We start from the raw sequence: 55,316 nt of genomic DNA, 5'->3' as shown, positions 1-55,316 counted from the left end.
TGCTGCTCCTGCAGCAGCGGGTTCTCCTGTGCAATCAGGCGCAGTTGCTCGGCCACCTGCATCGGCGAGAACACCGTGATCAGCTCATAATCCTCCAGCACCACAAACTTGTTGCGCCCTGTGTCTGCCACGGCAATGCGTATGGCCTTCTGGCTGAGCGAGAGGTACAAATTGCACTGAGCCGCCTGCGACAAGGCAAAAGCCTCATCCTGTATGTGGTGGGAGAGCCTGAAATGTGTGTTGATGGTGTTCAATGTGTCTGGTCGTCCTGTAAAAGCCTTTGCGGGTGTATCCGCTCATCTGCAAGTATAAAAAAATTATGGCAAAAGGCCGCGAGGCAAGGCTTAAGGTATGAAATAATGCGGCAGGCCCAGGAGGTCGTCCAGCGCGATGAGGTGCTGCAGCACGCGGTGCTTGTCCGGTGTGGGAATGGCCTGTATCTCTTTCATGGTCAGCCACTGCACCTGCTCAATCAGCTGCGCCCCCTCCGCCAGCTCCGGGTCTGCCCCGGTTGCCAGGCGGCCGTCCTGGAGCTGTACCTCAAAGAACAGCTCTACCGCGTGCAGCGGCGGGTGCAGAAACTCGTTCACAAAAAGAAAGCGGCTAACCTGCACCTGTAGCCCGGTTTCTTCCAGAAACTCCCGTTTCAGGCAGTCCTGCATACTTTCGTCATATTGCACACCTCCTCCCGGAGGCACCCAGAAGGCCTTGTTATCCACGGTTTTGCCGTGGCGCACGACAAGTAATTTGTTATTCTGAACGCAGATGCCGCATACCCTTACCCGAAGTTTTTCGGCAAAAGGGGCGGCGTTCGGGTTTAAGTCAGACATGGTTGGCGAACGGTGTTTTTCGTCGTAAATTTACAGAATGATTAAAACGTATAACCCCGATTACGAAGCAGACATACGCGTAAAGCTGGAGCGACAGGAATTCATGAGGCTCCTGGGCTTTAACGTAACAAAGATAGAAGTTGGCAGGATAGAAGGCGAACTCGTGCTGGAAGAAAAGCACCGCCAGCACAAAGGTTTTACCCACGGAGGCGTAATTGCCACCCTGGCCGATGTAGTGGCAGGCTTTGCTGCCGTTAGCCTGGTGCCCAGGGACCACAACGTGGTGACGGCTGAGATCAAGGTTTCTTACTTCCACCCGGGCCTGGGAGACAAGCTGCTTGCCAAAGGCTATGTGGTGAAGCAGGGCCGCAAGCTAAATTTCTGCGAAGCAGAGATCTACGCTGTAAAGGGGACGGCAGCGCCGCTGCTTATCGCTAAAGCCAGTACCAGCATGGCCACCATCACGCCGGAGGATGTTGCCCGGAAGCTCGCAGAACCTGTATCCTGAGACAGAGCCTAAAAACCCGTTTATTATTTTTACCCCATACTTACCACCATGCGCCCAGTAGAAGCCTTAAAAACAAGTTTCCCCTTTGAGCCGACGGAGGACCAGGCGAAGCTATTTGCCAAGCTGGATGAGTTTATACTTAACAAAACCGATGAGCGGCAGGTGTTCCTGCTGAAGGGTTACGCCGGTACGGGAAAGACCACCGTGGTTACCTCGCTGGTAAAGATCCTGAATAAGTTCGGCTATAAGTATGTGCTGCTGGCGCCGACAGGCCGCGCCGCCAAGGTAATGGCCAGCTACAGCGGCAAGCCGGCCCACACCATTCATAAAAAGATTTACCGCCAGACGGCCAATCCCTTTTCGGAGGGCCTTTCGTTTACACGCCAGCCCAACAAAGCAGACAATACCGTTTATATCATAGACGAGGCCTCGATGATCTCGGACGACAGCGGCTTCGGGGAAAACGGGCTGCTGCAGGACCTTCTGCAGTATGTGTTCGATAAAAAGGGAAACAAGCTGCTGCTGATTGGCGATACGGCCCAGTTGCCACCAGTAGGGCAGGCGCTAAGCCCCTCGCTGGATGCCGAATACATGAAGCAGAACTTCCGCTGTAACGTGCAGGGCATTGAGTTGCGCCAGGTCATGCGGCAGGCCGAGGCATCGGGCATCCTGATGAACGCCACGCAGCTCCGGGACCGCATGCAGCAGGAGAAACTGGAGATCAAGCTCTTTACCAAGGGCTGGCGCGATATTTACCGCATGACCGGCGAAAAGCTGGAGGACGGGCTGCGCTATGCCTACGATAAGTTCGGGATTGAGAACACCATCGTTATCTGCCGGTCCAACAAGATGGCCAACATGTACAACCAGCACATCCGCCGGCACATTTTCTTTGCCGAGGATGAGATTGGGGTGGGTGACTACCTGATGATCGTGCGCAACAACTACTTCTGGCTGCCCAAGGAGTCTGATATCGGGTTTATGGCCAACGGTGACTTTGTGGAGGTAACTAAAATTATCCGTGATGAGGAGATGTACGGCTTCCGCTTTGCTGATGTGCGCATCCGCTTCGTGGATTACCCGGATGCTGCCGAGGAGGAGGTAAAGATCATGCTCGACACGCTGTATACCGATGCGCCGGCACTGCCCTCCGATCAGAACAAAAAGCTCTATGAAGAGGTGCTGCAGGATTACATGGATATCACAAACAAGCGCGAACGTTACAAAGAGCTAAAGAAAAACCCGTACCTGAACGCCTTGCAGGTGAAGTTCGCCTACGCGCTTACCTGCCACAAGGCGCAGGGGGGCCAGTGGCAGGCGGTGTTTGTGGATCAGGGCTTTCTGAAGGAAGACATGGTGAACGAAGAGTTTGCCCGCTGGCTTTACACCGCCCTCACCCGCTCGTCGGAGGAGCTGTACCTGCTGAACTTTAACGACATATTATTAGTTGACTGACAAAAGAAATCTTATTTTGCATCGTTTTTGATGTAAAACAAGTATATACCCTATCGAATTAACCTAACCCTTTATAAGATGAAAAAAGTATTTCTATCTTTTGCATTTGCCGCTCTTGTAGCCGGTGGTGCCGTTGCTCAGGAAAAACCAAAGGCCACCGCCCCTCAGGAGCAAGCTAAGAACGGACCTGTTCTGGCTTTCGAGGAGACAGAGTTTAACTTTGGCGACATTACGCAGGGGGATGTGGTAGAGCACACCTTCAACTTTAAGAACACAGGAACACAGCCACTGGTAATTGAGCGTGTTGACGTATCGTGCGGCTGCACTACGCCAGCCTGGTCTAAGGAGCCGGTGATGCCGGGCAAAACTGGTTTTGTTACCGCTAAGTTTAACAGCGCCGGAAAGCTTGGTAAGCAGAAGAAAGCGATCACTGTTCACTCTAACGCAGCGGACGGCGCGAAGTACGTTTACATCGTAACCGACATTAAATCAAAGACGACAGCCAGCGCTACGCAAAAGTAAGCTCTCGCTGCTTTACAGCATAAGAAAGACCATCCTTTACGGGATGGTCTTTTTGTTTTCCCCCTGCGGGTTGTACCTGTCGGGCATCTTTACACGGCACACGGTAAATAAAAAAGGCAAAGTACAGTTGCCCGTACTTTGCCTTCAGTGCTGGTTCTCTGATTGCTAAAAAGCCTTGAGCACCGCGTAAAACAAGGCGCCCCATCCTATGATAAACAGGGTCCCGCCAATGGGGGTAATGGCTCCCAGCCACGTGATGCCTGTGGCACACAGGGTGTAAAGTGATCCGGAGAAAATCAGAATCCCCAGAAAAAAGCACCAGGCAGCTGTTTGCAGCGCCGGTTGCTCTACTTTAAACAACAGCAGGCCCACCGCAAGAAGCGCCAGAGTATGGTACATCTGGTACTTAACGGCGGTTTCAAACGTATCCACCCGGCCTGAGGCCTGCAAGGTGGCAGAAAGGGCATGCGCACCAAAGGCGCCTATGGCTACGGTAAGTGCTCCCAGGGCACTGGCAATCAGAAGTATAATTTTTTGCGTCACGGTAATCGAGTTAGGTAGAGTTTATACTTAGCTGCACAAAGGTACAACAGCAAGCGATAAAGTTTGCCTTCTTACTCTGCTTCCAGCGCCTCTATTACCTGGTCTTCGAACTCCTGCTGGCTGTCGTACTGCTCAAACTCCAGTGTCTTGCCTTCCGCCTTCAGCTGCGTCACCACATCCAGGGCTACTACCAAAGGCTCGGCCTCTTTGCCTATCAGGTTTGCGTCCCAGTTGGCGCCCACCAGCAGCTCATCGCCATACATGCCCACGCACCAGTTCTCCAGGAACTCCACCAGCGAAATAGACTCGGGGGTATACTCCGCCCACTCATCAGCGGCACATGCCTTTGCACCTGCTTCCTCAGACCAGAACAGAATCACCTCCGTATCCTCAAACTCAGACGAGCTGGAGGTAGCCCAGGTGTCTTCTTTGGTCAGGCCCCACACTCTTTCCGTGTCTACCACACGCTGAATGAATGTCTTGTATTGCTTCTCGATGTCTACCGCATGCTCTGTCATGTTCTCGTGCTTTTAAATATGATACATAATTTCGTGGCAAAGTACGTAATTCTGCGCATACTTGCGTTATGGCTGCTCTGGCGTAAACCCCTTATAGCTGGTTGTAGAGGTTGGGATAGTCCGAGATAAGGCCGTCCACACCCATTTGCTTCAGCTGCTTCATCTGCTCCAGGTCGTTCACCGTCCAGGGGATAAGCTTCATGCTGCGCCTGTGCGTAGCCTCTACGAGCGCTGGCGTAATGAGTTGGTAGTAGGGGCTGTAGACGGTGGGGGTGAAGCCCAGGCGCTCCAGGTTCTTCTCTAAGCCATCCATGTTCTCCACCAGCAGGGCCGTCATCACATCCGGGTATTTCCGGTGCACCACCTGCAGGGTACGCGGGTCGAACGACTGAATAATAACGTAAGGGCGAATCCCTTTTTTATCAATCACTGCCATCAGCCTGTCTACAAACTCCTCCGGCGCCGGGTGGTACTTGCCGTCTCCCGCAGGGGAGGATTTTGTCTCAATGTTGTAGAACACAGGTGGCAAACCGTGCTTCTCCCTGTAGGCCTGCACCGTATCCGCTACCTCCGACAGCAAAGGCTTATAGGCCTTCACCAGCGTTTGCTCCGGAAAGCGGCTATAGCGTTTAGACCCAACATCGAATTTGCGGATCTCGCTGTAAGGCATCTGGTAGAGGATGTGTTTATCCGCTTCGTGCACAGGTATTTCTGCGCCCGCAGGCAACAGCTCATGCGCAGGGTTAAAGTACGGGTCGTGGGAGAGGAGCACTTCTCCGTCGCGGCTAACGTGCACATCCATTTCCAGGGTGGTTACCCCCAGCGCCAGCGCCTTCTCCATAGCGGGAAGCGTGTTCTCCGGCAGCAGGCCCCGCGCCCCGCGGTGCCCCTCCAGGTCAAAGGCCGGGAAACTAGCGGAAGCTACAGGAGAGGCTTGTTCCATCTTTTCTGAGGTGCAGGCAGCTGTTACTAAAAGGGCTGCCATGGAAATGAATAGTTTACAGCGCATACCTTATGTACGGTCACAGAAACGACATGCTCCTTTGTTACCTAACATCTACAAGCGCAGAAAGGCCGCGCTTATTTACTGTAGTCTCTTGCTCCGAAGATGCCGCTGCCTACCCGTATCATGGTGCTGCCTTCTTCCAGTGCCAGTTCCCAGTCAGCGCTCATGCCCATGGATATTTCCTTAAAGTCACCGTTGGCAAAGAAGAAGGTTTCCTTCAGGCGGGTGAAGCAGGCCCGTAACGTACGGAACTCCCCGCGCAGCTTCTGCTCGTCTTCAGTGTTTGTGGCTATGCCCATCACACCTGTAATGCGGATGTACTTCATACCCCTGTACTCTTCTGACTGTAGCAGCGCCTCCGCTTCGTCGCAGCTCATGCCATACTTTGTTTCCTCATCCGCGATGGCTATCTGCAGCATGCAGTTAATCGGGAGGGTGCGGCCGAACATCTCCGCCCGCTTATTGATCTCCTTTAGCAGCTTGAGGCTGTCTACCGACTGGATCATATCTATAAACTCGGCAATGTACTTTACCTTGTTTGTTTGCAGGTGCCCGATCAGGTGCCAGGCAATATCGTGTGGCAACAGCGCATATTTATCGATCAGCTCCTGCACCTTATTCTCGCCAAACAACCGGTGGCCGGCATCATAAGCCTCTTTGATGGCTGTTACCGGGTGTGTTTTAGACACAGCCACCAGGCGGCAAGGGGTAGGGCGGAGCTGCTCGTCAAAGTATAGGATATTGTCTTTAATGCTCATAGTTTATCGTCAGTTCTGGTTAAGTCTCGGTGTATTTATGATATCAGATCCAGCTAAAGGTTTTGTTTTACAGTACTCATGCTGTGATCAGTCTTCCAGCACATTACTCAGAAAGGTGTTCTTCAGCAGCATCCAGATAATCAGCAGCAGCAGGGCCCACTTGAGGTATACCTGGTAATAATCCTGGGTATCGCGGAAACGCTTTTCCAGCACCTCTGTTTTTTCCATTTTGTTGATGTTCCGGAACACCTGCTGCAGGGCGTCCTTGGAGTCGGCACGGAAGAATTTGCCCGCACCAATACGGGCGATCTGCCGCAGGCTGGACTCATCCATCTGCGTCTCCACGAATATGGTTTTCCCGTCCTCATCCAGGTACGGCACCATCCCATCCTTACCAATACCGATGGTATAAAGTTTTATATCGTAGGCATAGGCCAGTTGCGCCGCAAGCTCCGGGTCCAGGTTGCCTGCCGTGTTTTCCCCGTCACTGATAAGTATGATTACCTTGCTTTTCGCTTCGGAGTCGCGCATACGGTTAATGGCTACCGCCAGCGCACTGCCAATGGCCGTGCCGTCGTTGGGGATCATTTTAAACCCAATGGAGTTGATGCTTTCGCGCAGAAGAGCATAGTCGGTGGTAAGCGGGGCAAGGGAGTAAGCGTCACCGGCAAATACAACCATCCCGATCCGGTCCTGCACCCGGCCATCCAGAAAGTTAAGGGCGACGTCCTTGGCGGCCTCAAGGCGGTTGGGCTTAAAGTCCTGCAGCTCCATGGAGCCCGACACATCCAGCACCAGCACAATGTCTATACCTGCCGAGGAGAGCTCAACCTGCTCGTTTACCCTTTGTGGCCGGGCCAGCGCAACCAGCACCAGCATCACAAAGAGCATGTACACCACACGCGGCACAAACCGCAGCAAGCTGCTCCACTGCCAGCGGGTTCTGCCTGCAAAGAGCGCCATGTCCAGCTTTACGCGGGAGTTGCGGCGCAGAACAGACTTTAGCAGAAAGAGCAGCGGCACGGCAGGAAGGGCATAGAGCACCAGGGGGTACGTCCAGTCGAAGGCCCGCAGCGTGCTGTAGCTAAACCACTCCAGGCTTAGCCAATCCCAAAGCTCGTTATTTATTTCTAGCATTGTTGATTAGTTCACGGTGGGTGCGGTAGCGGTCTTTTGCAAAGCGGCGCAGCATGCCTAGGGCTAGGTTTGTCTCCCCCTCCGACTCACTCTGCAGGTTACCGTAGATGGCCTTGTCGCAGATACGCAGGGCGGTGTTCACCTCCTCATCGTTGTCATAGAACTCCACAATCTCCTTGGTGGTAAAGGAGTTGACAGCGCTGCGCTCCATCTTGGTGAGGTAGTTCTTCCACAGCGAAACAGCCTTTTCTATACTTGCCGCCGCCCCGGACTTCTCAAAGCGATCTTTGTGCGAGTTAAAACGTGAGGCAAAGTAAATGTGGTCTTTGCGGAGGCGGTAGAGTTTATACCTTCTACGGATCGACTGGCCGAATATCAGCCAGACAAGCACCAGAAAGGTCACGCTGGCCACCACCCACAGCAACATCACCGGCCAGTTAAACCGCTCCTCCACTGCCACCAGCGTAGTGTCTGCCTTTACCTGTAGCGGCTCCTGCACGTTTTGCACCAGCTGCTGCAGGTGCACCACATGGGCAGGCGAGAAAACCTCCAGCGTGTCCTGCCCGCCCAGCACGTACACCGGCAGTGCCAGTTGCTGCGTAGGGTGCGTCTCAAAGGTCCTCAGCGTGTACACCGCACTGTCCGTGCTTATGCCGCCTTTGGTACTGGTCGGGTAAAAATCCTTGCGCACCAGCTCAAAAGGGGAGAAGTTGTAGTTCGCAGCGGGCATTACCACCTCCTGCGCCGCCGGGTGCCGGTGCACCAAGGTATACTGCACCAGCTCACCCAGCTTTATGGTATCGCTGCCGAAGCGCCCCTCTGGCTGCTGTACTTGCTGGGCCTGTGCCGCCAGCCGTAGCAGGCAAAACAGGAAAAGTAGAATTGATTTACGCACTTTTTTTGGTCGACTTATTACGGAGCCTGAACAGGTTAACCAGTTGCGGCACGTAGTCCGCGTTGGTTTCGATCGCGAGGTAGTTGGCCTGGTACTTCTGGCAGATACGCACCAGCTGCTCCTGGTTCTGCCGGTACTGCAGCAGGTAACGCTTGCGAAACTCCTCTCCAGATGTGTTGAGCCAAACGGTACGGCCGCTTTCCTTGTCCAGCACGGGCACGATGCCCATTGCTGGCAGGTCCTGCTCGCGCAGGTCCTGCAGGTGCAGCACAATCAGGTCGTGGCGCTTGGCCAGCATGCCGAGCTCCTTTTCGTAGGCCACATCAATAAAGTCGGAGAGAAGAAGGATGATGCTGCGCCGCTTGATGATATCCAGCGTCAGTTTTATACCCGCCGCCAAATCCGTTTTCAGCGATTTGGGCTCCAGTTCATTCAGTGCCTTTATAATGGCGTAAGCCTGCTGGATGCCTTTGGCGGGCTTCAGGTACTTCTCTTTACGGTCGGAGATACAGATCATGCCGATCTGGCTCTGCTGCCGCGCCGCCGAAAGGGCCAGCACACCGCAGATCTCTTTGCCAATGTCCAGCTTTTGCCGCTCCCCGGTGCCAATGCGCTGCGAAGCGCTCACGTCCAGCATCAGAAAGACAGACTGCTCTTTTTCTTCCCGGTAGGTTTTGATGAAGGTGCCGTGCCCCTTGGCCGACACGTTCCAGTCAATAGAGCGCACGTCATCGCCATACTGATACGCGCGCACGTCGTCAAACTCCAGCCCGGTGCCTTTAAACACGGAGTGGAAATCACCCTGCATCTGGGTCGTGATTGCCTTTCGTATGCGTATCTCGTATTTTCTTAGCTTCTTTACAAGCTCTTTCATCAGGAGGTGCCCTCAGGTCCGATTTTAAAATTAAAGTATAATCTCGTAATTTTCACTCGTGAAAAACTTTTTCTGCATACTTTTTTGCCTCAGCCTGCTTGGCTGCAAGAGCCATAACGAACAAAGGCCTGATAATCTGATACCAGAGGAACAGATGGTGCGCATCCTGGCCGACATTCATACCACCGAGGCGCTCATTGAGTCAAATGTCATTTACCCGGACACGGCGCTGATGGTCTTTAACAAGAAGCAGGGGGAGATCCTGGAAAGGCACGGCGTTTCGCAAGAGGCGTTTAAAACAACCTACGACTATTATCTGGAGCACCTGGACGAGATGAACCAGCTCTACGAAACGGTGGTGGACACGCTGAGCATGCGCGAAACGAAGGTGCAGCTGAAAGAAGGCAAGGCGCCTGATGTACCAGAGCCCACGGAGCCGCAACTACAGTAGACCAGGCGCCTTTAAAGTGGAGTGTTTATATCAACTTGCTCCCGTTCGGTACTTTCCCGGCTGGCTGGGCCAGTATGATATCACCGTTTTCGTCAGCGAAGCCGGTGACAAGTATTTCTGACATAAAATTCCCGATCTGCTTCTTCCCCAGGTTGGTTACACACAGCACTTGCCTGCCAACCAGTTCCTCCGGCGTGTAGTGCTTTGTAATTTGGGCGCTTGTTTTCCTGACGCCAAGCGGCCCCAGGTCTACCTGTAGCTTATAAGCCGGGCGGCGTGCCTCCGGAAATGCATCGGCCGCTATTATGGTGCCGACACGGATATCCGTCTGCTCAAAGTGCTGCCATGTAATCTGATCCATAGTTTCTGATGGTGCGTGCATAACGTAAGTATACTTGTGAGCCTGAAGATAGGAATATCTTTCTATAGCGCACAAACCCCCACGTGCCAACAACGCCAGCAGGCGCCCAAAACCTGCTCTAGCGGCCCTGCAGGTGCCCTATAGCAACATATGCCTTTCCGCTCCGTAATCCTATGCAACTGGCGCTCGCAACCATGTCCGGGCCCGCAAAACTACCGTTGGTACAAAATAAGACACTATGAAAAAAGAATCCGGAGCCACGCTGTCTGTTTGGATGAACCACCTAAAGCTGCCAAACACGCAGCACCTGCGCGAAAACCTGACCTGTGACGTATGTGTGGTGGGCGCCGGTATCGCAGGCCTAACCACCGCTTACCTGCTCTCAAAGGAAGGAAAGCGGGTTGTGGTGCTGGACTCCAAGGAGATAGGCGGCGGCGAGACAAGCCGCACCACCGCCCACCTCTCTAACGCGCTGGATGATATGTACTACAGGCTGATTAAACTGTTCGGCACCAACGGCGCGCGCCTCGCCTGCCAGAGCCATGCAGCAGCCATCGACAAGATAGAGCAGATCGCGACGGATGAAAACATAGACTGTGACTTTGCACGCGTGGACGGTTACCAATTTGCCAACAACCGCAGCCAGGAGGAAGAGCTGCTGAAAGAGTTGGAGGCCCTGCAGCAGATAGGGTGGGACGATGTGGTGTTGCGCAAAGAGAGCCCACTGGATATGCTGTCCGCGTTGCCGTGCCTGCACTACCCGAACCAGGGGCGCATGCACGCCATGAAGTACCTGGCAGGCTTGGCAAAGGCTGTACTGGACAACGGCGGGCAAATCTACACGCATTCCCATGTTTCCGACTTCCAGCTGGGAACCTTGGCGACCGCAGTTACCACAGAGGGCTATGCCGTCACCGCCAACCACTTGGTAGTGGCCACTAACACTCCAGTAAACGACCGCTTTGCCATCCATACCAAGCAGGCACCTTACCGCACCTATGCCATAGGTGTACAGATCCCCAAGGATTCGGTGCCGGACGCCTTGTACTGGGACCTAGACGATCCATACCACTACGTCCGCCTACAGAAGAACACCACGGCAGAAGAGGAGTTCGACTTGTTGATTGTTGGAGGCGAAGACCACAAAACCGGGCAGCACGGCCACCCGATCGAATGCTTCCAGAACCTGGAGCGCTGGACACGCCTCAAGTTCCCGATGGCACAGGGGCTGCTGTACAACTGGTCGGGGCAGGTGTTCGAGCCAACCGACAGCCTTGCCTACATTGGCCGCAACCCCGGGGATAACGATAATGTCTACATCGCCACCGGCGACTCCGGCCACGGCATGACGCACGGCACCATTGCCGGTATGCTTCTCACAGACCTCATTATGGAGCGGCCGAACCCCTGGGCAAAGCTGTATGACCCAAACCGCGTTAACCTTAAATCCGCAGGCACTTACATAAAGGAAAACCTGAACGTGGCTGCACAAATGAAAGACCACGTGACACCGGGTGAAGTGGAAGACCCGATGCAGGTAATGCCCGGCACGGGCCGTATCATGCGGAAAGGGAACTCCAAGGTGGCGGTGTACTGTGACCAGGACGGCGTTAGGTACCAGTGCTCAGCCGTTTGCCCGCACATGGGCTGCGTCGTGAGCTGGAACAGTGTGGAAAGCTCCTGGGATTGCCCATGCCACGGATCACGGTTCGACCCGTTCGGCAAAGTAATAACGGGACCTACCAAGCACGACCTGGGACCAGCTAGCTAAGCCAGCCACGCGTCTTCGGCAGACACACAAAACACGTACAAGCACTGCTACTGGTAAGACTCCAGCTGCTGTAGCCGCTTGGCTATGCCAGCAGCCCATACCTGCTGCTCCTGCTTATCTACGCCATGGCGGCTGGCTTGGTCAAAATGATCCTGCTCGGCTTTCCAGTTTTTAAAAGCGTTGGCCACGACCGCATTTAAATCTGTTTTGATACGCTTGCAGTCCAACTGCTGCAGATCACGGCGCAACTGGCGTGCGTGTACTTCCGTCAGGTCGAAGTGCAGCTGCTCGTGGATCAAGAGTTTTTCAGAATGCTTGTTCTTCGTCCAGGACTGCTCAGGCAAAAAAACGCAGTTGACGATATACGTATACTGGTTGTCTTTACACTTGGCGTTTACCGCCAGGTTTGCAGCGGTGAGGGCGTGGTGTTTGTTTTCCTCGTCTGGCTGGCCTTTAAAGTCTTCCCAAGTCAAACGCCGGTGGGCAGACCATGTAAGTTGCTCGTTATTAAACTTTTCTACTACTAGCGCGTCTGTAGGCGTAGCAGCGTTAACGGGAGGCACAGGTGCTGCCGGGAGCAGCACTGGCAATAGAATCCTTGCCCATAGTGACAGGAGAAGGGTAAACGTAAACATACAGAACTTCGGCTAAAAGTGTAAATCTGTTTCCACTGCAGCAACAGCGCGCCCCGGTGAAAAGTGCCATGAATTTGTACTTTACCTGAGTGCCGGGATATACCCTACCTGATTATCAAGCGATTACTCAACATTTTAAACCGCAGCGTCAGTAAAACAGCAGCCACTGAAAGCCCCACGAGCAGCCCCATCCAGATACCATCTACCCCGAAGCCAGCTTTAAAGCACAGGAAGTAGCCTACCGGCAACCCAATCACCCAGTAAGCTACTAACGAGATCAGGCTGGGAATTCGTACATCCTCCAGGCCCCTGAGTGCGCCCAGCCCCACCACCTGGATACCATCCGAAATCTGGAACAGCGCAGCGATAACCAGCAGGCCGGAAGCCAGCTGGATTACAGCGGGGTCATCAATGTAGAGCATCGGGATATAGTTTTTAAACAGCACCATCAGCAGGCCGCTCCCGATCATAAACACAACGCCCATAGCAATGTTGGAGAAACCGGCCATGCGCATAGCATCGAAATTGCCGAGCCCTTTCTGGTTACCTACCCGGATGGTGGCCGCCGCGGCAATGCCACTGGCCATCATATAGGTTACAGAGGCAATGTTGATGGCTATTTGGTGAGCTGCCAGCTCCCTGGCTCCAAGCCACCCAATCATAATGGCAGAGAAGCTGAAAGCTCCCATTTCAAAGATCATCTGCCCGGAAATAGGAAGGCCGAGCTTGTAAATGCGGTACATGTGGATGAAGGAGAGGTGCCGCAGGCGCAGAAAACGTCTGAACACCGCAAAGCGCTTGGCGTACAGCACCCAGGCCGCCATTGCCAGCGCCATCACCACCCTTGAGATAAGCGTGGCCCAGCCGGCACCAAGCAGCCCCATCGGCTCAAAGCCCAGCTTACCGAATATCAGAATGTAGTTTAGAACTATGTTAAGGGCATTGGCTACAATGGAAATGTACATGGCCTGCTTGGTAAGCGAGAGCCCTTCGGCAAACTGCCGGAACGCCTGGAACACCATCAGCGGCACCATGGACAGGAACAGCACGTTGATGTACGGCACGGCCAGTTCCACCACATTGGCTGGCTGGTCGAGCACGGTTATGTACGGCGACAGGAAATACCCCACGATAAAGAGCAAAATACCCAGTAGCACGTTAGAAACCAGGCCATTGAGCAACAGCAGGGAGATACGGGTGTAGTTGTGGCGACCGTCGGCCGCGGCAATCAGCGGTGTGATGCTGTAGGAGACGCCAAGCCCGAAAACCAGGGTGATGGTAAAAATGCTGTTCCCCAGGGAGGCGGCGGCTAACGGCAGCGTACCGGTCTGCCCCACCATCAAACTGTCAAAGACGCTCACCAGGATGTGCCCCAGCTGGCTCAGCACCACCGGATAGGCAAGGGTAAAGTTTTTGGAGAAGTGTTCTTTGTATTCAGTGGAAATCATGCGGCAAAACGTAGGCTAAATGGCCGCAAAAATAGAAGAAATAAACGACAACCGCAGAGAAATATCCGGCTATGGCATTGCCTACCCCTCGGCAGTGAGCAGCATGAGCCCCTGGCGGAGGCGATGCATGGCTTCCTGCAGGCGGTGCGTTTCTATGGCAAAGGACATGCGCACATGCCCCGGAGCGCCAAAGTAATCTCCGGGCGAAAGCTCCAGGTTATAGCAGCCACGCAGGTAGCGGCACAAGTCCGGGGTAGTGCTGATCGTCTCGCCAGTGATGCTGGTGTGGTTCAGGTAGTGGCTCAGGTCAGGAAAGAAGTAGTAGGCTCCGTCGGGCAGGTAGTAAGGCACATGCGGAATCGCATCCAGCCCTTTTTGCATGATGCCGCGGTTGTGGGCCAGCACCTCCTGCATCTGCGGTAGCGCCTCCTGGCGCGCCTCCAGCGTTGCCTGGGCGGCGTCCTGCAGAAAAACGCTTACCCCAGACAGGGTTGCCCCCTGGAAATCGACGCACTTCCGGATCAGGTCCTCTGGGCCAAGTATAAACCCGAGCCGCCAGCCCGACATGGCAAAGTTCTTTGAAAACCCGTTTACAACGACTGTTCTTGCCGCTTTTGCCCCCTGGCAGGAAAGGATAGAAACAAAAGGCTCGCCGTAAGCAACAAGGTCATATATTTCATCGGAAATCAGGTATAGGTTGGGATATTCGTTTACGACCTCTAACAGGGCCTCCAGCTCTTGCTTACTGTAAAGGCGGCCCGTTGGGTTGCCGGGGTTCGTCAGGAGCAGCACGCGGGAGCGCTCGGTAAGGGAACTGCGCAGCATGTCCGGTGTCAGTTTATACCCGTCCCGGAGCTGTGTTGGCAGGGGCACCAGTACGCCGCGGCTATACTTCATCAGTTCATGGAAACCAAACCAGGCAGGAGTGGGCACCACCACTTCATCCCCCTGCCGCAGTAGCACAGAGAAAAGGTTGTACAGGGCCTGCTTCGCCCCGGGCGTAACCAGCACCTGCTCAGGCCGAACGGCAATACCATCCGCTTTATACTTTTGGCAAATGGCCTGTCGCAGTTCCGGTGTTCCCTCTGTAGGCCCGTATTGTGTTTTCCCTTGTTGCAGCGCGGCTTGGGCAGCAGCGGTAGCCGCTTCAGGGCTTTTAAAATAGCTTGTTCCGGCAGCAAGTGAGATAACTTCCATGGTGATGTCCTGGTTATGTAGAGGAGGCAAGATAGCTATTTTCGCCAGCTGCAGCAACTGCAGCGTTGTGCCGCCGGCTCCGGTAAGTATAAAAATCAACCTTTATACTTACCGGAACCGGTGCGAAGGCCTTAGCTAACCGTAAAGAGCACGTCCGCGAAGCCGCGCTGGCTGTCGTAGAACACGGTCTCCACCTTAAAGCCGCAGGCGCTGCCAAGCTCTTCTACCTGCCGGAGGGTGTACTTGTGTGAGTTCTCCGTGTGAATCGCCTCCCAGGCTTCAAAGGAAAATGTCTTGCCTGTTTCTCGGATCTGTACCTGCTGCTCCACTTTGCTCACCAGAAAGCTGCGCATAACGCCTTCCAGAGGATTATAAATGGCGTGGTGGCAGAACTGCTCCACCTTAAAATCACCGCCAAGCTCGCGGTTAATACGGTGCAGGAGATTGAGGTTAAAGGCAGCCGTTACCCCGGCGGCATCGTCGTAGGCGTTCAGTATTACGTCCGGGTTCTTGCGTAAATCGACCCCCATCAGCAGGCGGTCGCCGGCCTGCAAATAGCTGCGGACGCTCCCCAGGAACTCCAGGCTTTCCTGGTACTCGAAATTGCCGATGTTGGAGCCCAGGAACAGCACGACCTTCCGCTCTGCCTTATGCTCCTGTAGCCACTCCAGCGCCTGGAAGTACTCGCCAACCACGGCCTCGACTTTCACCTCCGGCAGCTCCTCCTGCAGGCTGCTGCTCAGCTCCAGCATGGCATCCCCGGAAATATCCACCGGCACATAGTCGAACACAGACTGCTGGCGGGCCAGCTCCCGCAGCAATATCTTTGTCTTTAGGGCGTCTCCGGCCCCCAAATCAATCAGGTGGAAAAATCCCTCCCGGGCAAAGTGCTCTGCCATGGTCTGCCTGTTGTTTGTGAGCACTTCAAACTCGCTGCGGGTAAGGTAGTATTCGGGCAGGTCCATGATCTGCTGAAAGAGCCTGCTTCCGGCGCCGTCATAAAAGTAGCGGGAGGGAAGCGTCTTCTGCTGCTGACTCAGTCCATCGGCCACATCGCGCGCAAAGGCTGCGGTATCCTGGGAGCCGTCTTGTTTGCGGCTTAATTCTATCATGGGTGCTAAGGTTAAAGGCATATAGGTTCTGTCGTTATTTGTTAGCCAACCTGATGCCGTTGTACTGCCAGCGTTTGTCAGGGTGAAAAAAGTTGCGGTAGGTGGTGCGGATGTGGCTTTCCGGTGTGGCACAGGAGCCGCCGCGCAGCACCATCTGGTTAAGCATAAACTTGCCGTTGTACTCCCCAATGGCACCAGGGGCCTTGGTAAATCCCGGGTAAGGATGGTAGGCGCTGTAGGTCCACTCCCAGAGGTTGCCGTAAAGCTGCTGCATGCCCGTTGCGGCCGGGTCCGCAGCGGTTGGCTCCAACAGTTCGCTTTCCACAAAGTTACCGCTCTGGGGAGGGTACACCTGCGCCGCCGCTTCCCACTCAAACTCCGTCAGGAGGCGTTTACCGGCCCAGTTAGCGTAGGCATCGGCTTCGTAAAAGCTGAGGTGGCAGACTGGCTCGTTCATATCCACCTCTTCCAGCCCGTGCATGGTAAAGCGGTGCCATGTGTTATCCTGCTTCACCCAGTACAGCGGCGCCTCCAGGTGGTCATTCTTTACCAGGGCAAAGCCCTCGTCTAGCCAATGCCGGAAATCGCTGTAACCGCCGTCCTGCATAAACTCCAGGTACTCGCCGTTGGTAACGAGTCGGTTCATGATCTCAAAATCCTCCACCAGTACCTCATGCACCCCCAACTCATTGTCGAAGCAGAAGCCCTCACCGGTAAAGCCGATTTTATACGTGCCCCCCGGCACCTCCAGGAAACGCGCCGCTGTTTTCTCCGTCGCTTGCTTGGGCGCTGGCCTGGGCTTGAAGGCGGGCAGCAAAGGGTTTGTGCTCAGGATGTACTTGATGTCCGTGATGAGCAGCTCCTGGTGTTGCTGTTCGTGCTGCAGCCCCAGTTCCAGCACCGGCAGTAGCTCTGTCAGCTCCTGCTCCGGCAACTGCTGGAAAAGCTGTTCCATGTGCGCGTCTACGTGCTGGCGGTAAGTATAAATATCGCGTAGCGGAGGCCTGGTGAGCGTACTGCGCTGATCCCGCTGCACCCGGCTGCCCACACTGTTGTAGTACGAGTTGAACAGGAAACTGTAGCGCGGGTGAAACGCCTGGTAGCCCGGCAGGTGGGGGCTAAGTATAAAGGTTTCGAAAAACCAGCTGGTATGGGCCATGTGCCATTTCGGAGGGCTCACATCCACGATGGGCTGCACCACGGTGTCCTCGGGTTCCAGCGGGGCGCAGATAGTCTCCGTTCGCCGCCGTATATCCTGGTAGCGCGTCAACGTTTGGTGCGTGCGGGGGGTAGTGAGGGTGCTCATAAGCTATGTTTTCGGTTGTGTGGTTGTACAGCAGGCATTCAGAAGAGGAACAGTTAAACAGGCGTTGGGTTATACTTTTCCGGTGATCGTACCTGAAAAACAAGTGCCTACCACAGGATTTTAAGTGAAGCAGGTGCCCTGGCGGCTGGCTTTTATACCGGCAAAAAGCTATACTTCGTTCATCATCTACGTCAGAAATGGCACGAATGGTTTAACTTGCCCCGCAAAACAGTACAAGAAAGATGAGCCTGAACCTAAGCTTTACCCGCCACGCCTTACAGTTTAAGTTTGATGCCCGCACCTCGCGCGGCGCCATTTCAGAACACGTTGCCTACTATCTCAGGGCCTGGGACACAGACAGTCCGGATGTGTTCGGGCTGGGGGAGTGTGCCCCACTGGCAGGCCTCAGCGTAGACTACCGCCCGGACCTGGAAGAGAAGCTGCAGCAGGTCGTGCAGCTGGTGAATTCCGGTAAAATGGCACAGCACAGCGCCTCCGGCTATCTGCAGGAGCTGGAGCTACAGGACTGGCCGGCGTTGTATTTTGCCCTCGAAACTGCCCTGCTAAACCTGCAGCAGGGCGGAGGCTGGCAGTTGCACAACAACGGCTTTAGCCGCAGCGAGGAAGGCATTCCTATCAATGGCCTGATCTGGATGGGAGACAAGAAGTTTATGCAGGAGCAGATAGAGCAAAAACTGAAGGCGGGTTATACTTGCCTGAAGCTCAAAATCGGCAGCCTGGACTTCACAACGGAGCTGGAGCTCCTGCAAAGCATCAGAGAAGTAGCGCCCGGCAACAGCCTGACGGTCCGTGTGGATGCCAACGGTGCTTTTACGCCGCAGGAGGCGTTTAAAAAACTGGAGCGGTTGGCAAAGTATGACCTGCACTCCATTGAGCAGCCCATCCGGCAGGGGCAGCATGAGGAAATGGCGCAGCTCTGCGCCTATACGCCGGTGCCTGTTGCGTTGGATGAAGAGCTGATCGGGGTACAGGGCTCTACGGCAAAAGCAGCCTTGCTGGACACCATCAAGCCTCAGTACATCATCTTAAAGCCGACTCTAGTGGGAGGGATGGCCGCCAGCGCGGAGTGGATACAACTGGCAGAGAACCGAAGCATCGGCTGGTGGGTAACATCGGCACTGGAGTCAAACATAGGCCTGAACGCCATCAGCCAGTTCACCGCGCAGTACAACGTGGCGATGCCGCAGGGCCTCGGCACCGGGCAGCTATACCACAACAACATCCCTTCTCCGCTGCAGATTGAGCACGGGGCACTGTGGTTCAGGCCAACTACGTGAGCGGGAGCGGCACCCGCTGCATGCATCCGTAGCGGACAGCCACTTGGCTAGGCCACGTTGGTGGTTTTAATAAGGAGCTTGCGGTACTTGGTAAAAATGCTGGACTTGGACACAAAGCCCTGGTAGGTTTCGTTGCGCAACACCGGCAGGTTCCATGCTCCCGACTCATCGAACTTCTTCATTACGTCGGCCATGCTATCGTCATACTGCACAATGGCAGGCGGCTTCACCATCAGCTCCCGCACCTTCACCAGGTCGTATTTCTCCGTCTTGAACATAATCTCGCGCACGTTCTCCAGCAGAATAATGCCGTCGAGCTTACGGTCTGCCGTTACCACCGGAAACAGGTTGCGGCGGGAATGGGCAATCACCTCCACCAGCTCACCCAGCGTCGCCTCCGGGGAAACCGGCTGAAACTCTGTCTCGATGAGGTGCTGAATTTTCATGATGCGCAGAATGGTGCGGTCCTTATTGTGGGTGAGCAGCTGGCCCTTTTGCGCCAGTTTTTTCGTATCAAGGGAGTAGGGCTCAAAATACTTCACCATCGCATAGGAGGTGGCTGCCACAATCATCAGCGGAATCATCAAGGTATAGCCGCCCGTGATCTCGGCGATCAGGAAGACCGCCGTTAAGGGAGCGTGCATAACGCCGCTCAGGATTCCGGCCATGCCCACCATCGCAAAACTACTAACAGGCAGGTTGTTAAAGCTGAGCAGGTTTACCAGCCGGGAGAAGAAAAAGCCGGTACTGGCCCCCACAAACATAGAAGGGGCGAAGTTACCGCCGTTACCGCCGGAGGCAATGGTAATGGTGGCGGCAAAAACCTTTACCAGCGCCAGCGCTCCCACAAAACAGAGAACAAGCCATTCATTGGTGCCGAAAAAGGCCAGCCAGCTGTTCTGCAGCATTTCCTGTGCATTGTTGCCCTCCAGCAGGCGTATACTGTCATAGCCCTCCCCGAAAAGCGGCGGGAATAGCATAATCAGCAACCCGAGCAGAATGCCGCCCACTATGGCACGGCTGTATACTTTGGACTGATATTCTTCAAAAAGCTCCTCCACCCGCAGGGCCATCCGCGTATAATACACCGACATCATGCCGCAAAGCACACCCAGAAGCACATAGAAAGGCAGGTGACTGGCAGCGAAGAACTCGCGCTGCCCAATGTTAAACAAGATTTCTTCCTGCAGGATGAGTTTAGAGCAGAGTGCGCCCACCACCGCTGAAATAATGAGCGGGATAAAGGCGGATATGCTGATGTCCGTCAGGAGCACCTCGATGGCGAAGAGCACACCGGCAATGGGGGCGTTAAAGACCGCGGCGATACCCGCCGCCGCCCCGGCTGCCAGAAGCAAGGTGCGGTCGCGGTAGTTGAGGTGATAGTCTCGGCCATAGTTGGAGCCGATGGCCGAACCCGTTACCACAATCGGCGACTCCAGACCTGCCGAGCCACCGAAGCCGGCGGTAAAGGCACTGGTCACCACGTGCGAGTACATCTTATGCCGCTCCACCATGCTGGACTTCTGCGAAATGCTGAAAAGCACGCCCGCGGTGCCTCGGCCAATGCTGCCGTTAAAAGCGACCCGCACCACAAAAACCGTCAGCAGGATACCGATTATCGGGAAAACCACCAGCCAGTAAGGCTGGTCGAGAAGCCGGTTACCGTAAGCCAGCAGCACATGGATGTAGTGTACCAGCGTTTTAAGAATCACAGCGGCCATTCCGGCTGTCAGGCCAACCAGCACACTTGAGATGAGCATAAACTCACGGTCAGAGGTATGGCGGCGTAACCACAGGAGGGGTATTTTAGTTTTTTTATAATGGGGCATTTCAGATGTAAGCCTGAAAAATGTTGTACTATCAATTACAAAATTAGGAAGAACGAGCACCAACCCCAACAGAAAGTTGTTCTCATTTCACTCAGTTTAACTAAAAAAACACCGGCCTTACCCTAACCTAGCGGCAGTGTTTACTGTTTATATAGAGGTTTAAGCCGAAACAGCAGAGATAGGCTGTATTTCACGTAATTGCCACGATGTATGAGTAAGAAGGGCGAGCATATTTTTTTTAACCTGGAGCTGCCGGAGGAGCACGGGCCTTTCCATGTAATTGGAGACGTGCACGGCTGCTTTGACGAGCTGATGGAGCTGCTGCAGCAACTCGGGTACGGTGTTAGCTGGGAGGCTAGCAAGCAGCAGTACGAGGTAGTGCCGCCGGCAGGGTGCAAGGCCGTGTTTGTGGGAGACCTGGTAGACCGTGGCCCCAACTCCCCGGAGGTGCTGCGGCTGGTGATGGATATGGTGGACCAAGGGGTGGCCTACTGCGTCAGCGGCAACCACGACGATAAGCTGTTCCGCATGCTGAACGGGCGGAACGTACAGATCAGGCACGGGCTGGAGTTAACCAAAGCACAGCTGGAACGCTACGACAGGGCTTTCCAGGAGCGCGTGAGGGACTTTATCAGCACACTGCCGCACCACGTTATCCTGGACGAGGGAAGGCTGGTGGTGGCGCACGCCGGCCTGGAGGAGCGCCTGCACGGCCGCAACTCCAAAGGCGTACGCGAACTCTGCCTCTATGGCCCCACTACGGGAGAGACGGACGACAAGGGGCTTCCGGTGCGCCTCGACTGGGCCGCAGAATACTGCGGCAAGGCCATTGTGGTGTATGGGCATACTCCCGTACATGAGCCGCGCTGGCGCAACAACACCATTAACATCGATACGGGATGCGTGTTTGGAGGGAGCCTAACGGCCCTGATGTACCCCGACCATATCCTGACCTCTGTGGATGCCCACCAAACCTACGCCGAGTCTGTCAGGCCTTTTATTCACTACCATCAGCATCACCATACTTCCTAACCTTCGGCGTATCATCTTTGTACCTGTCGTGGCTCACTAGCTGCTCCAGGTGTTCCTTCTCCAGGTACTGCTCAAACTCTTTGGTGTTGGTCTTGTTCCAAAACGGAATCCTGTTCTGCACAGCCGTGCGGCCAATCACGTGGGCGGCAACAGGGGCCGTCATAAACGTGAACACAATCACCGCCAGCACTTTCAGCAGGATGCCGGGCTGATTAAAGTAAATCCCCATCCCCAGTAAAATAAGCCCTACGCCAAGCGTGGCCCCTTTGGTAATGGCTGACATCCGGATGTAAAAGTCCGGGAACCGGAGAAGGCCGATGGTGGAGGTGAGCATAAATCCTACCCCCGCTAAGATCAGCACGCAACTCACCACCTCGCGCACCATGTTCCAGTCTATACTTGCTTCCATAACGCTCATTTGGTAATCCTCATAATGTAGTAAGAGAAAGAGATGGAGCCCAAGAACCCGAACAAGGACAGGATGATGGCGACATCAATAAAGTCCTCGTTTCCGGTGAACTCCGTGTAGATGGCTATGATACCGATGACGTTGGCCACAATCAGGTCGAAGGCCGTGATGCGGTCGGGCAGGCTGGGCCCAATAGCAAAGCGGACGGCTGTCAGCATCAGGCACACGCTTAGCACGACCATAGCAATGAAGAGAGTAATCTGGAATGCACTCATGCGGTCAGTTCTAAAAGTCTTCGTTCAAATCCGTTTTTAATATGCAGCTTCAGCTTTTCCAAATCGTTGTGCTTCACATATAAAGCATGCACATACAACATCTTACGATCCTTGCTTACATCTATACTTAACGTACCGGGCGTGAGCGAGATAATGTTGGCCAGGATCGTTATCTCCAGGTCAGACCTTGCCTTTAGGGGAAGCGCTATCACGGAGGGGCGCATGTAGTAATGCGGCGTAATGATGTCGTAGGCGATTTTCAGGTTGGCAACCAGCAGCTCCTTAAAGAAGAACAGCAGGAAGGAGAAAAATTTGGGCAGCTTCCGGAAATAGGTACGGCTGTAAAAGAAAGACGTGAGCCAGAGCAGAAAGAACAGAGCAGCGAAAAAAGTGGAAGCACTGATGGCACTGTACGGCACCACCGTCTCCACGTGCCGGAAGTACAAGTACACCGCCACCATGGCTAGCACGCTATGGAAAAGGAAAAGTCGCATTGTTTTATATGTTTTACCTCCGTTAGTTATTTGATAGTACTGTTTGAGTATACTTTTCGATGTGCAGCAGCCCCTGCGACGCCTGCTCCGCCAGCCGCACCAGTGGCCCAGCATACACCCCGATGAACAGGATGAACACCAGCAGCAGGGCTACCGGCAGGTACAGGTATTGGTTGCGCAGCCTGTCTTCCGCGGTCTCAGCTACCGCACCCACTGGTATAACGGGCTTCGGCTTCCAGAATACCTCCGTCCAGATCTTCGTCATGGAGAATAAGGTTACCAGGCTGACGCACAACGAAGTAGCCACCAACGTGTAACTTCCGGCTTCAAAGCCAGCTTTTGCCAGCATGAGCTTTCCCCAGAACCCGGAGAGGGGCGGCGTGCCGGCAAGGCTCAGGGCCGACAGCAGAAACAGCAAAGCCAATACGGGCTGTCGCAGGTACAGGCCACCCAGCTTCTTTAACGAAAAAGTGCGGTGCCGCTGGGCCACCACGCCGCTCACCAAAAACAGGTTGGTCTTGACGAGGATGTTGTGGACAATAAAAAAAATGCTCCCCGCCAGAGCCAGTGGAGTGTACACGGCAAGCCCCATCAGCATATATCCAATCTGGCTGATAATGTGGAAGGAGAGAATCTTGCGGAAGTCGTTCTGGGCAGCGGCCCCTACCACGCCCACCACCATTGTTAGCCCCGAGAGAACGGCCAAAAGGGGAAGCATAAAGCTAAGGTTGCTCACAAACACAAGCGTGAAGAGCCGGATCAGCGTATAAACCCCGACCTTGGAGATAAGCCCGGCAATAAAGGCCGAAATGGCAATAGGAGGCGCATGGTAGGAGGCAGGCAACCAGAAAAACAGCGGAAAAATCGCTGACTTGATACCAAACCCCGTCAGGAAAAAGAGGCTGGCCATACTTAGGAGCGGCAGGTTAGGATGGTTTGGCTGACGCACCAGCAACGCCAATTCCGCCAGGTTCAGCGCCCCAAACAGGCTGTATACAATCCCTGTGCCCGTCAGGAGCAGGCCCGAAGCCAGAAAATTGATGGTCACGTATTTTAGCGTACCCTCTAGTTGCGCTTTGGTGCCGCCCAGGCCCAAAAGGGCGAAGCAGCAGATCAGCAGTACCTCGAACCACACATACAGGTTAAACAGGTCACCTGTCAGGCAAACGCCGCTCACACCCATTTGCAGCAACAGCAACAGCGGGTAGTAACCGTATCTTTTACGCGTTTTGTCCAGCCCCTGCAGCGAGAACAGAAACACCGCCAGCCCGATAACAGCGCCGGTCGCAATCATTAGAACACTAAACACATCTGCCACCAGGGTAATGCCGAAGGGAGCGGGCCAGTTGCCTATCTGGGTGGCCAGCACCTCCTGCTCCAGCACGCGTTGCAACAGCAGCACTGCCGCCGCCAGCCAGCCAAGCTGCGTCAGGCCGGCCACCAGGGCTTGCCAGCGCTCCTTTTGCCACAGCACCAGGCACAGCACCGCACCATAGAGCGGAATAAGCAAGGGTAGCAGCAGGATGGCATGTGAAGTCATAGGGTGCAACTAGTTTTAGTGTGAGGCAAACGGGTAAGCGGGCAAGTGCAGTGAGCGGTAGCCTATGGCTCCGGTTCCTTATCCTGCCTGAAATCGTCGAGGTTGTTGGACTTAAACGTCTGGTACACGCGGCGGATCAGCACAATGGCAAACGCCTGTATCCCAAACCCGATCACGATAGCTGTTAGCAGAAGCGCCTGTGGCACCGGATCGGCATAAGGCTCAGCAGCGACAGTGGCATCTTTGTTTATAATGGCGATGCTGCTGCGCGTAATGCCGCCTATTACAAACAGGAAAAGGTTAGTCGCCAGGCCAAACAGAATGAGCCCCAGTATCAATTTAAACAGGTGCCGGTGCAGTATAAAGTACAGGCTTACGGCAAACAGAATCCCTATCATGAAAGGCAGCAGTATCTCCATCGCTATTCTTTTGACATTGTAAACACCATGGTAAGCACCATGCCCAGCACCAGCAGGTACACGCCGGCATCAAAAAGTATGGGCGTGCCCACAGAGCCTATCAGCGGCAGCTTTGCCTCCAGCCACAGGGCCGCCATGTAAGGCTCCCCGAGCAACAGGCCCAGCACACCGCTGGTAACAGCCAGGAACAGCCCCAGCGCCATTAAATACACCGGCCTTAGCTGCAGGAAAGAAAACTGCCAGCCCTCTTCCAGCAGGCTGCGGCGGCGATTCCAGACGTTGACACGCACCAGGCGTAGGGCGTGGTGCGCGCGGCTGTACCCGGCATTACGGCTGCTGTAGTATACCCGCACCCGAAAGTAAGAGTTAGCGGTACGTTCTGCTCCGTGGGCCAGGACGTGAAAGACAAAGGCAATGGACCCGATCAGCCCCCCGATAAACCCGCCGCCCGGGTGGTTGTGCCCCCGGAACAGGATGTACACCGAGAAAAGCAAGAACACCGGGGTGAGCAGGCGAATAGCCGTTGCAAAAATCATCGTTCTCATCGTTTTCCTCCTTTCTCGGGGTTCAGGCGCAGCAGGGCAAAAATGCCAAGCGCCGCCACAGCTAGCACACTTATCTCACCCAGTGTGTCCAGGCCCCTGAAATCCACTAAAATCACGTTTACGATATTACGCCCGTGTGCCTCCAGGTAACTGGCCTTTCCAAAGTATTGTTTCAACTCCGACTCCACCGTGTGCTGCTGAACCAGCAGCATTACATAGGTCATAAGGGAGCCAAAAAAGACGGAGATGGCAATGAATTTATACTTGTTAAACTGATGCGACAAGTATATGAAGGCCGGGAGCCGGTGCAGCAGGAGCACGAAGATCACCACGGTCAGCGTCTCGATCAGCAGCTGCGTAGCCGCCACGTCCGGAGCGCCGAAAAAGATGTAGAACAGCGCGGCAGAGTACCCCACCAGCCCCATCACCACAATGGAAGTCAGGCGCGAGCGGGTGCCCAGCAGGAAAACAAGCGCGGCGACCATGAGCACCAGCAGGACCAGTTCGTACAGCCGTATCTGCTGCAGCAGGTGCGCTCTCTCCACCAGGTTGACGGGTGGGGAATCGCGCCATAGCACGAACAAAAGCAAGCTGCAGAAAAAGAATACGATGTTGATGATATAGCTGCGCAGGTAGCCGTTTTGCAGCCAGCCCGTAAAGGCCTTGCTAAAACGCAGAAATCCATCAAAAGCGCGGTGATACAAGGCATCGGGCCCATAGCGGTAGAGCCTGGCGGTGCTGGTCGCACTACGGCGCGCAGCGGGCAGGTAGCGGTACAGCAGAAACCCCAGCAGCACCGTTAGCAGGCTCAGCTCCAGCACCGGCGTAAGGCCGTGCCAGAGCGCCAGGTGCAGCTCTACCTGCCTTGCCTGCAGGATCTGCCTGGCGCCGCTTTCCAGCAAAGGCGAGAGCACAGGGCCTGCAAACACCCCTGCTAAAAGCCCTGTCAAGCCCAAGGCCAGCGGGGGCAGGAACAAACCGGGCGTCGCCTCGTGCAGGAGCGGCGTGGGAGAAGCGGCTTTTTGCCAGAAAATGCCGTAGCTCAGCTGCAGCGCCACCGCCACGAACACAAGGCCCGTTACCATACTTACGCCCAGCAGCACCAGGCTCGGCAATGAGGCTTCGTACAGCAACTCTTTCCCCACGAACCCCACAAAGGGAATGATACCGGCCATGGAAAGGGCCGCCAGGGTCGCGGCCCAGGCGGAGAACTTCATGGAAGGAGCCAATTGCTGCAGTTGGGGCACCTCCCGCGTGCCGGTGCTGTGGTCCACGGCGCCGGCAACCAGAAACAGCGTACCTTTGTAGAGTGCATGGGCGACCAGAAAAACCAGCATGGCCTTGGTAGCCAGCGCTGTTCCGATGCCAAGCATGGTCACCAGCAAACCAAGCGCACTGATGGTGGTGTAGGCAAGTATGGCCTTCAGGTCCGTGTGCTGCAGCGCCAGCAGGGCGCCCATCACCGCCGTTATTCCGCCCATACTCATCAGCGTGACATGCCACACTTCCGAACCCGAGAGCACGGGCGAGAGGCGCGCCAGCAGGTAGATTCCCGCCTTTACCATAGTGGCGGAATGCAGGTAGGCGCTTACCGGCGTAGGAGCAGCCATCGCGTTTGGCAGCCAGAAATGGAACGGGAACTGAGCGGACTTGGTGAAACAGGCCAGCAGAATCAGCAGCAGGGCTGGCAGGTAGAGGGCATGCTGCTGCACCTGCCCCTGAAGCGCCGCCAGCTCCGAGAAAGTAGCGGCACCGCCGCCGGCAATGCGCAGCAGTAGCAAGCCCGCCAGCAAAGCCAAACCTCCCGCCCCTGTTACTAGAAGCGCCTGCCAGGCCGCCACCCGCGCCTCCTTCTTTGCCTGCTTGTAACCGATCAGCAGATAGGAACTGACACTGGTCAGCTCCCAAAAGAGAAAGAGGCAAAAAATATTGTCAGACAGCACCAGGCCCAGCATGGCCGTCATAAAGAGGGTGAGGTAGAGGTAGAAGCGGCCCAGCAGGGGATCATCCTCCAGGTAGGCACTGGCGTAGAGCATGATGAGCGTGCCAAAAAAGGTAATTAGCAGTGCAAACAGCAGGCTCAACCCATCCAGCCTGAACTGAAGGGACACGCCGAGCTCGGGAACCCAGGCATACTGCGCAGTAACGGTAGCCCCGGCAACCACCTCAGGGGCCAGGTAACAAAAGTACAGGAAGAGCAGCAGGGGCAATCCCGCCATGGGCACAAACACATAGCGGCCCAGCAAACGGCGCAGAAGCGGCGCGCAGGCATCAGCGATAAACCCGAAGAGGATGGCGAACAGCATTAAAGCAAAGCTAAATGTATATTTTTCTGCACGTTACCGTATGCACAAGTACACATACTTACCTGCGTGCGCTTAATTGGTTACAGCAGACCTGCTGCAGCGGCGTAACGGCAAGTTCAGGAAGTATAAACCATCTCAAAAACCCAGACCCATGAACACGCTTAACCGACTAATGGTAGGGCTCGACCTAACGCCCATGGACGCCACCCTCATCCCTTATGCCGCCTTTCTGTGTGCCGAGTTGAAGGTAGAAAAGGTATACTTCATTCACGTTGAAAAGAGCCTGGAGCTCCCTACGGAGTTACTGCAGGGCCTGGAGCGAACAGACGTGCCTGCCGATGAGGGAATTCACAACATGATTATGTCGAAGGTGGGGCCGGCCTTCAGAGACGTGCCGACAGAGGTAGAGGTGCTGATAGAGGAGGGAACGCCCCTGAAGGAGCTGCTGCACTGGTCGAAGGTAAAGCAGGTAGACCTGATGCTGGTAGGCCGCAAACTGCGCCTGCGCGGCAGCGGTGTGCTTGCCCAGAAGATACTGCGCACCGGCAGGGTGGGCGTCCTGTTTGTGCCCGAGACTTTTGAGCCGCGGCTGCGCCAGATTGTCGTAAGCGTGGATTTCTCCAAGTATAGTGAGATGGCGCTGGACCGCGTGCTGCACTCGGCCCTCGCCAAGCCGGACATCCATGTGGTTTGCCTGCATGTGTACCAGGTTCCCACCGGCTACCGCACCCTTGGCATGACCTACGAGTCTTTTGATGAACGCATGCGGGGTTTTGCACAGGAGAAGTATAATAACCTGCTTTCGCGCTTCCCGGAGCTGCAGGAGCGGGCGGAGCTAAAACTGGTGCGCCAAGACGACGAGGCAGACATAGGGGAACTGGTTGTGCTGGAGGCAAAGCGAAGCCGGGCAGACCTGCTCGTGATAGGGGCAAAGGGGATGTCCGCGGCGGCGCTGTTCGTAATCGGCAGCGTTACCGAAAAGATCCTGCGCTACGACATGGACATCCCGCTCATGGTGTTTAAGAACAAAGACGAGCAGATTGGCTTCCTGGATGCACTACTAAACCCTTAGCCAACTGCTCTGGCGCTTAGCATGGTGCTAGGGCACAATGCCCAGCTGCTTCCAGCTGTCCATCGGCAACTGCAGGTCTTTAATGCGGCCGTGGGCGATGTCCAGCACCCAGCCGTGCACCTGCGGCGCGCTGCCAGCCTGAAAGGCGCGGTGCATCACCGAGGTTTTGCAGATGTTCTTTACCTGCTCCACCACGTTCAGCTCTGCCAACCGGTTCAAGCGCTCAGCCTCAGGCAGGGCATCAATGGCAGTCTTATTGGTAAGGTACAGGTCTCTGATGGGCGTGATCCAGTTCTCTACCACACCCGTTGCCGTGCCTTTGTAGGCAGCCTCTACACCGCCGCAGCAGTAGTGGCCGCAGATAACAATATGCTGCACCTGCAGGCTCTCCACGGCATACTCCAGCACTGCCAGCAGGTTCATGTCCGTGAGAGACACCTGGTTGGCCACGTTGCGGTGGATAAACAGTTCACCTGGCTCTGTTTTGGTGAAACTGTTGAGCGGCATCCGGCTATCGGAGCAGCCAATAAACAGGTAGGGAGGGCGCTGCCCTTCGGCCAGCTTCTGGAAATAGTCTGGCGAGGTGGCTAATTTTTCCTCAATCCAGCGCTCGTTGTTCTCCAGCAGCTCGTGGTATTGGTGGTAATGCATAGGTAAGTATAAATGTGTTAGCGTGCGAATAGGTATCAAATAACCCCCAAAGTTACACCGGAAAAGCAAAAGGCCCCAGCTAAAGATATAGCCGGGGCCTAATATTTTGTGCTACTGTAAGTCTACCGCACAACTTCTTTGCCTATGTAGCGGGAGTTCAGAACGCTCAGCGCGCCCATATAGCGGAGGTTAAACCGCAGCACATCGCCTACTTTATAGTTATGCTTGTTCTCCCCCAGCTCCACGATCAGCATGTCTGAGCTGGCGCCGATCACAGTGATGTCCTCGTCCTTGGAGATAAGGAACTTAGGGTTGATGTCTAGCAGGCCCACGTCCAGGATTGCCCGGTGCGAGGTTTTGCCGTAAAGGCTTTCGTCAATCTCAAAGCTCTCGCCGCTCGGGTTCTCTGCCAGTATTCCGCTCGGGATCATGGGCTTCTCGGTCAGCTCGATAATTTCGGTGAAGAGCTCAAACACGTCATCGTGCATGCCTTCGAAGGTCTCGTTGGTAAAGAGGTTTAGCCCGAAGAACAGCGCCTCCCCAATGCGGAAGTGGTTTATACCCGCCGGGAGCTGGTGGTTAAACAGCAGGGGGATGGTTACCGATGTGCCCCCTGACACCCAGGGAATCGTGTGGTTGAACTTGGCCTCGATGATCTGCTTGTACAGGCTTAGCTGGATGAGCTTGTCCTGCGTGGGCATAACGCCGTGCAGGCAGTTAAAGTTAGCACCCAGCCCAATCACAGAGATGCCGGGCAGCTCAAACACGCTCTCGTAAAAGCCCACCAGTTCATCTCCCATCACGCCCTCACGCAAATCGCCCATCTCAATCATGATGATGATCTTGTGCTGCTTGTTTTGCCGCATCGCCTCTTCCGACAGCAGCCGGATAATTTCCAGCTCTGTCTGAAAGCTCACGTCTGCATACTGTATAATGTCGGGTATGCTTTGTTTGGGAGCTGGCTTTATATACACGGTCTGCACTTCCGGGTCCATTTTCTTGATGGTCTTCAGGTTGGATACGCGAGAGTCATGCACCTCCTTCACCCCCAGGGCCAGCACCTCTTTCAGGAAAAGCTCATGGCCGCACAGCAGCTTCGTTACGATGCCCCAGTCGATGTCATGCGCTTTAAACACCCTGTCGAGGTGGTTGTAATTGTGTAGTAGCTTCTCTTGGTACAGCTTTAGGACGGCCATGTTATCTTGTTAGTCTATACTCTAAATACTTATTCGTGAAGCCCAGTTTCTCGTACAGGTGGCGGGCCGGGTTCTGCGGCTCCACGTGCAGGGCAATGCTGCCTTCGGTACTGTCGATGGCCATTTGCACCAGCTTTTTGCCGACACCCTTGCCGCGCGTGCTGCCGTGCACCGCCACGTACACCAGGATGTTTTCCGGGATGTAGCCCGTCATGCCGGTGTTGTTGAGGATAAGGGCACCTACCACCTGGCCGTTCTCGCGCGCCTCCAGCACAGATCCTCCCTTTCCTGCATCCTCTGACAGAGCATAGTTCATGCACTTCTCAATGTCCTGGCGCTGATCGCCATACTCATCCAGGTGTTTAAAAAGGAAATCCAGTACCTGGTCGCGGTTTAGGGCTGCGTTGTTTCCGGGTGTATAGGTGTGGTAGCTGACGCTGTTGTTCTCTGCCATGTTTTCTTCTTAGTTTTATCAGGGTATAATAATGTTAACGAAATATAAAGCACTAGGGAAGCGGTTAGCCCGAACAGGTTTGGATCGAGGTTAAACGGCAGGGCAAAAGTGAGGTCCAGCCAGGGGATATGTACGATACTATTGGCAGAAAGTGTATGCTCTACCAGGGCACGCACCTCAAACTCACTCATGCTCAACCAGGTTTGTTTCACCTCCGCAGGGAAAAAGGACTGAACCTTGTCGCTCAGCAGCAGTATGTCCGCGTCCGGGCCCGGGGTGCCAAGGGTGCTCACCTGCAGCACAACCGTCACGATGCCGCCTACCAGCATCGCCCAGAAAGCGGCCAGGCTACTGCGCCTCTCCCAGAAAAGCGCGCCCACTATCGGCACAAAAAGGCCCGAAACCATAAAGGCGTAGGAGTAGAGCATCAGGTCGAGCACGTTTGTCATCATAGTGGCCAGCCATAAGGCAAAGGCTCCTACCAGCAGCGTTACAAGCTGTGACAGGCGCAGTGTCTTCGGCGAGTCGGGGTCAATGCTGAAAAAGTGGCTCAGCACATCTGTGACAATGTTCCCCGAAGAAGCCATCAGGCAACTGTCGGCCGTCGAAAGTATGGCCGAGAAGTAAGACGAGAGCATCAGGCCCATCAGCCCGACAGGCAACACCGAGCGCAACAGCATCGGCAGGCCCGTCTCAGGGTCTACCACGGCACCGGCACCCAGCGCGTCAAACATACCCTGCTCGGCGGCCACCCGTGCCAGTATCCCCAGGCTCACGCCCATAAAGGCCATAATCGGCCATTCAAACAGGCCGGCAATATACCAGGCGCGCCTGGCGGTCTTTGTGTCGCGGCAAGCGTAGATGCGCTGGTACAGTGTCATGCCCACAAACCAAATCGGGATGATGGTGATGGCCCAGTTTACAACCTGCTGCCAGGTGATGTTGCTGAGGCTGAGAAACTCCGGCGGTAGCGTGGCGCGGATCGCCTCCATACTTTTAGAAGACTGTGCCGCCAGGTAATCCGGATTTAGTATCTGTGAGAAGTCCAGCGTGTCCATGCCGCCCACAGCCAGGAAAGAAACGGGCACGCCGATGAACACGAGGCCGCCCATCAGCACGGCCCACTGCACTGTATCGGTATAGATAACGGCTTTCAGACCGCCCATTACCGTGTACACCACCGCTATCACCCCCATAATCAGGAGCGCCGTGTTCAGGTCGAGGCCCACAAAGGTGCCGCTGGCCAGTTTGGCGCCAGCGAGTATCTGGGAGCTGGTAAAGCCAGTGTAGCCGATAGCCGAAATAACGCCAGCCAGCAGGGCCACCCGCGCATTAAAGTAGTAGCCGAACAGCTGCGGAAAGGTCAGGAAACTGGCAAAGGCCGGATTGTCCTTTACCTTTGGGATGAGGAAAACGGCGGCAAGCCATGCACCTAACAGGCCGGTAAAGAGCATCCAGGAACCGGACAGCCCCATCGCAAAGCCCAGCCCTCCCAAGCCAATGGAAAAGCCGCCCCCTACGTCGGTGGCTACTACGGAGAGGCCAATATGTCCGCTGCTCATGGAGCGCCCGCCTACATAATAGTCTTCGGCACCTTCGTTCTTTTTCAGGAAGTAAAATCCGACTCCGAGCATCGCCAGCATGTAGAGCACGAAGATGGATAGATCGATGTAGTGCATTTATTGGAAAAGTATAAGTCTGTTCGAAATAAGAATAGTCTGCTATACTTGAAGGTAGCAATTCTAAACCTTAAAAACACGTCAAAATGTGTAAAACGGTACCTGTAGATGCTGGTCTGCCATTTTAACACAACGGTTTTGTGCAAATAAGCCAGCGCAGGCAACGCAGCAGGGACGCCTGCAGCCGAAAGGGCATTTGCGTATATATTAGCTGAGTTCAATTTAAGCGGCACGCTTTATTGCCTTCCTGCCCGGGAGGCAAGGCTACCCATAAGGGCGTGCAAACGCGTGTTTCCTTTGGACTAAGTATGGCAGCTGTTTGAACACAAAAATAGTTAAGGGTAAAACCGGATGACCTCGTGTAAAAAATTGGCGGATGCTCTTCCTCAAATACACGCTACCGGTGTCGGTTCACGAAAAATTTAAGTGGTTTAACGTAATTTTACTCCTGATAGATGCCTTTAAGATAACCATGCGGCAGGAGAGGAAGAGAAACAGCGACTGCTACTGCTACTAGAACAGCCACAGCCGGACGGGCACAAAATCGCAGAAGTACGATCGAACTATAGAAGGCTTTAAAACAACAGCTGCGGTGCAGGAGCAGGAGGGAAGAGGCTACATCAAAAATACGCGACCGCACGACCTACAGAAAAAGTGCTTCCCAGCGCGTGTCAGACAAAAGACCAAATATAAAAAGCAATTCTCCCGGAAGCCTTTCCTATGAGAACCTTGCCAATGGACGCTGCAGCAAGGAGCACGGAGAGCGCTTGCATTTTTTAGCTGCTTTTACTACGTTTGCCGACAAGGTGATGGGGTACCACCTGGAACCGCCTGCTCCGGCAGCGCTGATGACTCCTGGCGAAAGGCACTAACATATAGAGGCCTTCGTGTATATTTGCCATCAGCTGCCATGAAAAACAACACACCGTCTCCCTTCAAATCAAACCTGAAGCACTTGCTGCGCCGCGCACTCTCTGCCAGCGAACAAGCCACAGCTGTTCTTTACCTCCTAAAATGGCTGCTCATCTGCGTGCTCGTGGGTGTGCTGGCAGGTTCCGCCTCTGCATTTTTTCTCGTTTCCCTGGGCTGGGTAACTGCCTACCGCGAGGCCCACACCTGGATTATCGCATTCCTGCCTTTGGGCGGGCTGGCCATAGGCTTGCTGTACCACTACTACGGTGGGCGGGCCAACGGGGGCAATAACCTGCTGCTGGAGGAGATTCACCGGCCCCGAAAGGTGGTGCCGTTTAAGATGGCGCCCCTGGTTTTCGCGGGCACGCTGGTGACGCACCTTTTCGGAGGATCTGCCGGGCGTGAGGGCACCGCTGTGCAAATGGGCGGCACTGTGGCCGACCAGTTCAGCTATCTTTTCCGCCTGCGCCCCCGCGACCGGAAACTGCTGCTCATCGCCGGCATCAGCGCGGGTTTCTCCTCGCTCTTTGGCACGCCCCTGGCCGGTGCCGTTTTCGGCCTGGAAGTGTTCGTGCTGGGGCGGATTCGGTATGAAGCGCTGCTGCCCAGTTTTTTAGCAGCCGTTGTGGCCAATTATACCTGCCTGGCCTGGGGCGTAGGGCACACGCACTACAGTATTCCTTTTGTACCTCCGCTAACAGCCTCTGGCATTGGCTATACCCTGGCAGCCGGGGCTGTTTTTGGCCTGGCGGGCATGGCTTTCGCCAAAACGACCTCCTTTTTCACCAAGCAGTTTAAGCAGCAGGTGGCGTTTGCTCCGTATCGCCCGCTTGTTGGCGGGGCTGTGGTGGCAGCCACCGTGTGGCTGATGGGTACAACTAAGTATATTGGCCTGGGCCTGCCTACCATCATAAACGCGTTTGAGCAGCCCTTGCCTTGGTACGACAGCGCCGTAAAACTCGTACTCACCGCGTTTACCCTGGGGGCTGGCTTTAAAGGGGGAGAGGTAACGCCGCTCTTTTACACCGGGGCGACACTCGGCAATGCACTCTCCGGAGCCATTCCGCTGCCGGTGGCGCTGTTGGCGGGTATGGGCTTTGTGGCCGTGTTCTCAGGGGCCACCAACACACCGCTTACCTGCACCATTATGGCGATCGAACTCTTTGGGGCAGGCAGCGCGGAGTACATGGCGCTGGCATGCGTCACTGCCTACCTTTTCTCCGGGCACTCCGGCATCTACGGCTCCCAGATCATCGGTTCTCCCAAACACATGTTCTACGGGCGCCTTAAAGGAAAAACACTCACCGCAGCCAGAGACGCACAGGCAAAAAAAACGCGATAACTGCACGCGCAACCAAGGATTGCTACAGGCTAATCAGCTACAGTTCAAGTATGAAGCGTAAATAAATTGTAAGATTTGCGTATAGAACTTGTAGTATTATTAGCGTACCTCACGCTGCAAAGCAATCCCCTATGAGAAAAGCTGGTTTTTTAACACTGCTTTGGCTTTGTATCACACTGCTTCCGCAGGGCCTGCAGGCGCAAGAGCAGCCGCTGTATGAAACAGACACGGTTTATTTCACTGCCAACCGTAAAAAGATATCCATTCCCTTTCAGCTGGTACACAACCTCATCATCATTCCCGTTCAAATCAACAACTCTCAGCCCCTCAATTTTATACTTGATTCCGGTGTACGAAACACGATTGTCACCAAATTGTATTATTCAGACTCACTGGACCTGAAAGAGGCAGACATTATCACGCTGCAGGGCTTGGGAAACGGCTACTCCATAGATGCCTACTACAGCACAGGTAACAACATGTTTTTGCCCGGCATACGGGGCGACAACCACACCGTTTATGTGCTGCTGGAAGATGTTTTCGATCTTTCTACCCGCATGGGCATGCCCGTGCACGGGATAATCGGCTACGACATTTTCAAGAACTTCATCGTTAAGGTAAACTATAACCGTAAGCTACTAACACTTTACAGGCCTGACTACAACATTAAAAAGAAAAGAAGGGCAGAAGAGTACCCTTTGCTTATTGAGGGGACCAAGCCATACTTGTTTGGCACCGTGGAGCAGCACAACGGGGACACCCTCGGCGTTAAGCTGATTGTAGACACGGGAGCCAGCCACTCACTGTCGCTGTACCTGCCCACGCACAAACAGCTCTCGCTCCCGCCCAAGGTCGTGGAGGCTTACCTGGGGCGCGGCCTCAGCGGAGACATACACGGGAAAATAGGACGTTTAAAAGCATTTAAGCTGGGCAGGCACGAACTGCAGAACCTGACTACCTCTTACCCCGACGAGGAGGGTATTCGGCTGGCCCTCAACGTTGCAGACCGCAACGGGAACCTCGGCTCCGATATACTAAAGCGGTTCACAGTGATTTTTGACTACCCGCACAAGCGCATGATGCTCCTCCCGAACCACCGCTACAAGGAACCCTTCAGCTATAACATGGCTGGGTTTGAAGTTAGCACGCCCCTGCCAGGCACTAATTTCTATATCGTATCCAACGTGGTCGACAATTCTGCGGCGAAGCGGGTGGGGGTGAAGTCCGGCGACCAGCTCCTGTCCATCAACGGCCGCGACTGCAGAGAGCTGCCGCTTCAGGAACTACTGGAACTGCTGGAAAGCAGGCCCGGCCGCAAGCTGCGCCTGCGCCTGAAACGCTCCCAGGAAGTCATACGGGTAGACTTTGTACTGCAAAGCCGCATCTAAAGCTAGTGGGCGGCGCCAGCCCCGGCAGACTGCATGTCCAGAAATATCTGTAGCCCCAGTAGCAAAACAGCCAGAACGATGAGGAAAATGGCAGTATATAACCGCATTTTAGGAACAGGCTTGCTGTAGACGTTACCATTCTCATCCACCTGCTTAAACCTCAGGTCAGACAGGATCAGGCCGTTCCCGAAGCTCAGCCAGATGGCCGCCGTTAAGGCTTCGCGGGTCACAAAAAGGGAAACCATCCCGATGGCCGAGAAAAGTATACCGATAATTACTCTGATCGAAAGATTTTTCATGCTTGTACGCTGCTGCTGTGGCACCTCCCCAACGAGGAGCCTTTAACAGCGCGCAATTTACATCTTTTGCGGCAGATCAGACACCGGCTGTACTATAAGAGTTGGTTGCCAAATTGATTTTAAGCAGCATCAGGTACAGCACACGATGTTTAAACTAGCATATTTAAGCCCGCATCTATAAATATTTAAAGAAATTTAGCGCTATACTTGTAATATACTAAACTATTCCGCAACCTTTGCACTGCACATAAGGGTATACGAAAGCCCACTTTGTAACTATTGAAATGAAAAAAAAGGCGACTTTATCATCAGACATGATAAAACACACTCCGGCCACGGGGCGTGCGACTTTTTCTGCCTTTTCTACGGAGGTAGTTTTTAGGGCCATGATAGCTGTGGTCCGCTACAGGCGCTAGCCTGCAGCTTTACCGACTGCCTATGCGGTAGTCATCACTCCATCTTTTTCCTGAATCCCGAGTTTTGTGGCAAGGCCTTGGCTTTTGCCGCAGACTGATGCATTCATCGTCTTTTTTCTGGTCAAATTATTTAACGCTGATATCTAGGCTGTGCCGTCTCAGCACAGACATGCTTTTCTATAACAATGGATCAACCTGCATTCGTCGTAACAGTTGCCAACGAGCAACACCTAATCCATGCGCTGCAAATCTGCAACGAGATGGAGTCTTCGGCCAAGGCGCGCGGTACTGGTATCGCCAAACGCTCACCGGATTACATTGCCCAGAAGATGCTGGAGGGCAAGGCCGTTATTGCCCTGCACAGCGATGGCACCTGGGCCGGTTTCTGCTACATCGAAACCTGGGGGCATGGTAAGTACGTCGCCAACTCGGGCCTGATCGTTTCGCCGGAGCTGCGCAAGAGCGGCCTGGCGCGCCAGATAAAGCAGAAGATATTCGAACTGTCGCGCACCAAATACCCGGACGCCAAGATTTTCGGCCTGACCACAGCTTTGGCGGTGATGCGCATTAACTCTGGGCTGGGCTACACGCCGGTTACATACTCGGAGTTGACGGACGATGAGGAGTTCTGGAAAGGCTGCCGCAGCTGCGTTAACTTTGAGATCCTGCAAAGCAAGAACCGTACAAACTGCCTCTGCACCGCCATGCTCTACGACCCGGCCAAGGAGAAGGACTTTATGGCGCTGCCGGTAGTGGAAAAGAAGGCGGCGCAGAAGCAGAGCAGCGTGAACGAGCGCTGGCTGCGCCACCGCCAGAAGCCGGGCTTTAACGCGCCGGAGATGAGCGCGGCACAAGTATAAACAGCAACATTAGCAAGTATAAATAAAGAAATGAAGAAAGTAGTTTTAGCCTTTAGCGGCGGCCTCGACACCTCTTACTGCGCCATTTACCTGGCACAGGAGCTTGGCCTGGAAGTATACTCAGCCATTGTAGACACAGGCGGTTTCTCGGAAGAGGAGCTGAAAGAAATAGAGCGCAGGGCCTATGCTATGGGCGTAAAACAGCACACCCACCTAAACGAAACGCAGCATTTCTACAACAGCTGTATCCGCTACCTGGTGTTCGGCAACATCCTGAAAAACAACACTTACCCGCTAAGTGTAAGCGCAGAGCGCGTAACGCAGGCCATTGCCATCGCCAACCATGCTAAAAGTGTAGGAGCCGATTTCGTGGCGCACGGCAGCACCGGGGCCGGCAACGACCAGGTTCGTTTCGACATGATATTCCAGGCCCTGATCCCGGAGGTGGAGATTATCACGCCAATCCGCGACAAAAAGCTTTCGCGCGAGGAGGAAATCACCTACCTGAAGGAGCACGGCGTGGAGATGGACTTCCAGAAAGCCCAGTACTCCATTAACAAAGGCATCTGGGGCACATCGGTAGGGGGCAAGGAGACCTTAACCTCACACCTGCCACTGCCGGATGAGGCTTACCCGACCCAGCTGAGCAAGCATGAGCCCGAGCGTGTGACACTGCACTTTGAGAAAGGCGAACTGGTAAGCGTAAACGACCAGAAGTTCGGCACGCCGGTACAGGCGATACAGCACCTGCAGGAGCTGGCCGCGCCCTTTGCCATTGGCCGCGACATCCACGTGGGCGACACCATTATTGGCATTAAAGGCCGAGTAGGCTTTGAGGCAGCTGCCCCAATGGTGATCATCAAGGCACACCACACCTTGGAAAAACACGTGCTAACTAAATGGCAGCTGTACTGGAAAGACCAGCTTTCGGCCTGGTACGGCAACTGGCTGCACGAGGGCCAGCTGCTCGACCCGACCATGCGCAACATAGAGGCGTTCCTGGAGAGCACGCAGCAAAACGTAACGGGCAAAGTGTTTGTGCTGCTGGCGCCTTACCGCTTCCAGGTGGAGGGCATCGAGAGCAAGCACGACCTGATGAGCGACAAATTCGGAAGCTACGGAGAGATGAACCGTGCCTGGACTTCGGATGACGTGAAAGGCTTCGCCAAGATCTTCGGCAACCAGACCAAACTGTACAACAGCGTAAACAGCACACCGGAATGGGCGGAGTAAGTATAAAAGCAGGCATCGTGGGCGGGGCCGGGTATACCGGCGGCGAACTGCTTCGCCTGCTGCTCAACCACCCGAACGCAGAGGTTGCCTTTGTTCACAGCAACAGCCAGGCGGGCAAGCCGGTATACGCCACGCACACAGACCTGCTCGGCGACACGGACCTGCACTTTGCCGATGTGCTGGAGCAGGACGTGGACGTGCTGTTTCTGTGCGTGGGCCACGGTGCCGCCAAGCAGTTTTTGGAGGCGCAGCAGCTACAGCCAAGTATAAAAATCATTGACCTAAGCCAGGACTTCCGATGGAATGAAAGCTTGAGAGGAGAGGTGGTAAACAGCTGTGGCAGAGACTTTGTATACGGCCTGCCAGAGTTGCAGCGCGAGGCGATACAGCAGGCGCAGCACATTGCCAACCCCGGCTGCTTTGCCACGGCCATCCAGCTGGCACTGCTCCCGCTGGCCCAGCAAAACCTGCTGCACGACGAGGTGCACGTAAGCGGCATCACGGGCAGCACCGGGGCCGGGCAAAGCCTGAGCGCAACCTCGCACTACAGCTGGCGCAGCGGCAACATCTCCAACTATAAAGTGCTAGGCCACCAGCACCTGCACGAGATCCGCCGCACCCTGCAGGGGATGCAGCAGCAGGAACTGCCAAGTATAAACTTCGTGCCCTACCGCGGGCCGTTTACCCGCGGCATCCTGTGCACCAGCTATACCCGCTGCAGCCTGAGCCAGGCAGAAGCAGAGGAGCTGTACCACAGTTACTACAGCAGCCACCCCTTTGTGATCATCAGCGGCAGCACGCCGGACCTGAAACAGGTGGTCAACACCAACAAGTGCCTGTTGCACCTGCAGCAGGAAGGCGAATACCTGGTGATCACCAGCATGATTGACAACCTGCTGAAAGGCGCATCAGGCCAGGCCGTGCAAAACATGAACCTGCTGTTCGGGCTGGAAGAACAGGCAGGACTGAAACTAAAGGCTTCAGCATTTTAAAGTATAAATACCTTAAATACACTACTATGTACGTGAAGTATTTTATCTATTGTTTAACTTCTTACATCTAATTATACACACCATACCATGAATGTATTTGATGTTTATCCGCTCTTCGATATAACGCCCGTTCGGGCACAGGGCGCCTATGTCTGGGATGACAAAGGCAATCGCTACCTCGACCTCTACGGCGGCCACGCCGTTATCTCCATCGGTCACAGCCACCCGCATTACGTAAAGCGCATCGCGCGCCAGCTATACGACATCGGCTTTTATTCTAATTCGGTGCAGATGCCCCTGCAGCACGAGCTGGCCGGTAAGCTGGGCCAGCTGAGCGGCTACAGCGACTACAGCCTTTTCCTGTGCAACTCCGGGGCGGAGGCAAACGAGAATGCGCTGAAGCTGGCGTCCTTCCACACCGGTCGCAAAAAAGTCATCGCTTTTAAAGGGGCCTTCCACGGGCGTACTTCCGCAGCCGTGGCCGCCACCGACGACGAGAAGATCCAGGCACCCATCAACAAGACGGATAACATCATCTTCCTTCCGCTTAACAACCTGTCCGCATTCTGCGATGCGCTGCAGGAGCACGGCCCAGAACTGGCCGCCGTGATTGTGGAAGGCATTCAGGGCGTGGGCGGTGTGCAGCTGCCGGAGCCAGCTTTTCTGAAGGCACTGGCTGCCGGCTGCGAGAAAGTGGGCGCTCTCCTGATACTGGACGAGGTACAGTCGGGCTACGGACGCTCGGGTAAATTCTTTGCCCACCAGCACGCAGAGGTAAAGCCGCACCTGATCACCATGGCCAAAGGCATGGGTAACGGCTTCCCGATTGGCGGGGTCTTGATCAGCCCTGAGATAGAGGCAAAGCATGGCATGCTGGGCACCACCTTTGGTGGCAACTACCTGGCCTGCGCCGCTGCACTGGCTGTGCTGGAGGTGCTCAAAGAAGAGAGCCTGATGGCAAACGCCCAGCACGTAGGCAACCGCCTGATGCGAGAGCTGCGTGAGTTACCGGGTGTAAAGGATGTTCGCGGGCAGGGACTGATGATCGGCGTAGAGCTGGACAGACCATGTGCCGGCATCCGAAAGCAGCTGCTGGACGAGTACCAGATCTTCACGGGCTCCTCGTCAGACAAAAACACCCTGCGACTCCTGCCGCCGCTGTGCATCGGCGTGCGCGAGGTAGAGAAGTTCCTGCAGGCTTTCGAAGCCATCCTTTATCAATCTGAACCACAAGCCATCTAATGAAAAAATATACATCTGTGCATGATGTGGCCGACCTGAACCAACTGGTTGAGGAGGCGCAGCACCTGAAAGAAAACCCTTACAAGTACAAAGCCCTGGGCGAGAACAAAACCCTTGGCCTCATATTCCTGAACCCAAGCCTGCGCACGCGCCTGAGCACCCAGAAGGCCGGGCAAAACCTGGGCATGAACGTGATCGTGATGAACCTGGACAAGGAAGGCTGGGCGCTGGAAACGCAGGAGGGAGCCATCATGAACGGCAGCACCGTGGAGCATATCAAGGAGGCTGCCGCCGTGATGGGCGAGTACTGCGATATTATCGGCATCCGCTCGTTTCCTAAGCTGCAGAACCGCGACGAAGACTATAACGAAGAGCTGCTGCAGCAATTTATAAAGTACAGCAAAAAGCCAATCGTGAGCCTGGAGTCGGCCACGCGCCACCCGCTGCAAAGCCTGGCAGACCTGCTTACCATAAGAGAGAACGCGGAGGCCGGCAAGCGGCCGAAAGTTGTGCTGAGCTGGGCACCGCACATCAAGCCAATCCCGCAGTGTGTCGCCAACTCCTTTGCCGAGTGGATGGGGCAGGCCGATGTGGAGCTTGTGATTACGCACCCGGAGGGCTATGAACTGGCCGACGAGTTCACGAAGAATGCCACAGTTACCACGAACCAGCAGGAGGCGCTGCAGGACGCTGATTTCGTGTACGTAAAGAACTGGTCGAGCTACACCAACTACGGCCAGGTGCTTACCGACGGCGAAGGCTGGATGCTGACCAACGAAAAGCTGCAGGTAACCAACAACGCCAAAGTAATGCACTGCCTGCCGGTGCGCCGCAACGTGGAGCTGAGCGACGAAATCTTAGACGGGCCAGCCTCACTGGTGCTACAGCAGGCAAACAACCGCACCTACGCGGCCCAGGCTGTGCTCAAGCGCATGCTGGAGGCGATTTAAGACACTAGACGTTAGACCATAGGTGTAGGTGTAATGGTTCCAAAAACGGATAATCCTATATTGTTTTAAGTCTAACGTCTTTCTTCTAAAACCTCAACTATGATTATAGTAAAAATAGGCGGTAACATCCTGGATAACCCGGCGCGGCTGCAAGCGTTTTTGATTGATTTTGCGCAGCTGGCGGGCCCAAAGCTGCTGGTACACGGCGGGGGCAAGATAGCCTCCGCCACGGGCCAGCGGCTTGGCATCACTCCCAAAATGGTAGAAGGCCGCCGCATTACAGATGCCGAGACGCTGGAACTGGTGACGATGGTGTACGGCGGGCTGGTGAATAAGCAGGTAGTGGCAAAGCTGCAGGCGCTGGGCTGCAACGCCATCGGCCTGACGGGTGCCGACGCCAACATAATTCCGGCCCGGAAGCGCCCTGTTAAAACGATAGACTATGGCTTTGCCGGCGATGTGGATGGCCCGGAAAGTATAAACGCAAAGGCGCTGGAGGCTCTTTTGGAAGCTGGCCTGACGCCCGTGTTTGCCCCGCTCACCCACGATACCCAGGGCAGCATGCTCAACACTAACGCCGACACCATTGCCTCGGTGCTGGCCACGGCGCTGGCCACGGCCTTTACCGTGCAGCTGGTTTACTGCTTCGAGAAGAAAGGTGTGCTGCAGAATGCAGGGGATGATAACGCTGTCATCCCGCACATCAACCAGGACAAGTATAAGGCCCTGAAAGAGGAAGGCGTTGTAAATGCAGGCATGGTGCCGAAGCTGGACAATGCCTTTGCCGCCCTGCAGCAGGGTGTGGCGCAGGTGCTGATCTGTGAGGCGGAATCGCTGCCAAGAATACACACCGGCCACTACAGCGGCACCACCCTAAGCCTGAACTAATGGAGCAGCAAGAACTTTACCAGCAGGCCGTGGCGCTGCTACAGCAGCTCATCAGCACGCCATCCTTTAGTAAGGAGGAGGACAAAACTGCCGCTGTGCTTGCACAGTTCCTGCAGCAGCACGGGGTGGAAGAAGTGCACCAGCAACAACATAACATCTGGGCCTTCAATAAACACTTTAACCCGAACCTGCCCACGCTGCTTCTCAACTCCCACCACGATACCGTAAAGCCAAACTCGGGCTATACCCGGAATCCCTTTGAGCCGAGCATAGAAGAGGGCATCCTTTACGGCCTGGGCAGCAACGATGCAGGCGGTTGCCTTGTCTCGCTTATCGCCACTTTCCTGCACTACTATGCGCGCACGGACCTGAAGTATAACCTGGTGCTGGCAGCTACCGCGGAAGAGGAAATCAGCGGCCGCAACGGCATCGAAAGCATCCTTCCGCAGCTGGGCAAGCTGGATGTTGCCATTGTAGGCGAGCCAACGGAGATGCACCTGGCCGTAGCCGAGAAGGGCCTGCTGGTGCTCGACTGCACCGCCAGGGGCAAAGCAGGTCATGCCGCAAGAGAGGAAGGGATTAACGCGATTTACGAAGCACTGCCGGATATGGCGTGGTTCCGAGACTACAGGTTCGCTCGGGAATCGGAGCACCTGGGCCCGGTGAAAATGAGCGTGACCATGGTGCAGGCGGGCACGCAGCACAACGTAGTGCCGGAAAGCTGTACCTTTACCGTGGATGTGCGCCTGACCGACGCCTATACCATGGAGGAGGTGCTCGAAACAATCAGCCAGCACGTAAAGGCGGAGGTAAATCCCCGCTCCACGCGGCTGAAGCCATCCAGCATCCCGATGGAGCACCCGCTGGTGCAGGCGGGGCTGCGTATGGGGCGCCAAACCTACGGCTCCCCAACCACCTCGGACCAGGCGCTACTGCCCATTCCGTCGCTCAAAATGGGGCCGGGCTTCTCCGGCCGCTCGCATATGGCCGACGAATTCATTCACCTCCACGAAATAGAGGAAGGTATTAAACTTTACATGGAGCTGCTGGATAGGGTGATCGTTCAGAAAGTATAAAACAGAGCGGTTTACGCATCCACAGACTCACTTATTCAACGTTGCAAACATGAAGCTTTGGCAAAAAAGTACGGCAGTAGCCGCTGAGATAGAGAAATTTACTGTTGGGCGCGATGCGGAGCTCGACCTGGAACTGGCGCGCTTCGATGTGCTGGGCTCCCTGGCGCACACGCAGATGCTCCAAAGTATAGGCCTGCTCACGGCCGAAGAGCTGCAGGTGCTGCAGGCGGAACTAAAGCGCATTTACAAAACCGTAGAGGCCGGGGAGTTCGCTATCGAGCCGGGGGTGGAGGACGTTCACTCGCAGGTAGAGCTGGAACTGACGCGCCGGGTGGGAGAGGCAGGCAAGAAGATCCACAGCGGCCGCTCCCGCAACGACCAGGTGCTGGTGGACCTCAAGCTGTACTTCCGCCACCAGCTGCAGGAGGTAGTGCAGGAGGTGCAGGCCCTGTTTGAGGTGCTGCAGGCCCAGAGCGAAAAGTACAAGCACGTGCTGCTGCCCGGCTATACGCACCTGCAGGTGGCCATGCCATCGTCGTTTGGTCTGTGGTTCGGTGCCTATGCCGAGAGCCTGGTAGATGATGTGCAGCTGCTGCTGGCTGCCTACAAAATAGCCGACAAGAACCCGTTGGGTTCTGCTGCCGGCTATGGTTCTTCGTTCCCGCTGAACCGCCAGATGACGACCGATTTACTGGGTTTTGAGGCAATGAACTACAACGTGGTGTATGCGCAGATGGGCCGAGGCAAAACCGAGCGTACCGTGGCAACGGCCTTAGCTGCGGTAGCAGCCACCATGGCCCGCATGAGCATGGACCTGTGCCTGTACATGAGCCAGAACTTCAGCTTTATCACGCTGCCCGACCACCTGACTACCGGCTCCAGCATTATGCCGCACAAGAAGAACCCGGATGTGTTTGAGCTGCTGCGCGGCAAGTGCAACAGGCTTCAGGCCCTGCCAACCGACATCAGCATGCTTCTCATTAACCTGCCCTCCGGCTACCACCGCGAAATGCAGCTGCTGAAGGAGAGCCTGTTCCCGGCATTCCAGGAGCTGAAGAGTTGCCTGCAGATGATGGCTTACATGGCCGAACAGGTGCAGGTGCGGGAGGATATCTTGAAAGATGACAAGTATAAATACCTGTTTAGCGTGGATGCCGTGAACGAGCTGGTACTGCAGGGCACAGCCTTCCGGGATGCCTACAAGGCCGTGGGAGAGCAGATAGAAGCCGGAACGTTTGAAGCACCGGCAGCGGCCACGCACACCCACGAGGGCAGCATCGGCAACCTTTGCAATCAGGAAATAGCCGAACAGATGCAGCAGCTGGTTGACAGCTTTAACTTTGAGCGGGTAGCGAATGCCTATAGCAGCCTGACCGCTGAAGCCTAAGCTAGAAAGAGTTACGCTGCCTTAGTTGAGGTGAAACTTCTGCGGCATAACGTTGCGTAGCTTGCGGGAGGTTTGCATGAGCGTGCCCACCAGCAGGGCCAGAATTACCGCGAGCGCAATAACCAGGTAGGAGAGCACCTTCAACGACTTCATCTGGCGCTCCGCATTGGCGTAGAGCTCGTGTCCCACTTTCTCCTGAAGCTGACTTAGGGCGTGCAGGGGCTCCAGCAGTTGCTGGAACGCCTGTGCGCCTTCTTTTTTGTACATGTCCGTGGCAGCTGGTTTATCGCCGGCGTGGCTACGGGCAAGTATCGCCTGCTGCGTATCCCTGAACTGCCGGTCAGCCTGCAGAAAAGCCTGCAGGTCCTGCTGCTCCTGGCTTGTCAGGTAGGTATGCTTGAACTTGAGCACCAGCGAGTCCAGCTCGGCCTCATTGGCTCGAATTTCCTGCGCCAGCTGCTTCTGCAACGCCGGGTCCTGGCTGAGCAGGTGCTCCTCCACCAGCAGCCTGTTTTGATAGTAGCGCTCCTGCATAGCCGAAATATCGAGCGCCGGCACCAGCCTGTCCTCATACACCGACCGGAACTGCCCGCTCACCTGGGTCATGCTGTAGTTCACAAACCAGTTGGCCAGCACAATGATCAAGAAAACAGCGGCCAGGGCGAGGGCAATTCTATCGCGCTGCTTTATCTGAAAGCTCCAACTCATATCTTTTTGGCTTATCCCCCTGAATATAAGCAATCTAAGCCGCATTTCATAATGCTTTCCGGCACAGGCAGCCTCCTTACCACCGTTGCAGCCTGTAACATCTTTAAATGGTGCAAAAACTTATACCTGCGTGCGCGTATAAAAGGCACAACATTAGAACATTTTAAACAGACTTATTTCTTGTGATCCCAATAAAAATACACACACAGCCAGACGACTCCACCTGCGGGCCAACCAGCCTGCATGCCGTGTACAGGTATTTTAAAGATCCAATTCCTTTGAGCGAGGTGATTAAGGAGGTGCCCTCATTAGACGAAGGCGGTACCCTGGAGGTGCTGCTGGCCTGCCACGCGCTGAAGAGGGGATACCGTGCCCGCATCTACACCTACAACATGTTTATTTTTGACCCGACCTGGGTCAAGCTTAGCAACGAGGAGATCATCCTGAAGCTAGAGGAGCAGCTTCAGTACAAGAAAGGCAGCAAGTTCCACCGCGCCACCCACGCCTACATCGAGTTCCTGCGCCTGGGCGGCGAGCTGCGCTGCCAGGACCTGACCAAGCAGCTCCTGCGCGAGTACTTTGAGCAGGGCATACCGCTGCTAACGGGCCTGAGCGCCACGTACCTGTACCAGAGCGCCCGGGAATTCGGCGACGAAGAAGGTAATTCTGTTTATGATGATGTGCGCGGGCTGCCCATGGGCCATTTCGTCGTGCTCTGCGGCTTTGGGGAAGACCAGAAGTGCATCGTAGTCGCTGACCCATACCGTGAGAACCCTTACTTCAAGGATAACTACTACGAAGTGAAAGCCTCGCACCTGATCAACTCCATCATGCTGGGCATGGCCACCTTTGATGCAAACCTGCTGGCCATTCAGCCCCCGATAAAAGAACCCCTGCTAGACTAAACCATGCGTAAAATAGTTGTTGTTGATTATCCCAAGGATTGGGATGAGGCGATAGAAGACACCGAGGTGGTGGACGCCCAGACTTACCTCACCAACGAGGCCTACACCGACATCCGGAACGCCCGAATCTTTAACCTCTGCCGGTCTTACCGCTACCAGAGCGCCGGCTACTACGTTTCGCTGCTGGCCGAGGCGCGCGGGCACAAGCCGATTCCGAGCGTCACCACCATGCAGGACCTCCGGAGCCCGACCATAGTGCGCGCCATAACGGTTGAAATCGAGAACCTGATTCAGAAGAGCCTGGCGGGGCTGCGCTCCACGAACTTCACCCTGAGCATCTACTTTGGCCAAAACCTGGCGCAGAAGTACGAAAAGCTCTGTAAGGCACTGCACGACCACTTCCAGGCACCGCTCCTGCGTGCGCAGTTTGTGCACAAAGAAGACCACTGGGTACTGCAGAGCATATCGCACGTGCCGATTAACGAAGTGCCGGAAAGCCACTACCAGTACCTGAAGGAGTACGCCAGAGCCTATTTTGCACGCCATCGCTTTTCCGGTGCGCGCATCTCTCGCAAGGCATACGACCTGGCCATACTGGTAGACCCGGCAGAAAAGGCCCCGCCTTCCAACGAGAAAGCCATCCACCATTTTGTGGAGGCCGCCGAAGGCCTGGGCTTCTACACCGAGTTGATTACCAAGGATGACTACCGCCGCCTGCCGGAGTTTGACGCGCTCTTTATAAGGGAGACAACCGCCGTGAACCACCATACCTACCGTTTTGCCCGCAAGGCCTTCGCTGACGGGTTGGTGGTGATAGACGACCCGGTTTCGATTCTCCGCTGCACCAACAAGGTGTACCTGGCCGAGCTGCTGACGAAGGCAAAGGTGCCGATCCCGAAGACCATGATCATCCATAAAGACAACCGAAACCAGGTAGAGGCAGAGCTGGGGCTGCCCTGTGTGCTCAAAAAGCCAGACAGCTCCTTCTCGCAGGGCGTGGTGAAGGCCAAGGATAAGGAAAGCCTAAAGAGGGAGCTCGATGAAATGCTGGACGACTCCGAGCTGATTATTGGGCAGGAGTACACGCCCACCGAATTTGACTGGCGCATCGGCGTGCTGGACAAGCAGCCGCTGTTCGCCTGCAAGTACTACATGGCCAAAGGACACTGGCAGATATACAACTGGAACGGGAAAAAGAAGCAGGATGAGGAGGGAGACGGCGAGGTGATTCCGTTTGAGGAAGTGCCGTTTCATGTGCTGCACACGGCCCTGAAAGCGGCCAACCTGATCGGCAACGGCCTGTATGGCGTGGACCTGAAGGAGATAGACGGCAAGGCCTACGTTATAGAAGTGAACGATAACCCGAGCATTGATGCCGGCGTTGAGGATAAAATCCTGAAAAAGGACCTGTATACCTCCATTATAAAGTCTATCAAACAGCGCATCGACAACCATAAAAACGGCAGAACGAATGAATAAGCCATTGCACCTTTTCGAAGGCTACGGAGTAGAGCTGGAGTACATGATTGTGCACCGCCAAAGCCTGAATGTACTGCCCATTACAGACAAGCTGATTTACGACGAGGTAGGCGCATACCTGTCTGACGTGGAGTTTGGCGACATTGCCTGGAGCAACGAGCTGGTACTGCACGTGGTGGAGCTGAAGACACAGGGGCCGGTGAAGAGTCTGGTGAACCTGGAGCAGCTCTTTCAAAAGCATGTGCAGAAGATTAACCGGATGCTGGAAGAGCACGAGGCCATGCTGCTGCCCACGGGGGCACACCCGCTCATGCACCCCGATACAGACACAAAACTGTGGCCGCACGAGCACAACGCCGTCTACGAAGCCTACAACCGCATCTTCGACTGCCGTGGCCACGGCTGGGCCAACCTGCAAAGCACGCACCTTAACCTGCCCTTCTATAACGATGAGGAGTTTGGCAGGCTGCACGCCGCAATCCGGATGGTGTTGCCTCTGGTGCCTGCCTTAAGCGCCTCCACACCAATACTGGAGGGCAGCATAACAGGAATGGCCGACACACGGCTGGAGGTGTACCGGAAAAACCAGCAAAAGATTCCCAGCATCACCGGCAAAGTGGTGCCGGAGGCGGTGTTTACCAAAGCGGCTTACGAGCAGCAGATCTTCCAGCGAATGTACCGCGATATTGCCCCCTACGACCCGGAGGGCACCCTGCAGGAAGAGTTTCTGAACTCCCGCGGGGCCATTGCCCGCTTTGAGCGCAACACCATTGAGCTGCGCCTGCTGGACATCCAGGAGAGCCCGGTGGCAGACATGGCGGTGCTGCAGGCGGTGGTGGCGGTGGTGCAGGCGCTGATTGCTGAGCGCTGGGCTACCCTCCAGGAGCTGATGCTGTGGCAGGAAGACCGGCTTGCGGAGATACTTTTGGAGGTGATACAAAAAGGGCAAAAGGCCGTTATCACTGACCGGGAGTTTATGCGCACCTTTGGTTACGCCTGTGAGGGCAGCTGTACCGCCGGTGAGCTGTGGCAGTACCTGGTGCAGGAAACCCTGGAGCTGGAGGAGCAGCCAGCAGTTGCCCAAGCCATCCACATCATCGTGTCGCGCGGCAACCTCTCCAGCCGCATATTGGAGGCCCTGGGGCCTGCCCCCACAGCAGAACAGATTACCAAAGTATACCGCCAGCTGGCCGCGTGCCTGCAGCAAGGCGGAGTGTTTCTTCCCGATAAAGCATGCTAAGACTCATACTAACCTGTGAACATGGCGGCAACACCATCCCCGCCGCTTATCAAGATCTATTCACCCACGAAGAGGAGCTACTGCAGTCGCACCGGGGCTACGACCCCGGCGCCCTAGAGCTGTTCGGGCACCTGCAGGAGCTGGCCGACAAGAGTTTCTCTGCCACCACCTCCCGGCTACTGGTGGAGCTGAACCGCTCCCCGGGGCATAAAGATGTTTTCTCGGAGATCACCAGGCCCTTGCCGGAGCAGGAGAAAGAGAAACTGCTGCGCCAGTACTACATACCCTACCGGGAGCAGGTAGAGGGCCTGATACATGATTTTGTAATGGCGGGGCGACGCGTGCTGCACATTGCGGTGCATACCTTTACCCCGGAGCTGGACGGCGAGAAGCGCGAGGCAGACATAGGCTTGCTCTATGACCCGAAGCGGGAGGGGGAGAAAACCTTTAGCAGAGCTTGGAAAAAGATGCTGCAGGAGCAGGACGAGAAGCTGCTCGTGCGCTACAATTATCCGTACCTGGGCATCTCAGATGGGTTTCCTACGTATCTTCGCCGTAAATTTGCAGACGGCCAGTACATGGGGATCGAGCTGGAGGTGAACCAGAAGTTCCTGCAAGGCCCACCGGAGCGGTGGGAGCAGGTGCTGCAGGCGCTAAAACAAAGCCTGGCACAGCTCATGCTTATCCACCGAAAGACCAGAAACGGAGAGGCAGGAACCTAAAAACAAGCAATGGGATAACAAAAAGTGAAAATTTAAAGTATGTTATCAAAAGTTAGCCTTCGGGTGCAGATCGACTGGAGTGAAAGGGCAAAGAAGGTAATGGTAAAGAAATAATCCTTTCAACAATAATTAAACATAAACTATGAAGATCAAGAATTTACTCCATTTAGTTGTTGTACTCGCCCTGGGCCAGTTCCTGTTTTCCTGTAACTCTGCGGAGTACTACAAGTTCTCAGCCGACAAGCCTGAAGCCTACAACACAGTTAAAGCAAAGCCAGCCCCTGAAGCTGTTGAAACGGTTGAGGCCGTTGAGCCAAGCGTAGCAGAGATTGCACTGGCCGCGAACACTGAAAAAGAGCAGCTTGCGAAAGCTGAGCCAGCCCTTGAGGCCAACGCCGCCGCCGCGCCGGCTGTAGCCCCACGCAAGGCCGCAGAGGTAGTAAAGGCACCTACCGCTAAAGAAGAACTGACACTGGAAAAGCGCGAGATGAACGTGACAGAGGCAAAAGCGCTTGCCATGGCCAAGGAGCGTCTGTCTAACATGACAAAGGCGGAGAAGAAAGAGCTGAAGAAAGAGGTGAAAGAAGCCATGCGCCAAGGCGGCTCCCGTACTTCGATAGTTGAGGTAATCCTGGCGATCCTGCTTCCTCCGTTGGCTGTGTTCCTGCACGATGGCATCGGCACGTCCTTCTGGATCAACATCATCCTGACACTGCTCTTCGTGCTGCCTGGTATCATCCACGCCTTACTTGTTGTAACCGACACGATTTAAAGTATACCTTTAACCAAAACGACAAAAGCACCGCATCCGTGGTGCTTTTGTCGTTTTAGCGCCTTTACAAGCCAAAACAACCTTTTTGGCTATCACGTTACAAGTATAGAAACAGCAGCAGCCACGGCCGCTGCACAGGTAAAAAGCTCAAAAAAACTACCCAATGGAGTACAAGGACTACTACAAGATTCTGGGAGTAGACAAGAAGGCGACACAGGCCGAAATCAAAAAGGCATACCGCTCGCTGGCAAAAAAGTATCACCCTGACAAAAACAAAGGTAACCCCGAGGCGGAAGAGAAGTTCAAGGACATCAGCGAAGCCTACGAGGTGCTGGGCGATGAGGAGAAGCGCAAACAATACGAGCAACTGGGGGCCAACTGGCGGCAGTTCCAGCAAGGAGGTAACGGCAGGCCGGGGGGAGGCCAGTACTATGGCCGCCCGGGCGGTGGTTTCCAGGGTGGATTTGCCGAAAGCGACCTGAACGACATGTTTGGCGGTGGGGGCGGCGGCTTCTCCGACTTTTTTCAGCAGTTTTTCGGCGGGGCCGCAGGAGGCGGCTTCGGCGGAGGAGGGCAACGCACTGGTGGCAGGGCAGCAAAGGGACAGGACTACCAGGCAGATATGGAAATATCGCTGCAGGAAGCTTACACAGGCACCAGCCGCTTACTGAACGTAAACAACCAGCAGTTGCGCATTACCACCAAGCCTGGCGTGGCGGATGGGCAGGTGCTGCGCATCAAGGGTAAAGGCGCCCCGGCAGGAGCGGGAGGCACAGCAGGCGACCTCTACATTAACGTGCGCGTACACCCGGACCCGCGCTTTGAGCGCCACGGCGACGACCTGACCACAACCCTTGATGTTGACCTGTACACAGCCATACTCGGCGGCGAGGCCCAGGTAAATACCATGAGCGGCCTGCTAAAGCTTAAGATCCCGACTGGCACGCAAAACGGGAAAAAGCTGCGCCTTCGCGGAAAAGGAATGCCGGTATACGGCCAGCCTGACCAGCACGGCGATCTTTACGTAAACATAGAAGTAAAGCTGCCCACCGACCTAAGCACCGAGGAGCGCGAACTGCTCGAAAGGCTACGCGCGCTGCGCCAGGAAAAGGCAGCCTGAAACGAGAAAACCCTCAAATAAACCTTAGCCATGTTAGTGACGATAGAGCAAACCCAAGCCCACGCCCCACTGGACAGCTTCCTGGACAGCCTTGCCGAGAAACAGCTGACCTACTATGCCACAGACCTGCTGCAACAGCGGGGCTGCAACACCATGGACGAGCTGAGCAACGCGGTGCGCCGCGCCACAGAGGTATGCAACAGCATGCACCTGCCGCTACGCGAGAACTTTAAGGTAGTGTACCGCTCCCGGAACGGGGAAGTAATGCAGGACTGGCGCCTATCGCCCATGGCCTACATGCTGATGGTGCTCAACGCCAACTCGCAAAACGACCTGGTGGCACGCATGCAGGTAGAAATGGTGCGCCGCGTGCTTAAACTGTAGGCTCTGGCAGCGGCTGCGGCAGGGTGGCTTGCGCCTGCAGCACCTCTTTCCACCCGAACTGGTAACACAGCCGCAGCATATTAGCCGGCATCTGTGCCTGTATCCTTACCTCATCCCCGGTAAACGGGTGGGTAAACCGCAGCTCGGCAGCGTGCAGCAGCAGGTAAGGGCTCTCTAAGGTTTCCAGGAACATTTTGTTGTGCCGCCAGTCGCCGTGGCGCTTGTCTCCGATAATGTAGTGGCGGATGTGCGCAAAATGCTTTCGGATCTGGTGCATACGCCCTGTCTTGGGCTTAACGCTAACCAGGCTGTAGCGGGAGGTCTGGTACGGCCCAACCGGGATCGGGAGCTCAACGGTAGCCAGTCTTTCGTAGCAGGTCACCGCATCCTGCGGCTCCTTGTGTTTATGGTCCTTGTCCGGGCGGACGGGGTTATCAATCGTATCGGACGCAGCGGTATAGCCCCGCGCGATGGCAAAGTACGTTTTGTCCGGCTCACGCGCCTCAAAGGCCTGCACAACAGGGGCCGCGGCTTCGGCGGTTTTGGCAAAAAGCAGCACGCCCGAGGTGCCACGGTCCAGGCGGTGAATCGTGAACAGGCGGTAGCCTAGCTGGTCGCGCAGCAGTTGCAGGGCAAACTCCTTTTTCTCCTCGGCAATGCGCGTACGGTGCACCAGCAAACCGTTTGGCTTGTTGATGGCCACGTACTGCTCATCTTCATAAATTATCTCTAACACAGCGTCGCTTTTAGCGCAAAGATAGGCAAATCCTGCAACTATAGCTGGTGCGCCGGCAGCCTGCGGATGCACCCCTGCGCATTTCTTTGGGCATAAAGGGAGCTTTTGGAGGGGAGGCGCGTATATTTGTACCACGTTAATTAATCCGCAAGTGTAAGTACATGGCCATTTCCATCGACAACCTCCGTAAGGGCAACAAATACAGACTGACCAACTATGGCGAAACGGTAGATTTCCAGGTGGTGGAGATACAGGAGGAGAACGTCTACAAAATCAAAGACCTGCTGACGCTGGAAACCTACCTGCTGCACGAGCTGATCAAGTACGGCAAGGGCAAAGACTACGACCTGGAGGCTCTGTAGAGGCGACAGGCTTAGCGGCTTACTTTCCCTTTGTTCTCCCAGTGGCTCTTCAGGATATCGTGGGAGCCAGGTTTTCGCACAATGCGCCGGACATAGCGCTCCCCCGCGATGCTACCGTCATCGCGCCGCCTGCCGATAAATAGCGTAACGGGCTCCCCGTACTCATTGGTCATATACGTTATGTCTTTACCTGAATACTGCTTATCAAAGCGCTGCGCAGGCTCGTAGGTTTTATCCAGTATTTGTTGAAGCTTAGGGCTTAAGGGCATACAGTTTGAAGTGATTTCCACCTTATGTACGGGTGGGTTTGGAGCCTTGTTCCACCCCCTGCAGTAGCCATTCCTCTGCCGACTTCAGGTCATAAAATACGTTGAACAGCACGTTGGATGGACAGAGATTCTGTGCCTCGTCAAACACTTTGTACGTAACAACTTCCTGCATGGCATCACGGGGGAGCACGCGGGCATAACGCTCCACTTTCAGCTGCTCAAAGGCGGCTGCCATGTAGGAGGAGACCCACCGCTGCGCGGCCAAATCCGTGCTGATGCCAATGCTATTGTTAGAAAAGAAAAAACGGACCTCGTACGCCCTGGCCACATCCATACTAACGATAAAAGTCTCTTTAAGCTCCTCGGAAGAGGGCTGGCGCAGCCACTCAAGCGACAGCAGGCTTCGGCGCTGGTTTAGGGAGATGGTGGCAAAGTCCTTCTTAAACAAAAACATAGGCGGGCAACTAATCTTAATATGCTGTTTCTTAGCTTACGTAGTTCGTGCAAAACCTGATAAGGTACCTGCCCCAAAGTGATTTTTTTAGATGGAACCAACCTGTTGCTACGGCAAAGCGCTCCCGTTAAAGCTTTTAATGGCTCTGGAGACACGCAGTCAGCGGCCAGTGCAATAGCCTGTATGCGCTCAGCGTTATCACCTGTAGGGCAGTAAGTAACTGCCGACAACACAGAAATGCTCGCTCCGTATATTACGCAAAGGAGGTAAAGTTATGCAGGTACACGAACCACATTATTTTGTTTACATTTTCGGCGATCAACCGCGTGAAGACGTGGAAATAGGCATTGCCGGAAATTTACAGCACCTGGCGCACACAAAGGAAGCGCCGGCACCCCACAAGGCTCCACCTGCCAAGCTGGTGTACTATGAGCACTACAAGGTAGAGGATGAAGCCCTGAACCGGGAGCGGCAGTTAAGAGACGGAACCCGCGACGCCACCTATCAGCTCATCGAGTCCATGAACCCAAACTGGCTGGACCTGAGCGACACGCTGGAAGATTAGCCACATATAGATAAAAGAAGAGCCGATGCAGCAGAGCATCGGCTCTTCTTTTACCGGCTATTTCTGCCCGCCTCGGTAACACCTGCGCG

60 protein-coding genes and 1 riboswitch (1 of these 61 only partly in view) are annotated in these 55,316 nt (G+C 55.1%); of the genes, 28 read left to right on the top strand and 32 right to left on the bottom strand.

Features of this window, described 5'->3' with window-relative positions:
- On the bottom strand, positions 1-254 hold the beginning of the coding sequence (locus tag CA264_RS06470) for a DUF3822 family protein (RefSeq protein ID WP_025605626.1). The gene continues 634 nt to the left of window position 1, outside the view; 254 of the gene's 888 nt are visible here — the first part of the coding sequence; it begins with the start codon at positions 252-254; its stop codon lies off the left edge, out of view.
- A gap of 90 nt (positions 255-344) precedes the next feature.
- On the bottom strand, positions 345-830 hold the full coding sequence (locus CA264_RS06465; protein WP_025605624.1) for an NUDIX domain-containing protein: 486 nt from the start codon (positions 828-830) through the stop codon (positions 345-347).
- Between the two features lie 37 nt (positions 831-867).
- On the opposite strand from CA264_RS06465, the gene CA264_RS06460 reads away from it, so the two are divergent.
- The 3 genes from CA264_RS06460 (at position 868) to CA264_RS06450 (ending at position 3,315) form a co-directional block, all read left to right on the top strand.
- Positions 868-1,338: a PaaI family thioesterase gene (locus CA264_RS06460; RefSeq protein ID WP_025605622.1), complete on the top strand. Its 471-nt coding sequence runs from the start codon at positions 868-870 to the stop codon at positions 1,336-1,338.
- Between the two features lie 48 nt (positions 1,339-1,386).
- On the top strand, positions 1,387-2,793 hold the full coding sequence (locus CA264_RS06455; RefSeq protein WP_036775572.1) for an ATP-dependent DNA helicase: 1,407 nt from the start codon (positions 1,387-1,389) through the stop codon (positions 2,791-2,793).
- 78 nt (positions 2,794-2,871) lie between these two features.
- On the top strand, positions 2,872-3,315 hold the full coding sequence (locus CA264_RS06450; RefSeq protein WP_025605618.1) for a DUF1573 domain-containing protein: 444 nt from the start codon (positions 2,872-2,874) through the stop codon (positions 3,313-3,315).
- A gap of 165 nt (positions 3,316-3,480) precedes the next feature.
- On the opposite strand, the gene CA264_RS06445 is transcribed toward CA264_RS06450, so the two are convergent.
- From CA264_RS06445 to CA264_RS06415, 7 genes are all read right to left on the bottom strand, one after another.
- Entirely contained in the window at positions 3,481-3,858 is a 378-nt protein-coding gene (locus CA264_RS06445; RefSeq protein ID WP_025605616.1) for a DUF423 domain-containing protein, read from the bottom strand.
- 71 nt (positions 3,859-3,929) lie between these two features.
- Positions 3,930-4,376, bottom strand: a complete 447-nt coding sequence (locus CA264_RS06440) for a DUF2750 domain-containing protein (RefSeq protein ID WP_025605614.1) — start codon at positions 4,374-4,376, stop codon at positions 3,930-3,932.
- Between the two features lie 91 nt (positions 4,377-4,467).
- Positions 4,468-5,361 carry a glycerophosphodiester phosphodiesterase gene (locus CA264_RS06435; protein WP_237151187.1) on the bottom strand — a complete coding sequence of 298 codons (894 nt, stop codon included), beginning with the start codon at positions 5,359-5,361 and terminating at the stop codon, positions 4,468-4,470.
- Between the two features lie 95 nt (positions 5,362-5,456).
- Positions 5,457-6,140, bottom strand: a complete 684-nt coding sequence (locus tag CA264_RS06430) for a YggS family pyridoxal phosphate-dependent enzyme (protein WP_025605611.1) — start codon at positions 6,138-6,140, stop codon at positions 5,457-5,459.
- 87 nt (positions 6,141-6,227) lie between these two features.
- Positions 6,228-7,277 carry a vWA domain-containing protein gene (locus CA264_RS06425; RefSeq protein ID WP_025605609.1) on the bottom strand — a complete coding sequence of 350 codons (1,050 nt, stop codon included), beginning with the start codon at positions 7,275-7,277 and terminating at the stop codon, positions 6,228-6,230.
- The gene (locus tag CA264_RS06420) at positions 7,261-8,172 is read right to left on the bottom strand and encodes a hypothetical protein (protein ID WP_025605607.1); all 912 of its coding nucleotides are present in this window, start codon (positions 8,170-8,172) and stop codon (positions 7,261-7,263) included. Before CA264_RS06420 ends, CA264_RS06425 begins: the two co-directional genes overlap by 17 nt.
- Positions 8,165-9,046, bottom strand: coding sequence for a DUF58 domain-containing protein (locus CA264_RS06415; protein WP_025605606.1), 882 nt, complete (start codon positions 9,044-9,046; stop codon positions 8,165-8,167). The genes CA264_RS06420 and CA264_RS06415 overlap by 8 nt, the downstream gene beginning before the upstream one ends.
- Positions 9,047-9,104: 58 nt before the next feature.
- Between CA264_RS06415 and CA264_RS06410 the strand changes: the two genes are divergently transcribed.
- The gene (locus CA264_RS06410) at positions 9,105-9,497 is read left to right on the top strand and encodes a DUF4296 domain-containing protein (protein ID WP_025605604.1); all 393 of its coding nucleotides are present in this window, start codon (positions 9,105-9,107) and stop codon (positions 9,495-9,497) included.
- A 25-nt stretch (positions 9,498-9,522) separates the two neighbouring features.
- Here the strand turns inward: CA264_RS06410 and CA264_RS06405 are convergent, their stop codons facing one another.
- Positions 9,523-9,858: a tRNA-binding protein gene (locus CA264_RS06405; RefSeq protein WP_025605602.1), complete on the bottom strand. Its 336-nt coding sequence runs from the start codon at positions 9,856-9,858 to the stop codon at positions 9,523-9,525.
- A 238-nt stretch (positions 9,859-10,096) separates the two neighbouring features.
- Here CA264_RS06405 and CA264_RS06400 point away from each other — a divergent pair, with 238 nt between their 5' ends.
- Entirely contained in the window at positions 10,097-11,629 is a 1,533-nt protein-coding gene (locus CA264_RS06400) for an FAD-dependent oxidoreductase (RefSeq protein WP_025605600.1), read from the top strand.
- Between the two features lie 47 nt (positions 11,630-11,676).
- On the opposite strand, the gene CA264_RS06395 is transcribed toward CA264_RS06400, so the two are convergent.
- From CA264_RS06395 to egtB, 5 genes are all read right to left on the bottom strand, one after another.
- Positions 11,677-12,102: a DUF922 domain-containing protein gene (locus CA264_RS06395; protein WP_237151186.1), complete on the bottom strand. Its 426-nt coding sequence runs from the start codon at positions 12,100-12,102 to the stop codon at positions 11,677-11,679.
- Between the two features lie 266 nt (positions 12,103-12,368).
- On the bottom strand, positions 12,369-13,712 hold the full coding sequence (locus CA264_RS06390) for an MATE family efflux transporter (protein ID WP_025605597.1): 1,344 nt from the start codon (positions 13,710-13,712) through the stop codon (positions 12,369-12,371).
- 81 nt (positions 13,713-13,793) lie between these two features.
- The gene (locus tag CA264_RS06385) at positions 13,794-14,909 is read right to left on the bottom strand and encodes an aminotransferase class I/II-fold pyridoxal phosphate-dependent enzyme (RefSeq protein ID WP_211332065.1); all 1,116 of its coding nucleotides are present in this window, start codon (positions 14,907-14,909) and stop codon (positions 13,794-13,796) included.
- Between the two features lie 131 nt (positions 14,910-15,040).
- The gene (egtD, locus tag CA264_RS06380) at positions 15,041-16,021 is read right to left on the bottom strand and encodes an L-histidine N(alpha)-methyltransferase (protein ID WP_025605593.1); all 981 of its coding nucleotides are present in this window, start codon (positions 16,019-16,021) and stop codon (positions 15,041-15,043) included.
- Between the two features lie 34 nt (positions 16,022-16,055).
- Positions 16,056-17,327, bottom strand: coding sequence for an ergothioneine biosynthesis protein EgtB (gene egtB, locus CA264_RS06375; RefSeq protein WP_025605591.1), 1,272 nt, complete (start codon positions 17,325-17,327; stop codon positions 16,056-16,058).
- A gap of 242 nt (positions 17,328-17,569) precedes the next feature.
- Here egtB and CA264_RS06370 point away from each other — a divergent pair, with 242 nt between their 5' ends.
- Positions 17,570-18,625, top strand: a complete 1,056-nt coding sequence (locus CA264_RS06370; RefSeq protein ID WP_025605589.1) for an o-succinylbenzoate synthase — start codon at positions 17,570-17,572, stop codon at positions 18,623-18,625.
- A gap of 47 nt (positions 18,626-18,672) precedes the next feature.
- On the opposite strand, the gene CA264_RS06365 is transcribed toward CA264_RS06370, so the two are convergent.
- Positions 18,673-20,385 (bottom strand): chloride channel protein, encoded by a 1,713-nt coding sequence (locus CA264_RS06365; protein WP_051364336.1) that lies wholly within the window; start codon positions 20,383-20,385, stop codon positions 18,673-18,675.
- Positions 20,386-20,664: 279 nt separating this feature from the next.
- Between CA264_RS06365 and CA264_RS06360 the strand changes: the two genes are divergently transcribed.
- Positions 20,665-21,486, top strand: a complete 822-nt coding sequence (locus CA264_RS06360; protein WP_025605585.1) for a metallophosphoesterase — start codon at positions 20,665-20,667, stop codon at positions 21,484-21,486.
- Here the strand turns inward: CA264_RS06360 and mnhG are convergent.
- The 7 genes from mnhG to mbhE all read right to left on the bottom strand — a co-directional run bounded on the left by mnhG (position 21,452) and on the right by mbhE (position 27,474).
- Entirely contained in the window at positions 21,452-21,904 is a 453-nt protein-coding gene (gene mnhG / locus CA264_RS06355) for a monovalent cation/H(+) antiporter subunit G (RefSeq protein WP_237151185.1), read from the bottom strand. The two genes, CA264_RS06360 and mnhG, sit on opposite strands and share 35 nt — an antisense overlap.
- Positions 21,901-22,170 (bottom strand): MrpF/PhaF family protein, encoded by a 270-nt coding sequence (locus tag CA264_RS06350; RefSeq protein WP_025605583.1) that lies wholly within the window; start codon positions 22,168-22,170, stop codon positions 21,901-21,903. The genes mnhG and CA264_RS06350 overlap by 4 nt, the downstream gene beginning before the upstream one ends.
- On the bottom strand, positions 22,167-22,664 hold the full coding sequence (locus CA264_RS06345; RefSeq protein ID WP_025605581.1) for a Na+/H+ antiporter subunit E: 498 nt from the start codon (positions 22,662-22,664) through the stop codon (positions 22,167-22,169). The genes CA264_RS06350 and CA264_RS06345 overlap by 4 nt, the downstream gene beginning before the upstream one ends.
- 22 nt (positions 22,665-22,686) lie before the next feature.
- On the bottom strand, positions 22,687-24,204 hold the full coding sequence (locus CA264_RS06340; protein WP_025605580.1) for a proton-conducting transporter transmembrane domain-containing protein: 1,518 nt from the start codon (positions 24,202-24,204) through the stop codon (positions 22,687-22,689).
- A 62-nt stretch (positions 24,205-24,266) separates the two neighbouring features.
- On the bottom strand, positions 24,267-24,623 hold the full coding sequence (locus CA264_RS06335; RefSeq protein WP_025605578.1) for an NADH-quinone oxidoreductase subunit K: 357 nt from the start codon (positions 24,621-24,623) through the stop codon (positions 24,267-24,269).
- Between the two features lie 2 nt (positions 24,624-24,625).
- Positions 24,626-25,168 (bottom strand): MnhB domain-containing protein, encoded by a 543-nt coding sequence (locus CA264_RS06330; protein ID WP_025605576.1) that lies wholly within the window; start codon positions 25,166-25,168, stop codon positions 24,626-24,628.
- Positions 25,165-27,474 carry a hydrogen gas-evolving membrane-bound hydrogenase subunit E gene (mbhE, locus tag CA264_RS06325; RefSeq protein WP_025605574.1) on the bottom strand — a complete coding sequence of 770 codons (2,310 nt, stop codon included), beginning with the start codon at positions 27,472-27,474 and terminating at the stop codon, positions 25,165-25,167. Before mbhE ends, CA264_RS06330 begins: the two co-directional genes overlap by 4 nt.
- Before the next feature lie 151 nt (positions 27,475-27,625).
- Here mbhE and CA264_RS06320 point away from each other — a divergent pair, with 151 nt between their 5' ends.
- A complete protein-coding gene (locus tag CA264_RS06320) occupies positions 27,626-28,546 on the top strand; it encodes a universal stress protein (RefSeq protein ID WP_025605572.1) in 921 nt (306 codons plus the stop codon).
- A gap of 27 nt (positions 28,547-28,573) precedes the next feature.
- Here CA264_RS06320 and CA264_RS06315 read toward each other — a convergent pair whose 3' ends face one another.
- The 4 genes from CA264_RS06315 to CA264_RS06300 form a co-directional block, all read right to left on the bottom strand.
- Positions 28,574-29,197 (bottom strand): carbonic anhydrase, encoded by a 624-nt coding sequence (locus CA264_RS06315; RefSeq protein WP_025605570.1) that lies wholly within the window; start codon positions 29,195-29,197, stop codon positions 28,574-28,576.
- A gap of 122 nt (positions 29,198-29,319) precedes the next feature.
- Positions 29,320-30,393, bottom strand: coding sequence for an alanine racemase (locus CA264_RS06310; RefSeq protein WP_025605568.1), 1,074 nt, complete (start codon positions 30,391-30,393; stop codon positions 29,320-29,322).
- A 1-nt stretch (position 30,394) separates the two neighbouring features.
- Positions 30,395-30,847 carry a GNAT family N-acetyltransferase gene (locus CA264_RS06305; protein WP_025605567.1) on the bottom strand — a complete coding sequence of 151 codons (453 nt, stop codon included), beginning with the start codon at positions 30,845-30,847 and terminating at the stop codon, positions 30,395-30,397.
- A complete protein-coding gene (locus tag CA264_RS06300) occupies positions 30,787-32,526 on the bottom strand; it encodes a sodium:solute symporter family protein (RefSeq protein ID WP_025605565.1) in 1,740 nt (579 codons plus the stop codon). The genes CA264_RS06305 and CA264_RS06300 overlap by 61 nt, the downstream gene beginning before the upstream one ends.
- Before the next feature lie 376 nt (positions 32,527-32,902).
- Between CA264_RS06300 and CA264_RS21795 the strand changes: the two genes are divergently transcribed.
- The 3 genes from CA264_RS21795 (at position 32,903) to CA264_RS06290 (ending at position 36,168) form a co-directional block, all read left to right on the top strand.
- On the top strand, positions 32,903-33,043 hold the full coding sequence (locus tag CA264_RS21795) for a hypothetical protein (RefSeq protein WP_157593653.1): 141 nt from the start codon (positions 32,903-32,905) through the stop codon (positions 33,041-33,043).
- Positions 33,044-33,322: 279 nt separating this feature from the next.
- Positions 33,323-33,391: riboswitch (Fluoride riboswitch) on the top strand.
- Between the two features lie 45 nt (positions 33,392-33,436).
- Positions 33,437-34,780: a voltage-gated chloride channel family protein gene (locus CA264_RS06295; RefSeq protein ID WP_084196169.1), complete on the top strand. Its 1,344-nt coding sequence runs from the start codon at positions 33,437-33,439 to the stop codon at positions 34,778-34,780.
- 131 nt (positions 34,781-34,911) lie between these two features.
- Complete coding sequence (locus tag CA264_RS06290) at positions 34,912-36,168, top strand: aspartyl protease family protein (protein ID WP_025605561.1); 1,257 nt, start codon at positions 34,912-34,914, stop codon at positions 36,166-36,168.
- Positions 36,169-36,170: 2 nt separating this feature from the next.
- Here the strand turns inward: CA264_RS06290 and CA264_RS06285 are convergent, their stop codons facing one another.
- Positions 36,171-36,467 carry a hypothetical protein gene (locus CA264_RS06285; RefSeq protein ID WP_025605559.1) on the bottom strand — a complete coding sequence of 99 codons (297 nt, stop codon included), beginning with the start codon at positions 36,465-36,467 and terminating at the stop codon, positions 36,171-36,173.
- Between the two features lie 601 nt (positions 36,468-37,068).
- Between CA264_RS06285 and CA264_RS06280 the strand changes: the two genes are divergently transcribed.
- The 8 genes from CA264_RS06280 (at position 37,069) to argH (ending at position 45,511) form a co-directional block, all read left to right on the top strand.
- On the top strand, positions 37,069-37,743 hold the full coding sequence (locus CA264_RS06280; RefSeq protein WP_025605557.1) for an N-acetyltransferase: 675 nt from the start codon (positions 37,069-37,071) through the stop codon (positions 37,741-37,743).
- Between the two features lie 30 nt (positions 37,744-37,773).
- Positions 37,774-38,976: an argininosuccinate synthase gene (locus CA264_RS06275; RefSeq protein WP_025605555.1), complete on the top strand. Its 1,203-nt coding sequence runs from the start codon at positions 37,774-37,776 to the stop codon at positions 38,974-38,976.
- Positions 38,964-39,968: an N-acetyl-gamma-glutamyl-phosphate reductase gene (gene argC / locus CA264_RS06270; RefSeq protein ID WP_025605553.1), complete on the top strand. Its 1,005-nt coding sequence runs from the start codon at positions 38,964-38,966 to the stop codon at positions 39,966-39,968. The genes CA264_RS06275 and argC overlap by 13 nt, the downstream gene beginning before the upstream one ends.
- 87 nt (positions 39,969-40,055) lie before the next feature.
- The gene (locus CA264_RS06265; protein WP_025605551.1) at positions 40,056-41,210 is read left to right on the top strand and encodes an aspartate aminotransferase family protein; all 1,155 of its coding nucleotides are present in this window, start codon (positions 40,056-40,058) and stop codon (positions 41,208-41,210) included.
- Positions 41,210-42,160: a Rossmann-fold NAD(P)-binding domain-containing protein gene (locus CA264_RS06260; protein WP_025605549.1), complete on the top strand. Its 951-nt coding sequence runs from the start codon at positions 41,210-41,212 to the stop codon at positions 42,158-42,160. Before CA264_RS06265 ends, CA264_RS06260 begins: the two co-directional genes overlap by 1 nt.
- Before the next feature lie 99 nt (positions 42,161-42,259).
- Positions 42,260-43,048, top strand: a complete 789-nt coding sequence (gene argB / locus CA264_RS06255) for an acetylglutamate kinase (protein WP_025605547.1) — start codon at positions 42,260-42,262, stop codon at positions 43,046-43,048.
- Entirely contained in the window at positions 43,048-44,124 is a 1,077-nt protein-coding gene (locus CA264_RS06250; protein WP_025605545.1) for a M20 family metallo-hydrolase, read from the top strand. The genes argB and CA264_RS06250 overlap by 1 nt, the downstream gene beginning before the upstream one ends.
- Before the next feature lie 49 nt (positions 44,125-44,173).
- Positions 44,174-45,511 carry an argininosuccinate lyase gene (argH, locus tag CA264_RS06245; protein ID WP_025605544.1) on the top strand — a complete coding sequence of 446 codons (1,338 nt, stop codon included), beginning with the start codon at positions 44,174-44,176 and terminating at the stop codon, positions 45,509-45,511.
- A 21-nt stretch (positions 45,512-45,532) separates the two neighbouring features.
- On the opposite strand, the gene CA264_RS06240 is transcribed toward argH, so the two are convergent.
- Complete coding sequence (locus CA264_RS06240; RefSeq protein WP_025605543.1) at positions 45,533-46,219, bottom strand: MCP four helix bundle domain-containing protein; 687 nt, start codon at positions 46,217-46,219, stop codon at positions 45,533-45,535.
- Between the two features lie 182 nt (positions 46,220-46,401).
- Between CA264_RS06240 and CA264_RS06235 the strand changes: the two genes are divergently transcribed.
- From CA264_RS06235 to CA264_RS06205, 7 genes are all read left to right on the top strand, one after another.
- Complete coding sequence (locus CA264_RS06235) at positions 46,402-47,124, top strand: hypothetical protein (protein ID WP_025605541.1); 723 nt, start codon at positions 46,402-46,404, stop codon at positions 47,122-47,124.
- Between the two features lie 3 nt (positions 47,125-47,127).
- A complete protein-coding gene (locus CA264_RS06230; protein WP_025605540.1) occupies positions 47,128-48,603 on the top strand; it encodes a RimK family protein in 1,476 nt (491 codons plus the stop codon).
- A complete protein-coding gene (locus CA264_RS06225; protein WP_025605539.1) occupies positions 48,596-49,843 on the top strand; it encodes a carboxylate-amine ligase in 1,248 nt (415 codons plus the stop codon). The genes CA264_RS06230 and CA264_RS06225 overlap by 8 nt, the downstream gene beginning before the upstream one ends.
- Entirely contained in the window at positions 49,837-50,565 is a 729-nt protein-coding gene (locus CA264_RS06220) for an N-formylglutamate amidohydrolase (protein WP_025605537.1), read from the top strand. The genes CA264_RS06225 and CA264_RS06220 overlap by 7 nt, the downstream gene beginning before the upstream one ends.
- Before the next feature lie 142 nt (positions 50,566-50,707).
- On the top strand, positions 50,708-51,337 hold the full coding sequence (locus tag CA264_RS22430; RefSeq protein ID WP_335682490.1) for a YqaE/Pmp3 family membrane protein: 630 nt from the start codon (positions 50,708-50,710) through the stop codon (positions 51,335-51,337).
- Positions 51,338-51,500: 163 nt separating this feature from the next.
- Positions 51,501-52,457 carry a DnaJ C-terminal domain-containing protein gene (locus CA264_RS06210; protein WP_025605534.1) on the top strand — a complete coding sequence of 319 codons (957 nt, stop codon included), beginning with the start codon at positions 51,501-51,503 and terminating at the stop codon, positions 52,455-52,457.
- Positions 52,458-52,487: 30 nt separating this feature from the next.
- Complete coding sequence (locus CA264_RS06205) at positions 52,488-52,841, top strand: hypothetical protein (RefSeq protein ID WP_237151184.1); 354 nt, start codon at positions 52,488-52,490, stop codon at positions 52,839-52,841.
- Here the strand turns inward: CA264_RS06205 and CA264_RS06200 are convergent.
- Complete coding sequence (locus CA264_RS06200) at positions 52,831-53,577, bottom strand: pseudouridine synthase (RefSeq protein WP_025605531.1); 747 nt, start codon at positions 53,575-53,577, stop codon at positions 52,831-52,833. The two genes, CA264_RS06205 and CA264_RS06200, sit on opposite strands and share 11 nt — an antisense overlap.
- 161 nt (positions 53,578-53,738) lie before the next feature.
- Between CA264_RS06200 and CA264_RS06195 the strand changes: the two genes are divergently transcribed.
- Positions 53,739-53,939, top strand: coding sequence for a sortase family protein (locus tag CA264_RS06195; protein WP_025605529.1), 201 nt, complete (start codon positions 53,739-53,741; stop codon positions 53,937-53,939).
- An 11-nt stretch (positions 53,940-53,950) separates the two neighbouring features.
- Here the strand turns inward: CA264_RS06195 and CA264_RS22170 are convergent, their stop codons facing one another.
- Together CA264_RS22170 and CA264_RS06185 are read right to left on the bottom strand one after the other, a co-directional pair.
- A complete protein-coding gene (locus tag CA264_RS22170) occupies positions 53,951-54,112 on the bottom strand; it encodes a hypothetical protein (RefSeq protein WP_237151183.1) in 162 nt (53 codons plus the stop codon).
- A gap of 118 nt (positions 54,113-54,230) precedes the next feature.
- Positions 54,231-54,662: a hypothetical protein gene (locus tag CA264_RS06185; protein ID WP_025605525.1), complete on the bottom strand. Its 432-nt coding sequence runs from the start codon at positions 54,660-54,662 to the stop codon at positions 54,231-54,233.
- 274 nt (positions 54,663-54,936) lie between these two features.
- Between CA264_RS06185 and CA264_RS06180 the strand changes: the two genes are divergently transcribed.
- A complete protein-coding gene (locus CA264_RS06180; protein ID WP_025605523.1) occupies positions 54,937-55,227 on the top strand; it encodes a GIY-YIG nuclease family protein in 291 nt (96 codons plus the stop codon).
- Positions 55,228-55,316: the final 89 nt, after the last annotated feature.

The sequence above is a fragment of the Pontibacter actiniarum genome (genome assembly GCF_003585765.1).
Taxonomy (GTDB): Bacteria; Bacteroidota; Bacteroidia; order Cytophagales; family Hymenobacteraceae; genus Pontibacter; species Pontibacter actiniarum.
This window is presented reverse-complemented; position numbering and strand designations above follow the sequence as displayed.

Excerpts from the sequence above, each read along its gene's own strand:
- CA264_RS06455 (WP_036775572.1), top strand. The coding sequence starts at position 1,387 with ATGCGCCCAGTAGAAGCCTTAAAAACAAGTTTCCCCTTTGAGCCGACG.
- CA264_RS06285 (WP_025605559.1), bottom strand. The coding sequence starts at position 36,467 with ATGAAAAATCTTTCGATCAGAGTAATTATCGGTATACTTTTCTCGGCC.
- CA264_RS06250 (WP_025605545.1), top strand. The coding sequence starts at position 43,048 with ATGGAGCAGCAAGAACTTTACCAGCAGGCCGTGGCGCTGCTACAGCAG.
- CA264_RS06435 (WP_237151187.1), bottom strand. The coding sequence starts at position 5,361 with ATGGCAGCCCTTTTAGTAACAGCTGCCTGCACCTCAGAAAAGATGGAA.
- CA264_RS06350 (WP_025605583.1), bottom strand. The coding sequence starts at position 22,170 with ATGAGTGCATTCCAGATTACTCTCTTCATTGCTATGGTCGTGCTAAGC.
- CA264_RS06180 (WP_025605523.1), top strand. The coding sequence starts at position 54,937 with ATGCAGGTACACGAACCACATTATTTTGTTTACATTTTCGGCGATCAA.
- CA264_RS06385 (WP_211332065.1), bottom strand. The coding sequence starts at position 14,909 with ATGGAAGTTATCTCACTTGCTGCCGGAACAAGCTATTTTAAAAGCCCT.
- CA264_RS06230 (WP_025605540.1), top strand. The coding sequence starts at position 47,128 with ATGCGTAAAATAGTTGTTGTTGATTATCCCAAGGATTGGGATGAGGCG.
- CA264_RS06260 (WP_025605549.1), top strand. The coding sequence starts at position 41,210 with ATGAAAAAATATACATCTGTGCATGATGTGGCCGACCTGAACCAACTG.
- CA264_RS06265 (WP_025605551.1), top strand. The coding sequence starts at position 40,056 with ATGAATGTATTTGATGTTTATCCGCTCTTCGATATAACGCCCGTTCGG.
- egtD (WP_025605593.1), bottom strand. The coding sequence starts at position 16,021 with ATGATAGAATTAAGCCGCAAACAAGACGGCTCCCAGGATACCGCAGCC.
- CA264_RS22430 (WP_335682490.1), top strand. The coding sequence starts at position 50,708 with ATGAAGATCAAGAATTTACTCCATTTAGTTGTTGTACTCGCCCTGGGC.
- CA264_RS06335 (WP_025605578.1), bottom strand. The coding sequence starts at position 24,623 with ATGGAGATACTGCTGCCTTTCATGATAGGGATTCTGTTTGCCGTAAGC.
- CA264_RS06425 (WP_025605609.1), bottom strand. The coding sequence starts at position 7,277 with ATGCTAGAAATAAATAACGAGCTTTGGGATTGGCTAAGCCTGGAGTGG.
- CA264_RS06415 (WP_025605606.1), bottom strand. The coding sequence starts at position 9,046 with ATGAAAGAGCTTGTAAAGAAGCTAAGAAAATACGAGATACGCATACGA.
- CA264_RS06465 (WP_025605624.1), bottom strand. The coding sequence starts at position 830 with ATGTCTGACTTAAACCCGAACGCCGCCCCTTTTGCCGAAAAACTTCGG.
- CA264_RS06460 (WP_025605622.1), top strand. The coding sequence starts at position 868 with ATGATTAAAACGTATAACCCCGATTACGAAGCAGACATACGCGTAAAG.
- CA264_RS06280 (WP_025605557.1), top strand. The coding sequence starts at position 37,069 with ATGGATCAACCTGCATTCGTCGTAACAGTTGCCAACGAGCAACACCTA.
- CA264_RS06220 (WP_025605537.1), top strand. The coding sequence starts at position 49,837 with ATGCTAAGACTCATACTAACCTGTGAACATGGCGGCAACACCATCCCC.
- argC (WP_025605553.1), top strand. The coding sequence starts at position 38,964 with ATGGGCGGAGTAAGTATAAAAGCAGGCATCGTGGGCGGGGCCGGGTAT.
- CA264_RS06370 (WP_025605589.1), top strand. The coding sequence starts at position 17,570 with ATGAGCCTGAACCTAAGCTTTACCCGCCACGCCTTACAGTTTAAGTTT.
- CA264_RS06295 (WP_084196169.1), top strand. The coding sequence starts at position 33,437 with ATGAAAAACAACACACCGTCTCCCTTCAAATCAAACCTGAAGCACTTG.
- CA264_RS06315 (WP_025605570.1), bottom strand. The coding sequence starts at position 29,197 with ATGCATTACCACCAATACCACGAGCTGCTGGAGAACAACGAGCGCTGG.
- CA264_RS06345 (WP_025605581.1), bottom strand. The coding sequence starts at position 22,664 with ATGCGACTTTTCCTTTTCCATAGCGTGCTAGCCATGGTGGCGGTGTAC.
- CA264_RS06340 (WP_025605580.1), bottom strand. The coding sequence starts at position 24,204 with ATGACTTCACATGCCATCCTGCTGCTACCCTTGCTTATTCCGCTCTAT.
- CA264_RS06360 (WP_025605585.1), top strand. The coding sequence starts at position 20,665 with ATGAGTAAGAAGGGCGAGCATATTTTTTTTAACCTGGAGCTGCCGGAG.
- CA264_RS06290 (WP_025605561.1), top strand. The coding sequence starts at position 34,912 with ATGAGAAAAGCTGGTTTTTTAACACTGCTTTGGCTTTGTATCACACTG.
- mnhG (WP_237151185.1), bottom strand. The coding sequence starts at position 21,904 with ATGAGCGTTATGGAAGCAAGTATAGACTGGAACATGGTGCGCGAGGTG.
- argB (WP_025605547.1), top strand. The coding sequence starts at position 42,260 with ATGATTATAGTAAAAATAGGCGGTAACATCCTGGATAACCCGGCGCGG.
- CA264_RS06320 (WP_025605572.1), top strand. The coding sequence starts at position 27,626 with ATGAACACGCTTAACCGACTAATGGTAGGGCTCGACCTAACGCCCATG.
- mbhE (WP_025605574.1), bottom strand. The coding sequence starts at position 27,474 with ATGCTGTTCGCCATCCTCTTCGGGTTTATCGCTGATGCCTGCGCGCCG.
- CA264_RS06195 (WP_025605529.1), top strand. The coding sequence starts at position 53,739 with ATGGCCATTTCCATCGACAACCTCCGTAAGGGCAACAAATACAGACTG.
- CA264_RS06365 (WP_051364336.1), bottom strand. The coding sequence starts at position 20,385 with ATGCTCATCTCAAGTGTGCTGGTTGGCCTGACAGCCGGAATGGCCGCT.
- CA264_RS06430 (WP_025605611.1), bottom strand. The coding sequence starts at position 6,140 with ATGAGCATTAAAGACAATATCCTATACTTTGACGAGCAGCTCCGCCCT.
- CA264_RS06210 (WP_025605534.1), top strand. The coding sequence starts at position 51,501 with ATGGAGTACAAGGACTACTACAAGATTCTGGGAGTAGACAAGAAGGCG.
- CA264_RS06390 (WP_025605597.1), bottom strand. The coding sequence starts at position 13,712 with ATGATTTCCACTGAATACAAAGAACACTTCTCCAAAAACTTTACCCTT.
- CA264_RS06275 (WP_025605555.1), top strand. The coding sequence starts at position 37,774 with ATGAAGAAAGTAGTTTTAGCCTTTAGCGGCGGCCTCGACACCTCTTAC.
- CA264_RS06400 (WP_025605600.1), top strand. The coding sequence starts at position 10,097 with ATGAAAAAAGAATCCGGAGCCACGCTGTCTGTTTGGATGAACCACCTA.
- CA264_RS06310 (WP_025605568.1), bottom strand. The coding sequence starts at position 30,393 with ATGGCCGTCCTAAAGCTGTACCAAGAGAAGCTACTACACAATTACAAC.
- CA264_RS21795 (WP_157593653.1), top strand. The coding sequence starts at position 32,903 with ATGCTCTTCCTCAAATACACGCTACCGGTGTCGGTTCACGAAAAATTT.
- argH (WP_025605544.1), top strand. The coding sequence starts at position 44,174 with ATGAAGCTTTGGCAAAAAAGTACGGCAGTAGCCGCTGAGATAGAGAAA.
- CA264_RS06240 (WP_025605543.1), bottom strand. The coding sequence starts at position 46,219 with ATGAGTTGGAGCTTTCAGATAAAGCAGCGCGATAGAATTGCCCTCGCC.
- CA264_RS06440 (WP_025605614.1), bottom strand. The coding sequence starts at position 4,376 with ATGACAGAGCATGCGGTAGACATCGAGAAGCAATACAAGACATTCATT.
- CA264_RS06185 (WP_025605525.1), bottom strand. The coding sequence starts at position 54,662 with ATGTTTTTGTTTAAGAAGGACTTTGCCACCATCTCCCTAAACCAGCGC.
- CA264_RS06300 (WP_025605565.1), bottom strand. The coding sequence starts at position 32,526 with ATGCACTACATCGATCTATCCATCTTCGTGCTCTACATGCTGGCGATG.
- egtB (WP_025605591.1), bottom strand. The coding sequence starts at position 17,327 with ATGAGCACCCTCACTACCCCCCGCACGCACCAAACGTTGACGCGCTAC.
- CA264_RS06330 (WP_025605576.1), bottom strand. The coding sequence starts at position 25,168 with ATGAGAACGATGATTTTTGCAACGGCTATTCGCCTGCTCACCCCGGTG.
- CA264_RS22170 (WP_237151183.1), bottom strand. The coding sequence starts at position 54,112 with ATGACCAATGAGTACGGGGAGCCCGTTACGCTATTTATCGGCAGGCGG.
- CA264_RS06305 (WP_025605567.1), bottom strand. The coding sequence starts at position 30,847 with ATGGCAGAGAACAACAGCGTCAGCTACCACACCTATACACCCGGAAAC.
- CA264_RS06205 (WP_237151184.1), top strand. The coding sequence starts at position 52,488 with ATGTTAGTGACGATAGAGCAAACCCAAGCCCACGCCCCACTGGACAGC.
- CA264_RS06450 (WP_025605618.1), top strand. The coding sequence starts at position 2,872 with ATGAAAAAAGTATTTCTATCTTTTGCATTTGCCGCTCTTGTAGCCGGT.
- CA264_RS06225 (WP_025605539.1), top strand. The coding sequence starts at position 48,596 with ATGAATAAGCCATTGCACCTTTTCGAAGGCTACGGAGTAGAGCTGGAG.
- CA264_RS06405 (WP_025605602.1), bottom strand. The coding sequence starts at position 9,858 with ATGGATCAGATTACATGGCAGCACTTTGAGCAGACGGATATCCGTGTC.